Source organism: Dactylosporangium sp. NPDC000521, from assembly GCF_042898305.1.
Lineage (GTDB): Bacteria > Actinomycetota > Actinomycetes > Mycobacteriales > Micromonosporaceae > Dactylosporangium.
In genome coordinates this window covers 1-57,671 of record NZ_JBIAYW010000008.1, presented here as the reverse complement: position 1 = coordinate 57,671, position 57,671 = coordinate 1, and the positions used below count along the sequence as shown (strand labels likewise).

At 73.3% G+C, this 57,671-nt stretch carries 39 protein-coding genes and 1 pseudogene (1 of these 40 running past the window's edge); 12 read left to right on the top strand and 28 right to left on the bottom strand.

Translation table 11 applies throughout. From position 1 onward, the window contains the following. The 15 genes and pseudogenes from ACFY3L_RS25760 to ACFY3L_RS25690 all read right to left on the bottom strand — a co-directional run. A protein-coding gene (locus ACFY3L_RS25760; RefSeq protein ID WP_389328990.1) for a hypothetical protein crosses the window boundary here: on the bottom strand, positions 1–54 show its start. It extends 96 nt beyond the left edge of the window; 54 of the gene's 150 nt are visible here — the first part of the coding sequence; its start codon is at positions 52–54; its stop codon lies beyond the left edge, outside the window. Between the two features lie 37 nt (positions 55–91). Then, a complete protein-coding gene (locus ACFY3L_RS25755; protein WP_389328987.1) occupies positions 92–1,297 on the bottom strand; it encodes an MFS transporter in 1,206 nt (401 codons plus the stop codon). Between the two features lie 84 nt (positions 1,298–1,381). Next, positions 1,382–2,254, bottom strand: a complete 873-nt coding sequence (gene htpX / locus ACFY3L_RS25750) for a zinc metalloprotease HtpX (RefSeq protein WP_389328984.1) — start codon at positions 2,252–2,254, stop codon at positions 1,382–1,384. 109 nt (positions 2,255–2,363) lie between these two features. Continuing rightward, complete coding sequence (locus ACFY3L_RS25745) at positions 2,364–4,028, bottom strand: NADH-quinone oxidoreductase subunit N (protein WP_389328982.1); 1,665 nt, start codon at positions 4,026–4,028, stop codon at positions 2,364–2,366. 172 nt (positions 4,029–4,200) lie between these two features. Beyond that, complete coding sequence (locus ACFY3L_RS25740) at positions 4,201–5,754, bottom strand: NuoM family protein (RefSeq protein WP_389328979.1); 1,554 nt, start codon at positions 5,752–5,754, stop codon at positions 4,201–4,203. Between the two features lie 1,174 nt (positions 5,755–6,928). Continuing rightward, positions 6,929–8,779 carry an NADH-quinone oxidoreductase subunit L gene (locus ACFY3L_RS25735; RefSeq protein ID WP_389328976.1) on the bottom strand — a complete coding sequence of 617 codons (1,851 nt, stop codon included), beginning with the start codon at positions 8,777–8,779 and terminating at the stop codon, positions 6,929–6,931. After that, on the bottom strand, positions 8,776–9,111 hold the full coding sequence (nuoK, locus tag ACFY3L_RS25730) for an NADH-quinone oxidoreductase subunit NuoK (RefSeq protein WP_389328973.1): 336 nt from the start codon (positions 9,109–9,111) through the stop codon (positions 8,776–8,778). The genes ACFY3L_RS25735 and nuoK overlap by 4 nt, the downstream gene beginning before the upstream one ends. Then, positions 9,111–9,635 (bottom strand): NADH-quinone oxidoreductase subunit J, encoded by a 525-nt coding sequence (locus ACFY3L_RS25725; RefSeq protein WP_389328970.1) that lies wholly within the window; start codon positions 9,633–9,635, stop codon positions 9,111–9,113. The genes nuoK and ACFY3L_RS25725 overlap by 1 nt, the downstream gene beginning before the upstream one ends. A gap of 82 nt (positions 9,636–9,717) precedes the next feature. Continuing rightward, on the bottom strand, positions 9,718–11,301 hold the full coding sequence (locus tag ACFY3L_RS25720; protein ID WP_389328967.1) for a methyl-accepting chemotaxis protein: 1,584 nt from the start codon (positions 11,299–11,301) through the stop codon (positions 9,718–9,720). Positions 11,302–11,374: 73 nt separating this feature from the next. Further along, positions 11,375–11,872, bottom strand: a pseudogene (locus ACFY3L_RS25715) (NuoI/complex I 23 kDa subunit family protein); the annotation flags it as partial. A 13-nt stretch (positions 11,873–11,885) separates the two neighbouring features. Beyond that, the gene (nuoH, locus tag ACFY3L_RS25710; protein WP_363397215.1) at positions 11,886–12,845 is read right to left on the bottom strand and encodes an NADH-quinone oxidoreductase subunit NuoH; all 960 of its coding nucleotides are present in this window, start codon (positions 12,843–12,845) and stop codon (positions 11,886–11,888) included. Continuing rightward, positions 12,845–13,411 (bottom strand): NADH-quinone oxidoreductase subunit C, encoded by a 567-nt coding sequence (locus ACFY3L_RS25705; RefSeq protein ID WP_389328964.1) that lies wholly within the window; start codon positions 13,409–13,411, stop codon positions 12,845–12,847. The genes nuoH and ACFY3L_RS25705 overlap by 1 nt, the downstream gene beginning before the upstream one ends. Position 13,412: 1 nt before the next feature. After that, entirely contained in the window at positions 13,413–13,925 is a 513-nt protein-coding gene (locus ACFY3L_RS25700) for an NADH-quinone oxidoreductase subunit B (RefSeq protein ID WP_389328961.1), read from the bottom strand. A 4-nt stretch (positions 13,926–13,929) separates the two neighbouring features. Next, positions 13,930–15,327 carry a pyridoxal phosphate-dependent decarboxylase family protein gene (locus ACFY3L_RS25695; RefSeq protein WP_389328958.1) on the bottom strand — a complete coding sequence of 466 codons (1,398 nt, stop codon included), beginning with the start codon at positions 15,325–15,327 and terminating at the stop codon, positions 13,930–13,932. Beyond that, positions 15,324–16,664: an MFS transporter gene (locus tag ACFY3L_RS25690; RefSeq protein ID WP_389328955.1), complete on the bottom strand. Its 1,341-nt coding sequence runs from the start codon at positions 16,662–16,664 to the stop codon at positions 15,324–15,326. The genes ACFY3L_RS25695 and ACFY3L_RS25690 overlap by 4 nt, the downstream gene beginning before the upstream one ends. 89 nt (positions 16,665–16,753) lie before the next feature. Between ACFY3L_RS25690 and ACFY3L_RS25685 the strand changes: the two genes are divergently transcribed. After that, positions 16,754–18,121 (top strand): gamma-glutamyltransferase, encoded by a 1,368-nt coding sequence (locus ACFY3L_RS25685; RefSeq protein WP_389328952.1) that lies wholly within the window; start codon positions 16,754–16,756, stop codon positions 18,119–18,121. Between the two features lie 21 nt (positions 18,122–18,142). Here the strand turns inward: ACFY3L_RS25685 and proB are convergent, their stop codons facing one another. Then, positions 18,143–19,243, bottom strand: a complete 1,101-nt coding sequence (gene proB, locus ACFY3L_RS25680; RefSeq protein WP_389328949.1) for a glutamate 5-kinase — start codon at positions 19,241–19,243, stop codon at positions 18,143–18,145. 52 nt (positions 19,244–19,295) lie between these two features. Here proB and ACFY3L_RS25675 point away from each other — a divergent pair, with 52 nt between their 5' ends. Then, entirely contained in the window at positions 19,296–19,598 is a 303-nt protein-coding gene (locus tag ACFY3L_RS25675; protein WP_344501872.1) for an MGMT family protein, read from the top strand. Positions 19,599–19,722: 124 nt separating this feature from the next. Here the strand turns inward: ACFY3L_RS25675 and ACFY3L_RS25670 are convergent, their stop codons facing one another. The 3 genes from ACFY3L_RS25670 to ACFY3L_RS25660 form a co-directional block, all read right to left on the bottom strand. Next, entirely contained in the window at positions 19,723–21,813 is a 2,091-nt protein-coding gene (locus ACFY3L_RS25670; RefSeq protein ID WP_389328945.1) for a DEAD/DEAH box helicase, read from the bottom strand. Positions 21,814–21,847: 34 nt separating this feature from the next. After that, on the bottom strand, positions 21,848–25,414 hold the full coding sequence (locus tag ACFY3L_RS25665; RefSeq protein ID WP_389328942.1) for a PQQ-dependent sugar dehydrogenase: 3,567 nt from the start codon (positions 25,412–25,414) through the stop codon (positions 21,848–21,850). A gap of 282 nt (positions 25,415–25,696) precedes the next feature. Further along, positions 25,697–26,629, bottom strand: coding sequence for an NlpC/P60 family protein (locus tag ACFY3L_RS25660; protein ID WP_389328939.1), 933 nt, complete (start codon positions 26,627–26,629; stop codon positions 25,697–25,699). Between the two features lie 113 nt (positions 26,630–26,742). Between ACFY3L_RS25660 and ACFY3L_RS25655 the strand changes: the two genes are divergently transcribed. Then, the gene (locus ACFY3L_RS25655; RefSeq protein ID WP_389328936.1) at positions 26,743–27,591 is read left to right on the top strand and encodes a hypothetical protein; all 849 of its coding nucleotides are present in this window, start codon (positions 26,743–26,745) and stop codon (positions 27,589–27,591) included. 141 nt (positions 27,592–27,732) lie between these two features. Here ACFY3L_RS25655 and ACFY3L_RS25650 read toward each other — a convergent pair whose 3' ends face one another. Continuing rightward, complete coding sequence (locus tag ACFY3L_RS25650) at positions 27,733–29,472, bottom strand: DEAD/DEAH box helicase (RefSeq protein WP_389328933.1); 1,740 nt, start codon at positions 29,470–29,472, stop codon at positions 27,733–27,735. Positions 29,473–29,714: 242 nt separating this feature from the next. Between ACFY3L_RS25650 and ACFY3L_RS25645 the strand changes: the two genes are divergently transcribed. After that, complete coding sequence (locus ACFY3L_RS25645) at positions 29,715–30,362, top strand: ferritin-like fold-containing protein (RefSeq protein WP_389328930.1); 648 nt, start codon at positions 29,715–29,717, stop codon at positions 30,360–30,362. Between the two features lie 65 nt (positions 30,363–30,427). Here ACFY3L_RS25645 and ACFY3L_RS25640 read toward each other — a convergent pair whose 3' ends face one another. Together ACFY3L_RS25640 and ACFY3L_RS25635 are read right to left on the bottom strand one after the other, a co-directional pair. After that, the gene (locus tag ACFY3L_RS25640; RefSeq protein WP_360572259.1) at positions 30,428–30,661 is read right to left on the bottom strand and encodes a DUF3107 domain-containing protein; all 234 of its coding nucleotides are present in this window, start codon (positions 30,659–30,661) and stop codon (positions 30,428–30,430) included. Between the two features lie 75 nt (positions 30,662–30,736). After that, the gene (locus ACFY3L_RS25635) at positions 30,737–31,375 is read right to left on the bottom strand and encodes a TetR/AcrR family transcriptional regulator (protein WP_389328927.1); all 639 of its coding nucleotides are present in this window, start codon (positions 31,373–31,375) and stop codon (positions 30,737–30,739) included. A 370-nt stretch (positions 31,376–31,745) separates the two neighbouring features. On the opposite strand from ACFY3L_RS25635, the gene ACFY3L_RS25630 reads away from it, so the two are divergent. From ACFY3L_RS25630 to ACFY3L_RS25610, 5 genes are all read left to right on the top strand, one after another. Then, a complete protein-coding gene (locus ACFY3L_RS25630) occupies positions 31,746–34,058 on the top strand; it encodes a hypothetical protein (protein ID WP_389328924.1) in 2,313 nt (770 codons plus the stop codon). 120 nt (positions 34,059–34,178) lie between these two features. Continuing rightward, positions 34,179–35,219 (top strand): alpha/beta fold hydrolase, encoded by a 1,041-nt coding sequence (locus ACFY3L_RS25625; RefSeq protein WP_389328921.1) that lies wholly within the window; start codon positions 34,179–34,181, stop codon positions 35,217–35,219. A 7-nt stretch (positions 35,220–35,226) separates the two neighbouring features. Continuing rightward, the gene (locus tag ACFY3L_RS25620; protein WP_389328918.1) at positions 35,227–36,156 is read left to right on the top strand and encodes a DUF3152 domain-containing protein; all 930 of its coding nucleotides are present in this window, start codon (positions 35,227–35,229) and stop codon (positions 36,154–36,156) included. 133 nt (positions 36,157–36,289) lie between these two features. Next, the gene (moeZ, locus tag ACFY3L_RS25615) at positions 36,290–37,468 is read left to right on the top strand and encodes an adenylyltransferase/sulfurtransferase MoeZ (protein WP_389328915.1); all 1,179 of its coding nucleotides are present in this window, start codon (positions 36,290–36,292) and stop codon (positions 37,466–37,468) included. Positions 37,469–37,510: 42 nt separating this feature from the next. Next, positions 37,511–38,305 (top strand): prenyltransferase/squalene oxidase repeat-containing protein, encoded by a 795-nt coding sequence (locus ACFY3L_RS25610; RefSeq protein ID WP_389328912.1) that lies wholly within the window; start codon positions 37,511–37,513, stop codon positions 38,303–38,305. Between the two features lie 9 nt (positions 38,306–38,314). Here ACFY3L_RS25610 and ACFY3L_RS25605 read toward each other — a convergent pair whose 3' ends face one another. Further along, positions 38,315–40,546: an Hsp70 family protein gene (locus ACFY3L_RS25605; RefSeq protein ID WP_389328909.1), complete on the bottom strand. Its 2,232-nt coding sequence runs from the start codon at positions 40,544–40,546 to the stop codon at positions 38,315–38,317. A gap of 179 nt (positions 40,547–40,725) precedes the next feature. Between ACFY3L_RS25605 and ACFY3L_RS25600 the strand changes: the two genes are divergently transcribed. Then, on the top strand, positions 40,726–41,988 hold the full coding sequence (locus ACFY3L_RS25600) for a hypothetical protein (RefSeq protein WP_389328906.1): 1,263 nt from the start codon (positions 40,726–40,728) through the stop codon (positions 41,986–41,988). Between the two features lie 89 nt (positions 41,989–42,077). On the opposite strand, the gene ACFY3L_RS25595 is transcribed toward ACFY3L_RS25600, so the two are convergent. The 4 genes from ACFY3L_RS25595 to ACFY3L_RS25580 form a co-directional block, all read right to left on the bottom strand. Beyond that, positions 42,078–43,562 (bottom strand): hypothetical protein, encoded by a 1,485-nt coding sequence (locus ACFY3L_RS25595; RefSeq protein WP_389328903.1) that lies wholly within the window; start codon positions 43,560–43,562, stop codon positions 42,078–42,080. Between the two features lie 98 nt (positions 43,563–43,660). Then, complete coding sequence (locus tag ACFY3L_RS25590; RefSeq protein WP_389328899.1) at positions 43,661–44,881, bottom strand: serine/threonine-protein kinase; 1,221 nt, start codon at positions 44,879–44,881, stop codon at positions 43,661–43,663. A gap of 1 nt (position 44,882) precedes the next feature. After that, entirely contained in the window at positions 44,883–47,564 is a 2,682-nt protein-coding gene (cphA, locus tag ACFY3L_RS25585) for a cyanophycin synthetase (RefSeq protein WP_389328896.1), read from the bottom strand. Then, on the bottom strand, positions 47,554–48,366 hold the full coding sequence (locus tag ACFY3L_RS25580) for a cyanophycinase (protein ID WP_389328893.1): 813 nt from the start codon (positions 48,364–48,366) through the stop codon (positions 47,554–47,556). Before ACFY3L_RS25580 ends, cphA begins: the two co-directional genes overlap by 11 nt. A 130-nt stretch (positions 48,367–48,496) precedes the next feature. Between ACFY3L_RS25580 and ACFY3L_RS25575 the strand changes: the two genes are divergently transcribed. Then, positions 48,497–52,135, top strand: a complete 3,639-nt coding sequence (locus tag ACFY3L_RS25575; protein WP_389328890.1) for a family 78 glycoside hydrolase catalytic domain — start codon at positions 48,497–48,499, stop codon at positions 52,133–52,135. 361 nt (positions 52,136–52,496) lie between these two features. Here ACFY3L_RS25575 and ACFY3L_RS25570 read toward each other — a convergent pair whose 3' ends face one another. Beyond that, positions 52,497–56,927: an AAA domain-containing protein gene (locus tag ACFY3L_RS25570; RefSeq protein ID WP_389328887.1), complete on the bottom strand. Its 4,431-nt coding sequence runs from the start codon at positions 56,925–56,927 to the stop codon at positions 52,497–52,499. Positions 56,928–57,078: 151 nt separating this feature from the next. Here ACFY3L_RS25570 and ACFY3L_RS25565 point away from each other — a divergent pair. Next, on the top strand, positions 57,079–57,671 hold a 593-nt coding region (locus ACFY3L_RS25565; RefSeq protein ID WP_389328884.1), incomplete at its 3' end, for a cellulose binding domain-containing protein.

The following is a 57,671-nucleotide window of genomic DNA, read 5'->3' as shown; positions in this document are numbered from 1 at the left end:
GGCCTTCTCCCGATGATCGGGGTCTGCCAGCACGGCGTGGATCGGCAATGCCATGAGGCTGGACCATACATGGCCGTGCTGCCGGCATCACTCATGTGAGTGACGTCTGCGTGGCGGCCCGCGCGATCGCGCCGCGCGGGTTGGCCGCCACCAGGGCACCGAGCGCGACGGCGGTGCCCGCCAGCAGGAACGCCCAGACGACGCCGCCGGGCCGGTCGACGACGAGTCCCATCGTCGCGACGCCGGCGGCGCTGGACGCCACCGAGACGGTCACCAGCCAGGTGTACGCCTCGTTCAGCATCGAGCCGGGCATGATCTGCCCGACGAGCGAGTTCTGCACGGTGAGGGCCGGGGCGATGGTCGCGCCGCCGAGCACGAGGGCGACGCCGAGCGCCAGCGCGCTGGGCATCGCGGCCAGGATCAGGATGCTGGCGGAGACCCCGCCGAGCAGCCAGCCGAGGCGCCCCGGCGGGCGCGTGCCGAAGTAGAAGCCGCTCACGGCGCTGCCGATGCCCCACACCCCGAGCAGCACGCCCCCGACGCCCTCCGGGTCGTGCTCGACGTACGCGGTGGCGTACGCCGGCACCGCGACCCCGACACCGCCGAACGCGAACCCGAGGCCGAACGCGGTCACCAGCAGCGGCACGAAGCCGGGGACCCGCAGCGGGCCGAGGCCCTTGGCGTTGGTGTGGTCGGCGTGGCGGCGCCAGGACCGGATGGCCCGGCCCCGGGCGACGACTAGGGTGCCGAGGAGCGTGACGCCGGCGGCGGCGCCGAGGGCGACCGCGGGCTGCCACAGCACGACGCACAGCGCGACGAGCATCGGCCCGGCCACGAAGACGATCTCGAACAGCGCCGTCTCGGCCGCGAGCGCCGTCACCCGTACGTGCGGCAGGTCAGCGGTCAGCGCGTTCCATGTGCCCCGTACAGCGGCCGTCAGCGGCGGGAACGTGGCGCCGGCCAGCACCGCGGTGCCGACGACGAGCGGCATTGGCGAATGCCGGAGCGCGACCACGATCAGCGCCGCGAGGGCGAGCGGGTGGGCGATGCCGGTGACGAGCAGGACCGGCCCGGGACCGACCCGGTCGGCGAGCCGCCCGGCGATCGGGCTGGCCCCGGCGCTCGCGAGGGCGTAGACGGCGCAGGCGGCGGCGGCCTGGGCGTACCGGCCGGTCGTCTGCTGCAGGAGCAGCAACAGCGACAGCGAGACCATGCCGATGCCGAGCCGGGCGAACACGCCGACGACCAGGAGGACCGGTGCGCCGGGGAGCCGCCAGACCGCCGCGTACTGCCGCAACGCACTGCCTCATTTCCTGCCGGTAACGGGTGAAGAGCCTGCCGATCCTAACGGCAGGCTCCGGTCACCGTTCAGGGTTTTGCGTCAGCGGTACGAGACACCCGCCATCTGCTCCAACCTGGCGATCCGCTGCTCCATCGGCGGGTGGGTCGAGAACAGCGAAGCGATGCCCCCGCCGCGCAGCGGGTTGTCGATCATCAGGTGGGCCTGGCTGGCGAGCTGACCGTCGGCCGGCAGCGGCAGGGCCTGCGTGCCGCGATGGATCTTGCGCAGGGCGCTGGCCAGGGCGAGCGGGTCCGTGGTGAGCTTCGCGCCCGACTCGTCGGCCTGGTATTCGCGGCTGCGGCTGATGGCGAGCTGGATCACGGTCGCGGCCAGCGGGCCGAGGATCAGCATCAGCAGCAGCCCGCCGATGCCCGGACCGTCGTCGTCGTTCGACGAGCCCCCGATCGGCAGGAAGATCGCCAGCTGCGCCAGCATCGTGATCATGCCGCCGAGCGCGCCGGCGACGCTCGAGATGAGGATGTCGCGGTTGTACACGTGTGACAGCTCGTGTCCGATCACGCCGCGCAGTTCGCGCGGGGTGAGGATGCCGAGGATGCCCCGCGTGACGGCGACGGCCGCGTGTCGCGGGCTGCGACCGGTGGCGAAGGCGTTCGGTTGTGCCGTCGGGCTGATGTACAGCCTGGGCATGGGCTGCCCGGCGGACGTCGCGAGCTCCCGCACGATGGCGTAGAGCTCGGGCGCCTCGGCCTCGGTGACAGGCTGGGCGTGCATGGCGCGCAGGGACAGCTTGTCGGAGAAGAAGTAGCTGAACGCGTTCATGCCGAGCGACACGATCACGGCGACGATCAGGCCGGTGCTGCCACCGAGCCAGTAGCCGACGAGCAGGATCAGCGAGGTCAGCAGCCCCAGGAGGGCCGCAGTCTTGAGACCGTTGAGATGCCTGTGCTGCATACCTCGTACAACGCCACGGTCCGCCGCGTCCCTTCCCCGCGGCGGCTGTGAGCTGGCTGAACGTCTTGTCCGAGCCTCAGCCGGGCCTCAGCCGGGCCTCAGCCGGCCCTCATGGCGTGAAGAACGCCGCCAGCTCGAGAACCCCCTGCGGCGCCAGTCCGACCAGCACCGCGAGCACGGCGGCGACCCCGACCGCCACGGCGACCGGCCACCCGACCGGCGCCACGGCCGGCGTCATGGCCGGTGCGGTGTCCGGTGCCGGTGCGGTTGCCGGCGCCATGACCGGCGCGGTAGCCGCCGCCGGGGCTGTGGTGGTGGCCGGTGCGCCGGCTGTGGGCGTGGCACCGGCCGTGGCCGCTGGTTCCACGGCAGCTGGTTCCACGGCCACTGGTTCTGTGGCAGCTGGTTTCGCAGCCGCTGGTTCCGCGGCCGCGAACAGGGTCGCGACGACCCGGAGGTAGTACGCGAGGCCGATGACCGCGTTGAGCGCCACGATGATCGCCAGCCACGCCGCGTCGCCGCCGAGCAGGGCCCGCACCACGGCGACCTTGGCGAACAGTCCGGCCAGGCCCGGCGGCAGGCCCGCGAGGCCCGTCAGCGCGATCACCAGGACCGCCGTCAGCCACGGCGAGCGGCGGGCGAGGCCCCGGTAGTCGGTGAGCTCACCACCATCGCCGCTGCCCCGGACCGCGACGACGGCGGCGAACGCGGAGAACTCGAGAATGACGTAGAAGAAGGTGTACGCGACGGTCGCGGCGACGGCGAGCGCGATCGCCTCGGTGGTGCGCCCGCGGGCCGCCAGGAGCGCGCCGAGCGGGGCCAGCACGTAGCCCGCCTGGGCGACCGACGACCAGGCGAGCAGTCGCACCATGCGCCGCTGCCGGAGGGCCACGAGGTTGCCGACCGTCATGCTGAGCACGGCGAGCACCGCGAGCGTCAGCCCCGACGTGGCGAGGACCGGACCGCCGGCGAGCACACCGACGAGCAGCAGCGCGACGACCCCGCCGAGCTTCGAGGCGGTCGACAGGTACGCGGCGACCGGCAGCGGGGCGCCGTCGTACGTGGCCGGCGCCCAGGCGTGCGCGGGCACGGCGGCGACCTTGAACGCCAGCCCCGCCAGCAGCAGCACCATGCCGACCTTCAGCAGCGGGCGCAGCTCGGGCACGGCGAGGTCCGCCCTGGCGATGTCGGCGAGGTGCACGCCGCCGGTCGCCGTGTACACGAGGCCGGCCCCGAGCAGCGCCACCGCCGTCGACACGACGCTGACCACGAAGAACGTGACCGCCGCCGACGCCCCGGCGGCGGAGCCGCGTCGGATGCCGACCAGCAGGTACAGCGGCAGGGTGAGCGTCTCGAGCGCCACGATCAGCGTGATCAGGTCGCGGGCGCCGCCGAGGACCACCGCGCCGGTCAGCGAGCAGGCGAGCAGGAAGCAGTATTCGCCGACGGGCACCTCACCCGTCCGCAGCACCGGCAGCGACAGCGCCACCGCGCCGAGCGCCAGGATCGCGAACGCGGCACCGACGGCCGCCGCGGCCGGGTCCGCCACCAGCGAGCACTGGTCGGGTCCGACGCAGAACGCGGTCCGCCGTCCCGCGTCACCGAGCCCCAGCCCCACCCCGATGGCGGTGCCCGCGGTCGCCACCATCCCGAACGCCGTCGCCCCCACGACCGCACCCCGCCGGCCCGGCGCGACCAGGTCGGCGAGCAGCGCGAGGACCGCGGTGGCCGCGGCGACGTACGTCGGCAGGAGCGCGATCTGGTCGATCCTCATCGCCCGGCCTCCCTGACTGGCTCACGGTCCGCCGACCAGGACCTGAGCCCGGCCCGCGGCCCGGACGGACAGCCCCGCACCGACCCGGACGCGTGGCCGGGCCACGGGCCTGGCCGGCGGGCGGTCCCAGGAGCGGCGGCCAGGGCGGTGGCGCGGTGCGTGGAAGGCGTCGTCATCGGGTGATCACGCCTGCCAGGGCGTCGGCGGCGCCGGCGGAGAAGGACAGGACGCCCATCGGGACCACGCCGATGGCGAGGGTGAGGGCAATCAGCGGGGACCAGGCGACCAGCTCGCCCGGCCGGAGGCGGCCGGTCGCGGTCGTGGTGAGTGCGGTGACCGGTGGCGTCGCGGCGCCGTGGGTGACGCGGCGGAGCAGGCGCAGGAAGTAGGCGGCGGCGAGGGCGGCGCCGGCGGCCGCGACGACGCCGAGGGTGGTCCAGAGCGGGCCGCCACGCTCGAAGGCGGCGACGACCGCGAACGCCTCGCCCCAGAAGCCGGCGAGGCCGGGCAGTCCCAGGGACGCGATGGCGGCGAACGCGAGGACGCCGCTGAGGGCCGGCGCGCTCTCCCGCAGCCCGCCGAGCTGGGCGAGGTCGCCGGTGTGCGTGCGGTCCTTGATGCCGCCCGCCACGAAGAACAGCAGGCCGGTGACGACGCCGTGGGCGATGTTGCCGATGAGGGCGGCCTGGAAGCCGGTCGTGGTGAGGGTGGCGACGCCGAGGAGGACGAAGCCCATGTGGCCGACGGAGGAGTACGCGATGAGGCGCTTGAGCTCTGTCTGGGCGAGGCAGACGAGGCCACCGACGATGATGGCGGCGGTGGCGAGGATCCCGAGGACCGGCGCGCTGCGGGCGGCGGCCTCGGGCGCGACGCCGACGGCGACGCGGAGCAGGCCATAGGTGCCCATCTTCAGCAGGACGCCGGCGAGGATGACCGAGCCGACGGTCGGCGCCTCGGTGTGCGCGGCGGGCAGCCAGGTGTGCAGCGGCCAGAGCGGGCTCTTGACCGCGAACGCCACGGCGAGCAGCACGAACGCGAGCAGCTGCACGCCGCTGCCCATCCGGGTGCCCGTCGGGTCGGACAGCGCGACGAGGTCGCCGGTGCCGGCGGCCGACACGACGGTGAAGACACCGACGAGCAGCAGCACCGAGCCGAACAGCGTGTAGAGCACGAACTTGCGCGCGGCGCGGCGACGGTCGGGGCCACCCCAGACGGCGATGACCGCATACATCGGCAGGAGGACGACCTCGAAGAACACGAAGAACAGCACCAGGTCGAGGGCGAGGAACACACCGATGATGCCGACCTCGAGGACCAGCAGCAGCGCCACGAGGAGCCGCCCGCGGCCGGGGTCGGGCACCCGCCAGAGGCAGTACGCGCAGCAGAGCATCGTCAGCCCGGCCGTGAGCGCCACGAGCGGATACGAGATCCCGTCGATGCCGAGATGGAAGCGGAGGCTCAGGTCCGGCGCCCACGGCAGGTCGAGCTCGGCCCACGGGGCGATGGGGTTGGCCTTGATGGGCGCGAACGTCGGGAACTCGCTCGCCGACGACGGCGGCTTCCCGCCGGGCAGGAACGCGAGCACGACGCCGCAGTTCGCGGCGGCGAACGCGGCGCCACCGATGCGGGCGGCCCGGTCGAGCCTCGCCGGCATGCCCGCCGCGAAGATCGCCCCGATCGCCGGGACGATCAGCAGCGCGAGGAGCAGACCCTGATCGGCGCTCACCAGGACACCCCCACGACACGTGCGACGACAACGGCAAGGCCCGCGGCACGCGCCCACCGCGATCCGGCGTGACGACCGCGGAAAGAACGACGGCGCGCAGGAGCGGCATGGGGGCGGACGAGCGGCGAACCGGCGACGGCACCGCCGCACGTCACCGCGACGACAACGGCAAGGCCCGCGGCACGCGCCTGCCGCGGGCCGGCGTGGCGATTTCGGCAAGGACGATGGCGCGGACGAGCGGCGTGGGCGCGGACGGGCAGCGAACCGGCGACAGGAAGCGAACCGGCGACGGCACCGCCGCACGTCACCGCGCCCGGCGGCGCCGCGGCTGGCGGCGCCACGGCTGGCGGGGCCACGGCTGGCGGGGCCACGAGATCGTGGGCGAGCGGCGAACCGGCGACGGCACCGCCGCACGTCACCGCGACGACAACGGCAAGGCCGGTGACGCGCGCCTGCCGCGGGCCGGCGTGGCGATTTCGGCAAGGACGATGGCGCGGACGAGCGGCGTGGGCGCGGACGGGCAGCGAACCGGCGACAGGAAGCGAACCGGCGACGGCACCGCCGCACGTCACCGCGCCCGGCGACGCCACGGCTGGCGGCGCCACGGCTGGCGGCGCCACGAGATCGTGGGCGAGCGGCCCGATCGAGAGCTGAGCGAACGACCGGGCAGGGCGGCCCACGGGCGGTGCTGGGACCGGCTGTGCGACCGATGCGAAGCCACCGTGACGACGGCCGCCGCGACCACGTCGGGAAGCACAGCCACCGGTGAGGACCACACGGGACACCGACGCGGCGCGCGGCGCGCCGACACCGGTCAGCGTCTCGGCTGGGCGACCGACGAGCGGCTCAGCGGACCGGCAGGCCGCCGCCCGGACCAGGTGCCGATCACGCCGCGAAGCCGTGAAGCGATCAGCCCCGGCGCCGACCGAGCGACCCGCAGTGACAGCCGCAGAGGGTCGCTCAGCTGGACGGAGCGCAGGCGACGCGACCCCGACATGACGACGCGGACCGGACGACCGACCCGCAGGCACCAGCCAACCCGACCCCAACGAACAACCAGACACGACCCCAAGCGGAAAACCCACAACACCCGCCACACCGACAAGCGGCTGGGCAGCGACATGACCACGCGGGACGGGCGGACGCGGGACGGGCGGCGAAGCCGAGGAGGAAGTCACCAGGACACCCCCACGACGAGGGCGATGACGGCGGTCAGCAGGGCGGCGCCGGTCAGGACGGTGGTGGTGGCGCGGGGCAGGCCGGCGGCGTGTGCCCGGGTGAGGAGGCCGCCGGTGGTCGTGGCGGCGGTGCCCGTGGCGTCGACGGCGCCGTCGACGGCGGACTCGTCGGTGCGGCGGGCGAGGCGGGCAAGGGCGGTGACGGGGCGGGTGACCAGGGCGTCCTGGACGGTGTCGAGGTAGAAGGCGTTGGCCAGCAGGCGGGTGACGGCGGTGTCGGGCAGGGCGGCGGCCGGGTCGCGCCGCCAGGCGAGGGCGGCACCCGCGGCCAGCAGGGCGAGCGGAACCAGGGCGAAGGCGCCCATCTCGGCGATCGGCTCGTGGCCGCCGAGGCGGGTGGCGAAGGCGGCCGACAGGCCGGCGAAGCCGAGCAGGACCGTCGGCACCGCCAGGACGAGGAGCGGGCCGCGCATCGCCCACGGGGGCTCGTGGGCGGTGCGCGCGGTGGCGGTGCGGGCGTCGCCGAGGAACGTGCGGCGCCAGAGGCGGACCACATAGGCCGCGGTGAGCAGGACGGTGAGCGCGGCGGCGGCCAGGACGAGCCAGGCCGCCCACGCGGGCAGCGGGGACGGGGCGGTCTCGGCGTGGGCGGCGTGCCAGGCGGCCTCGATGATCGAGTCCTTGCTCCAGAAGCCGGCGAGGGGCGGGACGCCGGCGAGGGCGGCGAGGCCGGCGGTCATGGTCCAGAAGGTCACCGGCATGCGGGGGCGCAGCCCGCCCATGGCGGCCATGAGGTTGGTGCCGACGGCGTGGATGACGGCGCCGGCCGCGAGGAAGAGCAGCGCCTTGAAGGCGGCGTGCGTGAGGAGGTGGAACAGGGCCGCGGCGGGGGCGCCGACGGCGAGGGCGCCGGTCATGTACCCCAGCTGGCTGACCGTCGACCAGGCCAGGACCCGTTTGATGTCGTCCTGCCCGAGGGCGGCGAGGGCGCCGAGCAGCATCGTGATCGACGCCATGACGGCGAGGACGGTGACGGCCGCGGCCGAGCGCTCGAACAGCGGATGGAGCCGGGCGACGACATAGACGCCGGCGGCGACCATCGTCGCTGCGTGGATCAGGGCGGAGATCGGGGTCGGGCCGGCCATGGCGTCGGGCAGCCAGGTGTGCAGCGGAAACTGGGCGCTCTTGCCGGCGACGCCCGCGAGGAGCAGGACGCACGCGGCGGTGAGGGTGCCGGCGGGCAGGTCCGCCGCGAAGATGTCGGCGATGCGGAAGCTGTGGGCCTGCAGCCCGAGCAGCACGATGCCGAGCAGGAAGCCGACGTCGCCGACGCGGGTGACGAGGAAGGCCTTGACCGCGGCGCGGGGCGCCTCGGGGAGCCGCCGGTCGTGGCCGATCAGCAGGTAGGAGCAGATGCCCATCACCTCCCAGCCGACCAGCAGGGCGATCAGGTCGCCGGAGACGACGACCAGCAGCATCGCGCCGGTGAACAGGCTGACCTGCGCCGCATAGGGCGCATAGCGCTCGTCGTCGTGCAGGTAGGCCACCGAGTAGACCTGGACGCAGAGCGCGACGACGCCGACGGCGACCGCGACCAGCCCGGCCGGCCCGTCGAGCCAGGTGCCGAGCCGCACGAAGAACCGCCCGAACTCCGCGACGGTGACCCCTGCGTCGGCCGGCCGCGGCCCCCGCAGGGCGACGGCGACGGCGCAGGCCAGGGCGACCGCGGCGGCGCCGACGCCGAGCGCGGCCGCGACGCCGCGGCGCTGGTGCCGCAGGAGCAGCCCGAGCAGCCCGGCGGCGAGCGGGACGGCGGGCAGCGCGAGCCCGAGCAGGTCCGCCTTCACCGCGCCACCTCCGAGCCGGGTGCGGTGGCCTCGGTGAGCGGCAGGTCCTCGACGTCGACGGACCGGCGCAGCCGATACAGCTGGAGGATCAGCGCGAGCCCGACGCCGATCTCGGCGGCGGCGAGCACGATGATGAACAGGGTGAAGGCCTGGCCGCTGTGCGGCACGACCGACCGGATCGTCGCGTCGGCGGTGACGAGCACCAGATTGACCGCATTGAGCAGCAGCTCGACCGCCATCAGCAGCAGCACGGCATTGCGCCGGACGATCACGCCATAGACGCCGATGGCGAAGAGCAGGGCCGCGATCGTGAACGGCAGGACCGGATGCATCAGCGCCCCCGCGAGTCGGGACGGGAGCCGGCGCTGATGTCGGGCCGCGACACCACGATCGCGCCGACCAGCGCCGCCAGCAGCAGCACCGACACCAGTTCGAAGGGCAGGACCCAGGTGCGGAACACCGCGCCGCCGATCGCCTCGGCGGTGCCGGGCGCGGGCAGGCCGACCCGGCTCCAGTGGAACGCGTCGGCGAACAGGACCACGAGCCCGGCGCCGGCACCGGCGCCGACGAGCGCGCCGGGCCAGCGGACCCGGTCGAGATCGTCGCTGGCGCCGATCGGCGCGCGGGTCAGCATGACCGCGAAGAGCAGCAGGACCACGACGGCACCGACATAGAGCAGCACCTGCACCCAGGCGAGCAGCTCGGCCGACAGCACGAGATAGAGCCCGGCCACCGCGCCGAGCGTGACGACGAGCCACAGCCCGGCCCGGACCACGTGGCGGGTGGTCACGACCAGCAGGCCCGCGCCCAGCGCTACGGCGCCGAGCGCGGCGAGCAGCACATCCGCCGCTGTCATCTCGATGCCACCCTCATGGCGGACATCCTGCCACCAGGGTGTGACAGGTTTCGACTGGCGGGCGGCAAAGAGGAGCAAAAAGCTACGCCCGGAAGCGCGACACCACCCGGCTCAGGTCCGCGGACATGCCCGCCAGCTCCGCCGCCGCCGACTCCGTCTCCTGCACGCCGACGCTCGTGGACTGCGCCGCCTTCGCCACCCGGTCGATGCTGGCCGCGATCTCGGTGCTGCCGTTCGCGGCGTTCGCCGCGTTGCGCCCCATCTCGTTCGTCGTCGCGGTCTGCTCCTCGACCGCCGAGGCGATCGTCGTCTGGTAGCCGTTGACGCTCTCGATGACCTCGCTGATGCGGCTGATCGCGGCCACGGCGCTGGCCGCGTCGGCCTGGATCGCGGAGATCCGCTGGCTGATGTCCTCGGTCGCCTTCGCGGTCTCCTGAGCGAGATCCTTGACCTCGTTGGCGACGACGGCGAAGCCCTTGCCGGCCTCGCCGGCGCGGGCGGCCTCGATCGTCGCGTTCAGCGCGAGCAGGTTGGTCTGCGCCGCGATGCCGGTGATGACGTTGATGACGTTGCCGATCTCGGCGCTGGACTCGCCGAGCTTCGCCATGGTGCGGGTGGTCTCGTTGGCGGCCTCCATGGCCTCGTTGGCGACCCGGACCGCCTCGGTGGCGTTCTGCGCGATCTCGCGGATGCTCTCGTTCATCTCGTCGGTGCCGACGGCGACGGTCTGCACGTTGCGGGACACCTCGCCGGCCGCGCCGCTGACCGCGGTGGCCTGCTCGGCGGCGTCGTCGACGCCGGAGGCGATGGTGCGGGCCACGCCGGTGAGGCGGTTCGACGAGCCGGCCAGGGAGGTCGCGGAGGTGCCGACGAGGCGGACCATCTCCGCGATGCGGTCGAGGCTTTCGTTCAGCGCCCGGCCCATCTGGCCGACCTCGTCGCCGCTGGTCACGTCCATGCGGGCGGTCAGGTCACCGGTGGCGACCTCGTCCAGGACGGTCTTGGCACGGCGCACCGAGCGCACGATCGAGCGGGCGACGAAGCCCGCGAGGAGCATCGACAGCAGGATGCCGAGCACCAGCATGACGATCAGGCTGGTCCGGGCGGAGCTGTAGGTGTCGGCGGCCTGGTCGGTGGTGTGCTTGGCGTTCGCCTGCTCGATGTCGGCGATCTTGCTGCCGGTGTTCTGCTGCGCCTCCAGGATCGCGCCCATCTCCGGATTGAAGAGCACCCCCATGGCGGCGGGCATGTTGCCCTGCCGGACGGCCGGCAGCAGCTGCTCGTCGCGGATCTTGCGGACCGCGGCCATCTGCCTGGCCAGCTCGTCGGCGAGCTGCTTGCCCTCGGCGGTGTGCCGGCTGGCGAGGTAGCCGGCGTACGCGGCGTCGAACTCGGCGTCGACGGGTTTGATGTACCCGGTGACGATCTGATCCAGGTTCGCCGCCGGGCTGATGGCCGCCGCGTACATGAGCAGCTGCGTCTCGGTCCAGTGGTTCTGCATCCTCTGGGCGTGGTACCCGGGCGCGCCGGCCGTCGCGTACACCTCGCCGGTGTGCTGGTTGAGCACCCGCAGCCGGGTGATCCCGTAGACGCCGACCACCACCGTCACCACCGAGACGAGCAGGAAGCCGATGAACAATTTTTGCGAGATCCCCAGCCGGGACATGCCGCCACCTCCGCGCTGTGGCCGCGTCGAGGGCGCGGCTCACCACGAGGATCGGTCAGACAGCGCCGCGACCTGAGCGTTTTGCGGCGGCGGTCTGCTCTTTGGCCGGTTCGCCCCGGTGGTCGTGGGCCGGCGGGGCGGGGACGGTCGCGACCCACTCCTCCAGGCGCTCCTTCTCGTGCAGCAGGTCCCGGATGTCGTGCTCGGCGTACTCGAACTCCGGCGTCCAGTGCAGGGCGTCGAAGGGGCACACCTCGACGCAGATCCCGCAGTACATGCAGAGGGAGAAGTCGATCGCGAACCGGTCGAGGACGTTGCGCTGCCGGGCCCGCGCCGCGCCCGGGACGACGACCTCCTCCTTGTGGGAGTCGATGTAGATGCACCAGTCGGGGCACTCCCGGGCGCACAGCATGCAGACCGTGCAGTTCTCCTCGATGAGCGCGATGACGCCGCGGCTGCGGGGCGGCAGGTCGGGCTCGACGTCCGGGTACTGGTGCGTGTGGGAGCGCTGGGTCAGCGTGCCGAGCGTGACGGCGAGCCCTTTGACGAGACCCTTACCAGGAATTTCCACAGTCGGAGACCTTTCAGAGCGCGACCTTGACCGCGGCGGTGAGCACGAGCTGCAGCAGCGCGAGGGGGACGAGGATCAGCCAGCAGAGGCGCTGCAGCTGGTCCTCACGCAGCCGCGGATACGCCACCCGCAGCCAGATCACGACGAACGCGACGGCGAAGACCTTCAGCAGCGTCCACAGCCAGCCGAGCTGGTCGTCGAACGGCCCCTTCCAGCCGCCGAGGAACAGCACGGTGGTGAGGGCGGCGATGACGACGATGCCGACGTACTCGGCGAGCAGGAAGAACGCGAAGCGCAGGCCCGTGTACTCGGTCATGTAGCCGAAGACCAGCTCGGAGTCGGCGATCGGCATGTCGAAGGGCGGGCGGCGGATCTCGGCGAGCCCGGCGGTGAAGAAGATCAGCATCGCCGGGAGCTGCCACAGCAGCCACCAGGGGCGCCACGCCTCGACGATGCCGGACAGCGACAGCGTGCCGGCGGCCATCGCGACCGACGCCGCCGACAGCACGAAGGGCAGCTCGTAGCCGAGCAGCTGCGCGGCCGCCCGCAGCCCGCCGAGCAGCGAGTACTTGTTGGCCGAGGACCAGGCCGCCATGAGCACGGCGATGACGCCGATGCCGACGACCGCGAGGACGAAGAACAGCCCGACGTCGAGCGGCTGGGCGACGAGGCCGTGCGGGCCGAGGGGGATGACCAGCAGGACGGCCAGGTAGGGCAGCAGCGCGACGACCGGCGCGAGCCGGAACACCGGCCGGTCGGCGGCGCGCGGGGTGATGTCCTCCTTCTGCACGAACTTGACGCCGTCGGCGACCAGCTGGGCCCAGCCGTGGAAGGCACCGGCGTACATGGGGCCGAGGCGGCCCTGCATGTGCGCCATCACCTTGTGCTCGGCCTGGCCGACGATGAGCGGCAGGGTGAGGAACGCGCCGACGACGACCAGCACGCGCAGCGCCAGCTCCAACCAGATCGGCATCAGGTCCGGCCTCCCGGCCACTCGCTGGGGTCCGGGACGCCGGGCGGGCGCATCGGGGCGCGCTTGGTGGCGGTGTGCTCGCTCTCCCCGGGCTCCTTCGCGCCGGGCCACGGCTTGGCGACCCGGGACGCGAGGACGAACTCCTTGCGCAGCGGGTGCCCCTCGAACTCCGGCGGCAGCAGCAGCGGGGTGAGCGCGTCGTTGCCGGTGAAGTCGATGCCGAACATCTCGTGCGTCTCGCGCTCGTGCCAGGCGGCGCCCGGGTACACCTCCACGACCGACCCGACCGAAGGCGCGGTGCGTGGCAGCGAGGTCCGCAGCAGCAGCCCCCGCAAGGCCGAGGTCGAGTAGACGTGCGCCACCACGGTGAAGCCGTCGGGCAGCTCGTCGACCGCGGACAGCCAGTCGAAGAAGTCACAGGCCAGCTCGTCGCGGGCGGTCAGCAACGCCGAGCCCCAGCGCGACGGCGGCACGTCGACGGTCGGCCGGGCGAAGCGACCGCCGCCGGCGGACTCGCCGACCGTCGCGTCGTCACCGAACAGCGCCCCGAGCTCCTCGAAACCCACGTCACGGCCTCCGCACCGGCGGCGCGGTCAGCGCCTTCACGTCCTGGCGGTTGACCCCGCCGAGCCCCGACCGCTCCTCCGCGATCTTGTCCTGGAGCTTCATGATGCCGTGCAGCAGCGCCTCGGGGCGGGGCGGGCAGCCGGGGATGTACACGTCGACGGGGATGATCTGGTCGACGCCCTTGGTGACGGAGTAGGAGTCCCAGTAGGGCCCGCCGCAGTTGCTGCACGCGCCGAAGCTGATCACGTACTTCGGCTCGGGCATCTGGTCATACAGCCGCTTGACCGCGGGCGCCATCTTGTCGGTGACGGTGCCGGAGACGACCATGAGGTCGGCCTGGCGCGGCCCGTGCGCGAACGGGATGACGCCGAGGCGCATGAAGTCGTGCCGCCCCATCGACGTGGCGATGAACTCGATCGCGCAGCAGGCGAGACCGAAGTTGAACACCCACAGCGAATAGCGGCGCCCCCAGTTGAGCACGAACTTGATCGGGTCGCCCAGGACACTCGACATACGGTCAGCCTACGCTCGTCGGCCGCTGCAGCAGACTGAGGAAAGCGACCAGTAACTGCTCGCGCACAGCCGGTGGCGCCGCGTTCAACAGCGTGTTGATCATGGCCATCCGATCGGGCAGCACCGACGCACCGGAGCCGACACCGAGGGCGGCCGCGACCGCTTCGACGGACCCCAGGAGATCGAAGATCCCGTCAGGAAGCGAGACAGGCCCGAGCGCGCGGGCGGCGTCGACCGAGGCGGCGAGATCCGCCGCGAACTCCGCCACCCGGGGTGCCACCGCAGCGGTCACCGTCAGGTGTACCGACGGCGCGATGTCCCCGTGCTGGAACTGCGGCTGCGTGTGCCACCCCCGCGCCGCGAGCTCGTCCGCGAGCACGAAGAGATCCACCGAGGTGGACTGGAACGCCACCACCGTCGACTCGACCGGCAGCAGGACGAGCCCGTCGACGGCGGCGACGGCGGCCGCGAGGCCACGCACCGCGTCAAGGGTCGTGGCGGCGAGCGCCAGGTAGCCGTCGTCGCCGAGGTGCCGCAGGGTCGCCCAGGCGGCCGCGATCGGCCCGCCGGAGCGGGTCGAGGAGATGACCGGGTTGACCATCGTGTACCCCGGCCAGTCGGCGTAGCCGAAGTACTGCGGCAGCCGCAGCCGCTCGTCGCGGTGCAGCAGGACCGACACGCCCTTCGGCGCGTAGGCGTACTTGTGCAGGTCGACGGAGATGCTGGTGACGCCCGGGACGGACAGGTCGAACGGCGGGACGGGCTCGCCGAGGCGGCGCAGGAACGGCAGCGTCCACCCGCCGAAGCAGGCGTCGACGTGGCAGCGGACCCCGGCCGCGGCGGCAGCGGCCGCGATCGGCTCGACCGGGTCGATGAGCCCGTGCGCGTACGACGGCGCCGAGCACACCACGAGCACCGTGGAGGGCCTGATGGCCGCCGCGACCGCCGCCGGGTCGACCCGGAGGTCGGCGCCGACCGGTACCACATCCAACGCCACCCGCAGATAGGCGGCCGCCTTCGCGAGCGCGGCGTGCGCCGTCACCGGCATCACCAGGCGCGGCTCGGCGATGTGCGGCGCGGCGTCGCGGGCCGCCTTCACGGCGAGGATGAGCGACTCGGTGCCGCCGCTGGTGACGCTGCCGACCGTCGCCGGGCCGCCGCCGAGGACCGCCGCGGCCATGCCGACGAGGTCGTTCTCCATCCGCAGCAGCGACGGGAACGCGGTCGGGTCCAGCCCGTTGACGTGCGCGGACGACGCGTACGCGGCGGCGGCCAGCTCGTCGAGGCCGGGCACCGCCGGGTCGTAGACGTAGGCGAACAGCCGCCCGCCGTGCGTCGGCAGGTCAGCCTTGCGCAGCTCGGCGAGCTCCGCCAGCACCTGCTCGGCCGGGACACCCTTCACGAGACCTCCTCGGTGAGCCGTCGTTCGGTCAGGTCGTAGCCTCGCAGACCGATGAGCGCCGATGCCACGACGATGGCCGGCACGACGGTGAACCCGAGCAGGACGCCGAGTTTCGCGGTGTCCGACTGCAGGGCCGCCTCCCCCGACGAGCTGGAGACGTATCCGAAGATCGCCAGGAGGACGGCGAAGACACCGGGGCCGAGCGCCATGCCCAACGTCTCCCCCGCCGTCCACAGGCCGGTGAACACGCCGGCCTGGCGCCGCCCGGTCCGCCGCGCGTCGAAGGCGATGCAGTCCGGCAGCATCGCCATGCCGAAGACCTGCTGGCCCGCGTACCCGCTGCCGACGAGCCCGGTGAGGACGTAGACGAGGGCCGCGGGCAGGAACGGGGCCAGCGCCAGCAGCGCCGCCGCGCCCGCGAACACCAGCGACGCGATCGTGAAGGAGCGGAGCTTCCCGAGCCGCGCGCCGACCCGCGTCCAGACCGGCATCACGAGCAGCGCCGGGCCGACGAAGCAGGCGAAGAGCAGCGTCGCGCCGGTGTCCGGGGACTCGAGGATCTGCGTGGCGAAGTAGCTGACCCCGGCGAGCATCGTGGCGATGCCGGCGGCCTGCACGACGAAGCAGATCAGCAGCAGCCGGAACGGCCGGTTGCCCCGCACGACCCGCAGCTGCGCGGCGAACGACGGCTCGCTCGGCAGCACCTTCCCGACCGGGGCGCTCCTCGTGCCGAAGAAGGAGCCGAAGGTACCGACGAGAATCAACGCCGCGACGAACACCCCCATCGCCCGGTGACCGGGGACGCCACCCCCGAACTGCTTCGTCACCATCGGCGACAGCGCCCCGGACACCAGGATCGCGACCGCGAGGATCGCGACCCGCCAGCTCATCAGCCGGGTCCGCTCGGCGTAGTCGTCGGTCATCTCGGCCGGCATCGCCACGTAGGGCACCTGGTAGAACGCGAACGCGGTCGCCGCGAGCAGGAACATCACGGCCGCATAGGCGGCTGATCCGCCACCGAACGGCGCGGCGAAGATGCCGGCGAAGAGCACCGCGAGCGCGAGGCCGCCGAAGAGCAGAAATGGCCGCCTGGCCCCCATCGGGGTGCGAGTACGATCGGAAATCCTCCCGGCAACCGGGTTGATCAGCACGTCCCACGCCTTCGGCGCCAGGACCAGCAGCCCGGCGATCCCGGCAGCGACGCCGAGGGTGTCCGTCAGGTATGGCAGCAGGAGAAGTCCGGGCACGGTGCCGAACGCGCCGGTGACCAATGAGCCGAGCGCATAGCCCGCCCGCACACGTCCCGGCAGGACCTCGGTTCGCACGTCTGGGGCCATGGTCCACGGATGCTAGCCACCGCCTCGCAGGAAGGGAACCTCCGCTGTCCACCGCGCTGCTGCAGCCCCAGTCACGCCCCAGGTCGTCGGTGCCGGCCGGGGTCGCCGCCGGGCATCCGGCCACGACCGAGGTCGGGCTGCGGGTCCTCGCGGCCGGCGGGTCCGCGGCCGACGCCGCCGTCGCCGCGATGCTGGCCGGGTGCGCCGCGGAGAGCGTCCTGACCGGGCTGGCCGGCGGTGGGTTCGCGACCTACTTCGACGCGGCCACCGGCGAGGTCACCTGCCTCGACTTCTTCTGCTCGGTGCCCGGCCTGGGCAGCACCACCCCCGCGGCCCCGATGGAGCCGATCAGGATCTCCTTCGGCGGTGTGCCGCAGCGGTACGAGATCGGCGCGTCGAGCGTCGGCGTGCCCGGCATCCCGGCCGGGGCCGGCGAGATCCACCGGCGCTGGGGCCGCCTGCCCTGGCAGCGGGTCGTGGCGCCGGCGCACAACCTGGCCCGCAGCGGCGTGCTCCTGCCGTGGGCGCACGCCCGGACGCTCGTGTCGCTCGCGCCGGCGATGCTGCCGGGTCTCGGTGCCGCGGTGTACGCGCCGGAAGGGCGACTCCTGGAAGGCGGCGAGCTGCTGCACCACCCCGGCCTCGACAAGACGTTCGGGATCCTGGCGGAGGAGGGCCCGGCCGCCTTCTACACCGGGCGGATCGGTGCCGCCATGCTGGCGGAGGTCGCCGCCGGCGGTGGCGTGCTCAGTCCGCTGGACCTGTCGTCGTACCGGGTGCTGCAGGCACCGGTCTCATCGGCCTCGTTCGGCCCCTACCGGGTGCTGGCTCGCGCCGACCTGAACGAGACGATCAGGACGATCGCCGCGCTGCCTCCCCTGTTCTCGCCACGCGATCTCGCGTCGGCGTTGCTGGCGTACGGGTCGCAGCGCCTCGGCGACACCACCAACATCTCGGTCGTCGACGGCGCGGGCAACGCCTGCGTGATCACCATGACGCTCGGGATCGGGGCCGGGGTGTGGCTGCCCGGCCTGGGCGTCCACCTCAACTCGATGCTCGGCGAGGGCGAGCTGATCCGCCCGGGCACGCTGCCCGGCGAGCGGATGGCGTCGTGCATGTGCCCGGCCGTGGTCCTGGACGCCGCCGGCGCGCTGGTCATGGCGATCGGCTCGGCCGGCGCGACCCGCATCCGCACCGCGATGATCCAGACGCTCACCAACGTCCTCGTCCACGGCGACGACATGACGGCCGCGATCCGCCGGCCGCGCTTCCACCCGGTGTCGGTGGACGGGTCACGGCTCGTCCACCTCGAGCCCGGCTGCGACCCGTCGCCCTTCACCGGCTTCGAGGTGCAGCAGTGGGACCGGCTCGACCACTACTTCGGCGGCGTCAGCGCCGTCGGTCTCGCGGGCGCCGCCGGCGACCCCCGCCGCGGCGGCGTGGGCCGGCTGCTCTAGTTCGTCGCTGCAGTTTCGTCGCTACAGCAGGACCAGGTCGTCGCGGTGGACGACCTCGCGCTCGTACGCCGGGCCCAGCGCCGCGGCGAGCTCCCCCGTCGACCGGCCGAGCAGCGGCGGCAGCTCGGCCGCGTCGTAGTTGACCAGGCCGCGGGCCACCGGCACGCCGCCCACGTCGACCAGGTCCACCGGGTCCCCCGCCGCGAACCGGCCGTCGACCGCGGTGATCCCGGCCGGCAGCAGCGACGCGTGCCGCTGCCGCACGGCCTGCACGGCGCCGGGGTCCAGGTGCAGCCGGCCGCGCGGGCTCGTGGCGTGCGCGAGCCAGAACAGCCGCGCCTGCGGCCGCTCCCGCAGCCGGTGGAACAGCGTCCCGACCGGCTCCCCGGCGAGCACCGCCTTGGCGTTGGGCGCGGAGGTCAGCACCACCGGGATGCCGCTCGTCGTCGCGATCCTCGCCGCCTCGACCTTGGTCACCATGCCGCCGGTGCCGACGCCGGCCTTCCCGGGCCGCTTCACGTCGATGTCGCGCAGGTCGTCCGGCGAGCGCACATCGGTGATCGGCAGCGACCCCGGTTTGGAGGGGTCGCCGGTGTACAGGCCGTCCACGTCCGACAGCAGCACCAGCAGATCCGCGTGGACGAGGGACGCGACCAGCGCGGCGAGCCGGTCGTTGTCGCCGAACCGGATCTCCTCCGTGGCGACCGTGTCGTTCTCGTTGACGACCGGGACCGCCCGCAGGTCGAGCAGGCGCCGCAGCGTCCGGTACGCGTTGCGGTAGTGCGCCCGGCGGGTCACGTCGTCGACCGTCAGCAGCACCTGCCCGACGACCTTGCCGTGCCTGGCGAACGCGTCGTTGTAGGCCCGCATCAGCAGCCCCTGCCCGACGCTCGCCGCCGCCTGCTGCGTCGCGAGGTCCTTCGGCCGCTTCAGCAGCCCCAGCGGGGCCAGCCCGGCCGCGATCGCCCCGGACGACACCAGCACCACCTCCGCGGGGCTCGCCGCGAGGGCGTCGACGAGCGCGTCGACCCGCGCTCCGTCGAGCCCGCCGGCCGCCGTGGTCAGCGACGACGACCCGACTTTGACCACGATCCGTCGAGCCTCGGTGACCTGGGTGCGCACGCCGCCTATCTTGCCGGGTCGGCATGTTCGATCCACGGTAGGTTCCCATATCGTGGCCGACGACGATTTCACAGAGCTGGTCCTCACCGTGGTGGAACGCATCCCGCCCGGCCGCGTCATGTCCTACGGCGCCATCGCCGAATACCTGGGTCGCGGCGGCCCCCGCCAGGTCGGCGCCGTCATGTCCCACTACGGCGGCGGCGTCCCCTGGCACCGCGTCGTCGCCGCCAACGGCCGCCTCGTCCCGGGCCACGAGCAGGAGGCCCTCCGCCGCCACCGCGAGGAAGGCACCCCGCTCAGGTCGGACAAGATCGACATGCGCCGAGCCGCCTGGTGGCCAGACGACACCCCCTGACCCCCCTCCCTCGTGATCCCGAACGATTCCGGTAGCCAGAGCAACCACAACGATCCGGGATCACGGAACGGCCGGCCCACCGCAGGAGGCGGAAGCTCTCCCGCCGTCAGGCGGGCGGGAGGGGTCAGGCGGAGACGGCCAGGGCGAACGGCAGGACCGCCGGGGCGCCGGCGCGCAGCAGGAGGCGGGCGGCGATGGCCATCGTCCAGCCGGTGTCGACCAGGTCGTCAACGAGGAGGACCGGGCCGTCCAGGCCCTGCAGCCTGGCGGCCAGCTCCGGCGGGACCGTGAAGGCGGCGTGCAGGGCGCGGACCCGCTGGGCGCTGTTGGTGCGGGAGGCCGCGTCGGCCGAGTGGGACGGCCGGACGGTGCCGAGCTGCGGCATCCGGCCGACCTCGGCGATGCGGGCGCCCAGGGAGTCCACGAGGACCGGGGTGCTCTGGGAGCCGAGGACCACGACGCCGACGGGGCGGGCGGGCCAGCGCTCCTCGCCCTTCGCCCACTCGGTCAGGGTGGCGAGGACACCGGCGAAGATGTCGTCGGGGAGCGGGGCGTCGGGGGCGGCGAGCAGCCTGCGGAGCTTGTCGCCCCAGCCGAGGTCGCTGAGCCGGCCGATCGCCCGGCCGGGAAGGGTCTGCTCGGCGGGTGGGATCTTGCCGGTGAGGGAGACGCCGACGGCGGAGAGGCCCGTCGGCCACTGCTTGCGCGGGGCGATCTCGACGCCGGTGCGGCCGAGGTGGGCGCGGGCCGAGGCGAGGGCGTCGTCGGAGACCTCCACCGGATACCAGGTGCCCGCGCACGTGTCGCAGCGGCCGCAGGGGACGGCGCCCGGGTCGTCGAGGGTCCTGCGCAGGAACTCCAGGCGGCAGCTGGTCAGGGCGGCATACTCGCGCATCGCGTCCTGCTCGGCGGCGCGGGCGGCGTCGATGCGGTCATAGCGCTCGCTGTCGTGGTGCCAGGGGGCGCCGGTGGACTCCCAGCCGCCGCGGACGCGGCGGACCGCGCCGTCGACGTCGAGGACCTTGAGCATCAGCTCGAGCCGCCCGTGGCGCAGCTCGACCTGCGGCTCGATCGCGGTGGTGGACATCGGCCGGCGGGCCGAGTCGAGGACCGCCAGGACGCCGCGGACCTGCGCCTCGGGCGGGAAGGCGAGGGACGCGAAATACCGCCAGATGGCCTGGTCCTCGGTGCCGGGCAGGAGCAGGACGTCGGCCTTGTCGACGGCGCGGCCGGCCCGGCCGACCTGCTGGTAGTAGGCGATCGGGGACGACGGGGCGCCGAGGTGCACGACGAAGCCGAGGTCGGGCTTGTCGAAGCCCATGCCGAGCGCGGACGTGGCGACGAGGGCCTTGATCCGGTTGTTGAGCAGGTCGTCCTCGGCGGCGAGGCGGTCCGCGTGCTCCGTCTGGCCGGTGTACGCGGCGACCTCATAGCCACGGCCGCGCAGATAGGCGGCGGTCTCGTGGGCAGCGGCGACGGTCAGCGTGTAGATGATCCCGGAGCCGGTGAACGCGCCGAGGTGCTCGCCGAGCCAGGCGAGCCGGTGCGGGGCGGACGGCAGCGTCAGCGAGCCGAGGCGCAGCGACTCGCGGTCGAGCGAGCCGCGCAGGACGAGCGCGTCGCCGAGCTGCTCGGCGACGTCGGCGGTGACGCGGGCATTGGCGGTTGCGGTGGTGGCCAGGACCGGCGTGCCGGGGGCGAGGTCGGCCAGCAGGGTGCGCAGCCGCCGGTAGTCGGGGCGGAAGTCGTGGCCCCAGTCGGAGACGCAGTGCGCCTCGTCGACGACGAGCAGGCCGGTGCTCGCGGCGAGCTTGGGCAGCACGTTGTCGCGGAAGTCGGGGTTGTTGAGCCGCTCGGGCGAGACGAGCAGGACGTCGACGGCGCCGGCGGCGATCTCGCCGGTGATCTCGTCCCACTCCTCCAGGTTGGCCGAGTTGATCGCGCGGGCGGCGATCCCGGCGCGGGCGGCGGCGTCGACCTGGTTGCGCATGAGCGCGATCAGCGGCGAGACGATCACCGTCGGGCCGGCCCCACGGGCGCGCAGCAGGGCGGTGGCGATGAAGTACACCGCCGACTTGCCCCAGCCGGTGCGCTGCACGCAGAGGACGCGGCGGCGCTCCGCCACCAGGGCGGAGATGGCGGCCCACTGGTCCTCCCGCAGTTCGGCGGAAGGACCAGCGAGCTTCTTCAAGAGCAGGGACGCCTCAGATCGCACCCCTCGAACCTAGCAACCAGGTATGACACAAACCTCAGGGCGTGAAGCGGACCGCCGTCCCCGACACCAGCAGCGGCTGGTTGAACAGGTACTGCGCGGCCGTGGTGCCGGCGGCGTTCTCGACGCCGACGGTGGCGCCGCTGCCCTTCTCGATGTCGTTGTCCAGGCTGGAGTAGTGCAACGTGATCACCCCGTCGGGGGCGAACACGACCGAGAACGTCACCCGGTTGTGGACGCCGTTGCCGTAGATGTACGGGTTGCGCCACTCGATCACGACCGAACCGTTGACGAGCGCGGTGCGCACCGACGCGGAGCCGTCGACGACGAGGTCGTCCCAGAAGGCGTAGACGGTCGCGTTCGGGGCGGCGGTCGACGGCAGCGCGGAGTGCTCCACGTAGGCGCCGCCCGGGTTGACGAACGAGACCTTGCCGTTGGTGTCGATCCACGCCGTGGTGTACGTCTGCCCGTACAACGTGACCGGCGCCGGCAGCGTGACCTGCTGGATGTTGTCGTCACCGGTCAGCGTGAGGACCGTCGCGTCGGCCGGGACGAACGGGGTGACCACCGTGGTGATCCCGTAGTTCCCGGTGGGCGGCGGCGGTGCCGGCAGCGTCAGGTCGAGCGTCTCGGTGGCGGCGTCGACGGTGAGCGCCGCCGACGTCGACTGCCCGTTGGCGGTGGCGCTCACGGTGTACGAGCCGTACGCCACGTTCGAGAAGCTGTACTTGCCCGAGGCGTCGGTGGTCGTCGTCGTGCCGGCCGTGAGGGTCACGGTCGCCCCGGCGACGGGGCCGCCGCCCGCGACGCTCACGGTGCCGCCGACCGTCCCGGTGAGTGGCGGCGGCGGAGGCGGCGGGGTCGTGCCGCCGGGCGCGGTGAAGATGACCGCGCGGCCGGACTGGAGCTTCGGGGTGTTGACGGAGTACGCGAGGCCCACGGTGCCGTCGGCGTTCTCGATGCCGGCCGTCGCCGCGTTGCCCTTCTCGATGTCGTTGTCGAGGCTCGCGTAGTTGGTGACCACGTCACCGTTCTCCGAGAGGATCGCCTCGAACGTGACGCGTCGGCTGGTGTTGCCGTAGATGTACGGGTTGCGCCACTCGACGACGAACTGGCGGTTGGGCGCGGTGCCGAGGGTCGTGGTCCGCACCGACGCGTTGGCGTCGACCACGAGGTCGTCCCAGAAGGCGTAGACCGCCGCGTTGGGCAGGGCCGCGCTCGGCACCGCGGTGTTGTCCCACTTCGGCCCGTTCGGGTTGACCAGGCTGACGATGCCGTTGGTGTCGACCCACGCGGTCGAATACGAAACGCCGTACAACTTGACCGGGAACGGCAGGGAGATCTGCTGCAGCGCCTCGTCGCCGGTCAGGGACAGCACCGTCGTGTCGGCGTTGACGAACGCCCGGGTGGCGGTGGTGCAGACGTAGCCGAAGCTGTCGGAGCACGTGCCGCCGCCGGTCGCCGCGTAGTTCGCGGTGTAGGTCGTCGCCGTGGTCGGTGCCGTGATCACCTGCGTGGCGGCGCCGCCCTGGCTCCAGGAGCCGAAGGTGTACTGGGTGCTGTTGAGCGTCTGCGGCGACGGCGCCGACACGGTCTGCGTCGACTTCTGGATGACCGTCGCGGTGAACGGCGTGACGCCGGTGACCGAGCCGACGGTGATGTTGAGGCCGCTCGGCACGGAGTTGAACGTCATGTTCGCGGTCTTCGGGTCCAGCCGGCGGCTGACCGTGGTGCTGAGCCCGCTGCTGTCGGTCGCCGTGAGCCGCAGCTCCACGTAGGACGGGTACTCGTGGTCGGGCCCGATGAACGAGCCGGACGCGCCGTCGGTCTCGCTGATGTAGTGCTGGTGGCAGTTGTCGGTCGAGGCGCAGTGCTGCAAGATCAGCTGCCAGTGCAGGTTGGCCGCGGGGATGGTGCCGTCCTGGACGTCGGTGGCGTGGCCGGTGAAGCTGACCGTGTCGTTGGTCGCCCAGGTGAAGCCGGCCGCGGGCGTGTCGATCACCGGCACCGGGGCGTCGGAGCCGACGAGGATCTGCAGGTACTTGGTGTCCGACAGCCCGCCCGCGTCGGTGACCCGTAGCTTCGCCGTGTAGTTGCCGGCCGTGGTGTAGGTGAAGCTCGCCGTCGGGCCGGTCGCGTCGAAGGTGCCGTCGTTGGTGAAGTCCCACTGGTACGTGAGGACGTCGCCGCTGTTGGGGTCGCTGGTGCCGGCGGAGTTGAACTGCACGGCCAGGGGCGGCGCGCCGGAGGTCTTGTCGGCGCTGATGACCGCGGCCGGCGGCTGGTTGCCGGCGCTGTAGTTGATCCGGCGGACGGTGCCGCCGTCGACGTCGACGTAGTACAGGTCGCCGCCGGGGCCGATCTCCAGGTCGACGGGGCCGGCCGCGCCGGGCGCGAACGTCTCGATCTTGCTCGGGTCGGGGGTGCCGTTGGTCGGCAGCATCGCGTAGATGCAGCGGCGGGCGTAGTCGCCCCAGAAGAACGCGCCCTGGTACTTGGCCGGGTAGGCGCCGCCGGACGTCGGGTAGAACGCGACGCCGGTCGGGCTGGACCCGCCGGTCGGGCAGCCGTCGTTGTCGTTGACCTGCTGGTGGTGCCCGTAGGTGTAGACCGGACCGGTCGACGTGTTCTGGTTGTACAGCGTGGTGCACAGGTTCAGGTTCGCGTCGCGGTAGCCGGGCTGCTGCGCGTTGCCCTCGAAGCACGGCCAGCCGAAGTTGGTGACGGGCGTGGCGAGGGGGTTGGGCAGCCGGTTGATCTCCTCCCAGGTCCGCCAGCCGACGTCACCGATCCAGATCTCGCTGCTGCCGGGCTTGAACGTCCACCGGAAGGGGTTGCGCAGGCCGTACGCCACGATCCGCCGCGCATTGGGGTCGGTGGTCGCGTTGTAGAGCGGGTTGTCGGTCTTCGCGGCGCCGGTGACCGGGTCGATGCGGATGATGGTGCCGCTCAGGCCGGTCGGGTCACCCAGGGTCCGCACGTCCTGGGAGCGCAGCGCGCCGCCCTCCGAGGTGGGCGGGCTGAGCGCCGCGCCGACGCCGCCGGGCGGGTCGCCGCACGGGTTGACCGGGCTGCCCTGCTGGCCCCAGTCGGTGAAGACGGGGCTGGCGCCCTCGCCGCCGCTGACGTACAGCGCGCCGTCGGGGCCGAAGCGCACGTCGCCCACCGAGTGGGTCTCGAACTGCTGGCACCAGTCGTTGATGAGCACCTGCTCGGTGCCGGTCCACGTGTTGCCGCTCGCGGTGAGCTTCGACAGCCGCCCGCTGACGATGCAGCCGGTGCCGGGCGTCGGGCAGGTGTCGCCGAGGTCCAGGCCGCCACCGATGGGCTGGGTCGCGGTGTACGTGACGTACACCGACGGGTTGGACGGGAAGTTCGGCGGGAGCGCCAGGCCCAGCAGGCCCTTGTCCTCGTTGTCGTGCACCCGGGCGCTCAGGTCGGCGAACAGGGTCGGCGTCGGGTCCGACAGGCTGTCGTAGACCTGGATCGTGCCGCCCTTCTCCGCGACGAACACCCGTCCGTCAGGAGCGAACACCAGCTTCGTCGGGTGCGTGAGCCCGGACAGCACGACCTGCTCGGAGAACCCGTTCGGCAGGGTCGTCACGGCACCCGCCGCCTCGGGTGCGGTGAATGCCGCCGAGGCCGGGACGCAGAGCGCGAGCACTAGGCCCAGAGATAAACGGGAGCGGCGGCGACGCCTCATGAGGGCACTCCTGGATGCGGACGCGCAGGGGGAGACAGCCAGTAGATGTCCACTGTCAGGATGATGCTGTCGCCAAGCCGACTGGCACGCCTCGTCCGTTAGGACACAAACAGGGCCGTCGTGGCTGGTCCGCAAGGAGTTGATCAGCACATCGCGATCACGTCACCACGATGCGCTGATCTTCTATTGGTAGTCCGGCCGTCCGTAGCCGACGATCGGGGCGTAGTCGAGCAGCCGCATCGAGATCCGCTCACCCTCGCGCGGCGCCTCGATCACCCTGCCGTCGCCGATGTACATGCCGACGTGACTGACGTCCTTGTAATAGAAGACGAGATCGCCGGGGCGCAGGTCCTCACGCTTGATCGGCGTGACGGTCTTCTTCTGCCTCGCCGCGTTGTGCGGCAGGACCACGCCGGCGGCCTTCCACGCGGCCATCGTCAGGCCCGAGCAGTCGAACGTGTCGGGGCCGTCGGCGCCCCACCGGTACACCTTGCCCAGCTGCGCGTAGGCGTACCTGACCGCGCGCCCGGCCGGGTCGTCGGTGAAGGCCGGCACGTAGCCGTCGTGCAGCGCCCCGGACGGCGTCCGTGCGGTGCGCGCCGCCCGGGCACCGCCGAGCCGCCGGACCTGTGCCTCGATCGTCGCCTTGCGCTGGCCCAGCTCCTGCTCCTGGGTGCGCTGGCGGACCTGGAGGTCGCTGAGCTCGGTGCGCTCCTTCGTGAGCGCGTCCCTGTCGGCCTTCAGGCGGCGCAGCGCGTCGGTGCGGCGGCGCTCCAGATGGTCCAGGGTCGCCAGCTGGTCCATGAACGACTCCGGCGACGGTGCGCTGACGAGCACGGCCGTGCTGGTGACGGCGCCGCTGCGGTACAGCCTGGCGGCGACCTCGTCCGCGTCGCGCTGGGCGGCCTCGACGCCCGCCTGGAGCGGGCCGGTGCGGGCATTCACGCGTTCGAGCTGGGCCCGAGTGACGCGCAGGTCGTCGCGAACGGCGTTGAACCGTTCGATGACGCCTTCCAGCTCCTGCCAGGCGGTGGCGAGCTGCCGCTGCCGGTCGGTGACCGGGTCGGCGAGCCCGACGCCGGGCACGATCAGGGCAGCGACCACACCCGCGGCCACGGTCCATATCTTGCCGATTGACCCCACGTGCCAATAACCCCGGGATTTGGACAAACGTGACTAAAGGTCCCCCGGTGGAGTGGTCATCACGGCCGGCCGCTACGGTCTTGGGCATGAAGGGGCCGGTCGTCGCGGTTGGACTCGTGTTGGCGCTGCTGCTTGGCTTCGTGATCGCCAGGTCCACCGCGTCACCACCGCCCGCCGCCTCCGTCCCCACGGCCATCCCGTCGCACTCCCACGGCGGCGCGACCTCGGGTGACCTCGGCGGCCTGTCGCTCAGCGCCGCCGGCTTCACGCTGTCGCCCACGACCACGACGTTCGCCCCGGGCGCCATCCAGCCGTTCGCGTTCCGGATCCTCGGTCCCGACGGCAAGCCGGTCACCCGCTTCGCGCTCAACCACGAGAAGCTCATGCACCTGGTGGTGGCGCGGCACGACCTGTCCGGGTTCGCGCACCTGCACCCGGAGATGGCCCCGGACGGCACCTGGTCGGTCCCGCTGACCCTGCCGTCGCCGGGCATCTGGCGGATCTACACGGACTTCGTCACCTTCGACGCGACCGGCGCCCAGGCCCCGGTCACGCTCGCCGTGGACGCCACCGTCGCCGGTGACTACCAGCCGGTCGCCCTCCCCGCCCCCACCCGCACCGCCACCGTGGGCGACATGACGGTGACGATGGAGGGCACACCGGCGGTCAACGCCACCCGGCCGCTGTCGCTGCGCGTGCTGGCCTCGGGCAGCCCGGTCACCGACCTGCAGCGCTATCTCGGCACGTACGGCCACCTCGTCGTCCTCCGCGACGGCGACCTCGGCTACCTGCACGTGCACCCCGAGACCGAACTGGTCGGCGGGGCGGTGAAGTTCTGGCTGTCGGCCCCGAGCACCGGCCGCTACCGCCTCTATTTCGAGTTCCAGCGCGCCGGCCAGGTCCACCGCGCCGAGTTCACCGTCGACCTCCACTGACAGCGGCAGCCCGACCGGGACCGGGCGGGCCCGGCGCGCCGGCGTCGGTGCCAGAACAGCGAACAGCGCGGCCGGCTGGGAGCCTGCCGCGCTGTCCGGGTTGTCGGGATGGGCCGGCCGGGCTACCGGCGGCCTGGAGGGTCAGGCCTCGGCGCTGTCGGCACCCTCGGCGCCGGTGCCGTCGCCGCCCTTGCCGCGGCCGCCGCGACGGCGGCGGCGGGTGCGGGTGCGGGCCCGGGCGGTGCGGGGCTCGCCGTCCTCGGTGGCCTCGGCGGTGGCGACGGGGCCGGTGTCCGTGGCGTCCGAACCCTCGACCGCCTGGCCGACCACCTGGCGGCGGCGGGTGCGGGTGCGGGCCGGCCGGGCCTCCGGCTGCTCGCCGGCGTCCGCGGAGGCACCGGTGGCCTCGGCGGTGTCGGTGAGGGCCAGCTCGGCGGGGTCGACCTCGCCGCGGCGGCGCCGACGACGGGGACGGCGCGGCTCGCCGGCCGGGTCGGCGGCGGGTGCGGAGCCGGACGGGTTGCCGCCGCGGCCCCGGCTGCGGGTGCGCGCCCCGCGGCCGCGGGGCTTGCCCTCGATGTCCTCGAGCTGCTCGGCGGCGAGGCCGGCGCGCTTGCGGTCCGCGGTCGGCAGGGAGCCGGTGATGCCCTCGGGGATGCCGATGTCGGTCAGCAGGTGGGCCGAGGTGTGGTAGGTCTCCGGCGGCTCCGGCAGGTCCATGCCCAGCGTCTTGTCGATGATCCGCCAGCGGGGCATGTCCTCCCAGTCGACGAACGTCACGGCGACGCCCGTCGCGCCCGCGCGGCCGGTGCGGCCGATGCGGTGGGTGTAGGTGTCCTGGTCCTCGGGGCAGTCGTAGTTGATGACGTGGGTGACGCCGGAGACGTCGAGGCCGCGGGCGGCGACGTCGGTGGCGACCAGCACGTCGATCTTGCCGGCGCGGAACGCGCGCAGGGCGCGCTCGCGGGCGCCCTGGCCGAGGTCGCCGTGGACGGCCGCGGCGGCGAAGCCGCGGAAGTCGAGGTCCTCGGCGACGCGGTCGGCGGCGCGCTTGGTGCGCGTGAAGATCATGGTCAGGCCGCGGTCTTCCGCCTGCAGGATCCGCGCCACGATCTCGATCTTGTTCATCGGGTGGGTGCGGTAGATGAACTGCTTGGTCAGCGGCGACGGCCCGGTGCTGGCGTCGTGGTGCGCGTGGATCGTCATCGGGTGGCGCAGGAACCGCCGGGCGAGGGTGACGATCGGGTCGGGCATCGTGGCGGAGAACAGCATCGTCTGCCGGTCCTCCGGCAGCAGGGTCAGGATCCGCTCGACGTCGTCGAGGAAGCCCAGGTCCAGCATGCGGTCGGCCTCGTCGAGCACGAGCGCCCGCACGGCGTGCAGCCGCAGGTGCTTGCTCTTGGCCAGGTCGAGCAGGCGGCCGGGGGTGCCGACGACGATCTCGACGCCCTTCTGCAGCGCGTCGACCTGCGGCTCGTAGGCGACGCCGCCGTAGAGCGGGAGCACGCGGACGCCGCGGGTCTTGCCGGCGGCGGCGATGTCGCGGGCCACCTGCAGGCCCAGCTCGCGGGTCGGGACCACGACGAGCGCCTGCGGCAGGCCGTCGGCGCCCTCGGCGGGGGCGGTGACCCGGTCCAGCAACGGGACGCCGAAGCCGAGCGTCTTGCCGGTGCCGGTCGGCGCCTGGCCGATGAGGTCGGTGCCGCGCAGCGCGATCGGCACGGCGTATTCCTGGATGGCGAACGCGTGGATGATGCCGACGGCTTCGAGGGCGGCCACAGTCTCCGGCCGGGCCCCCAGATCGGCGAACGTGGGTGCGTCTGGGCGCACGGGTGCGCGCGGGGCCACTGCTTCGGCGGCCTCAGTGTTGTCGATCGTCATGTTGTGCTCAGGGTGTCTCTCTCGCGGGAGCGCCCCTGGTGAAGCTGGGTGCGCTCAAATGGGTAGGGCGCGGGCCACACGCGACCGAAATGATCAAGGTCGCGGGCTACAAGCGCCGGGCGCCAGGACTAGGGTCCGTCCACGGCTATTGGAGTCATTGTACCGGCTTGCGAGCGGTTCCGCTTGATGGTGTCCGCCAGGCGTGAGGGGCGGCCGGTGATCCGGCGATGTAGTGTGCCGTCGTGTCCGATCTCACTCCGCCCGCCACGGCAGTGGTCGACCTGCTGGGCATGCTCGCCTTCGGCGAGCTGGTCGCGTTCGACCGGATGGCGGCCGACGCGCGGCTCGCGCCCGATCTCCGCCGCCGCGCGGTGCTCAGCGAGATGGCCGCCCGCGAGATCACCAACTACTGCCGGCTGGCCGACCGCCTGGCCGAGCTCGGCGCCGACGCCGAGGACGCCATGCGGCCCTATGTGCAGGCGGTGTCGGAGTACCACCTGCAGACCGAGCCGGCCGACTGGCTGGAGGGGCTGGCCAAGGCGTACGTCGGCGACGGCATCGCGGACGACTTCACCCGCGAGGTCGCGGCCGTGCTCACCGGCCCTGACCGGGACCTGATCCTGGACGTCCTGCACGACTCCCGGCACGCCGACTTCGCCGCCGACGAGCTGCGGGCCGCGATCGCCGCCGACCCGAAGGTGGCCAACCGGCTGTCGATGTGGGCCCGCCGCCTGGTCGGCGAGGGCATCTCGCAGGCGCTGCGGGTCGCGGCCGAGCGGCCGTCGCTCGCCGAGCTGCTGGCCATCGGCGGCACCGACTTCCAGGCCCTGCTCAAGCGCCTGACCTCGGCGCACACCGCACGCATGGGCGTTGTCGGCCTCAACAACTGACGGCACCACGACCGACGGCACCCAGGCCCTGACCCCCGGTGCGGGCAGGGCCTGAGCGCTATCTGTCAACGGGCGGAAGAGAATCCAACCGGCCGCGGCGACGACTCGGCGATCTCCACGTAGGCGATCTTGCCGACCGGGACGATCACCCGGCGGCCTTTGTCGTCGACGAGAGAAAGCACACCCTTGTCGCCACCGTCGATCGCGTCGGTGACCGCAGCTTCAACCTCGGCGGGTGACTGGTTGCTCTCCAGCACCAGCTCCCGAGGCGCATACTGCACGCCGATCTTGACCTCCACGTCTTCCTCCTTGATCGGGCTGCGGCGCGTCCGTGCCTCGGCGCGCACACCCAGTGTGGTTGAAGACTAACGCGATCAGGCGTGTTCGCCGTGCAGGGGGAAGCTCGCGATGCCGCGCCACGACAGCGCGGTCAGCAGCGCCTCCGCTTCGGGCTTCGCCACCTGGCGGCCGCCGGCGACCCAGAACCGGGCCGCGACCTCCGCGGCGCCGACGAGGCCGGACGCGAGCAGCTCCGCCCGCTCCTGGCTCAGGTCGGTGTCGGCCATGATCGTGTCCGTGATCGCGGCGATGCAGCCACTCTCGACCCGGTCGACCCGCTCGCGGACCGCCGGGTCGTTGCGCAGGTCCGACTCGAAGACGAGGCGGAAGGCCTCGCTCTCGTGGTCGATGAAGTCGAAATACGCCTGGATGGCGCCGCGGACCCGCTCCTTGTTGTCGGTGGTCGCCTCCATCGCGGCACGCATCCGCGAGACCATCGCGTCGCAGTGCGTGTCGAGCAGCGCCAGATAGAGCTCGAGCTTGCCAGGGAAGTGCTGGTAGAGCACGGGCTTGGAGACGCCCGCCCGCTCGGCGATGTCATCCATCGCGGCCGCGTGGTAACCCTGTGCCACGAAAACCTGCTGCGCCGCGGCGAGCAGTTGCTTGCGGCGGGCCGACCGGGGCAGCCGCACCGGCCGTCCGGCCGACTGGGTGCCGCTCATCGCCGAGGTCATGTTCACCATCCGGATTTGGGTCGGGATTGCAACTTACCCCCTTTCCGCCCACACGGTAGCCTCACCTAGGGGCGACGGAGGAGCGCGCGTGGACGAAACGGGGCAAGCCGGAAGCCCGCACGGGTCAGGCGCATATCGCGGAGGAGGGCACACGGATCCGCACAGGTCACCGGACAGCACCCATGGTGACGGGTCGACGCCGAGCGATGACGCGCTCGAGGCGATCGTCTCCGCGTGGCGTGAGCCGGCAACAGGAGCCATCGCCGGCCGCGCGTCGGTCAGCGGTTCGATCAATGGTTCGACCAATGGCGCCGGCGGCCCGCGCGGCCGTGCCGAGGTCCGCGGCTCCTACTCCGACATGCTCGCCCCGATGAGCCCGCCCGTCTCCGCCCCGCCGCCGGCGCACCCCACCACGTCGCTGCACTACGGGCACTACGGACCCGACGGCCAGGGCTGGCCGAGCTCCGTCAGCCAGCCGGAGACCAGCGGGTCGCTGCCCGCGGCCGGGTCGCAGCCGCAGCCGCACGAGACCAGCCACACCAGCCACACCGGCCCGCTGCCCGGCTCCGGCACCGTCTACGGCGCCGCCCCGGTCGCCGACGCGCGCGAGGAGGCCGTCCGGCCGACGTCCGGGGGCTACGGCCCGCCGCCCACGCCGACGTCCGGCGGGTATGGCCAGACGCCGTCGGCCCTGGACCGGCTCAGCGGCCATCCCGCGCCGGTCGACCCGCGCGCCCGGGTGCACGGCGACAACGGCCAGCCGCCGTACGGCGCCTACCAGGACCAGGCCGCCGCCTACCAGGACCAGGCCTGGGGCTACGAGACCAGGGACATCCGGCCGCACAACGGCGCGTTCCAGCAGGAGACGCACGCCGCCAACGGCGCGGCCCACCTCGACCCGCCGGCCGGCAACCACCAGGAGCCGTTCCAGCCCCACGAGCAGCAGCACCGGCCCCAGGAGCCTTACCAGGGCCAGGAGCAGTACCAGGGCCACGAGCAGTACCAGGGTCAGGATCCGCGGGATCAGCAGTACCCGTACCAGAGCCAGCAGTACCCCGCGCAGTACCCGTCCCGCGAGTACCCGCAGCAGCAGTACCCGTCGCAGGAGTACCCGCAGCAGCAGCCGCCACCGCCGAACGGCTTCCAGGCGTACGAGCAGGCCGGCGCCGAGTTCGACTGGGCCGCGCCGTCGCAGGAGCCGGTGGTCCCGGCGCCGGCCCTGCACCCCGTGCCGCAGCCGGCGGTGCACCCCGTGCCGCAACCGGCCCTGCACCCGGTGCCACAGCCGGCCGTGCACCCCGTGCCGCAGCCCGCCCTGCACCCGATGCCGCCGCTGCCCACGCAGCGGGTGCCGGAGGACGACCCGCTCGTCGGCCCCCTGCCGCCCGAGCTGCTCGGCAACGCCACTCCCCTGTCCGCGGCCGAGCCGACGATGCCGGCGTTCGCGTCGGAGCCGCCCTACGCCGCCCAGGAGCCAGCCGGACTCGCCGACGCCGACTGGGGCAACGGCCCCGAGCTGCCGCAGCGCGTCCCGTCGCACCCTGACGTGCCGCAGGTGCCCGAGGTCGAGGTCGAGCCCCTCGCGACGGGTGCCAACCCGGCCGGCGGTGCGGAGCTGGCGAGGATCGCCACGTTCCTGCGCGAGGAGCGCGAGGACGAGGACGACGAGCCCAGCCTGGACGACCGCCCCGACGGGTTCGACATCCCGGCGGTCCTGCGCGCCGTGCAGGGTGTCTCCGGTGTACGCGAGGCGACGGTGCGCAAGAACGCCGACGGTCTGCACACGCTCCGGCTGGAACTGCTCGACGACGCCGACCCGGGCCGGGTCAGCCGGGCCGTCGCGCGCCTGCTCAACGAGCGGATGGGCCTGGCCGCCGAGCCCAACCCGCCGGAGCCCGCCGCGCCCGCGGGACGCCCGGCGATCCGTGGTAACGCGCCGCACAGCGCCCTGCCCGGCTACGGTCGCGAGGCCCGCCGGCGGCGCCCGGTCAGCGGCGTGCGCCGCCCGGCCGAGGCCCCCCGCCCCGAGATCGAGGAGCTCCGGCCGCAGGCCCGCCCGGAGGCGCCGCACGCCGAGGTCGAAGAGCTCCGGCCGCAGGCCCGCTCGGAGACGCCGCACGCCGAGGTCGAAGAGCTGCGCCGGCCGCCCCAGCCGCCGGGCCTGGTCGCGACCGGGCAGCAGCAGCCCGTACAGGCGCCGAAAACGCCGGGAGAGCACGCTCCGGTCCCGGTGAACCGGGACGCGCCGCCGGCGCTGGTGCCGCAGTCCAGCACGATCGTGTCGCCGCGGGTGATCATCGACCAGGTCGAGGTCAGCACGCAGGGCGTCGACGCGGTGGTCGAGGTGCGCCTGATCGCGGACGGTCATCCGGCGGTCGGGGTCGCCAGCGGCCCGGCGGTCGACGGGTACATCCTGCGGCTGTCCGCGGCCGCCGCCGCCTCGGCCGTCGACCAGCTGCTGGTCGACGTCGACGCGACGTCCCGCGCCAGGTGCTACATCGAGCACGCCGCGGTGGTGCAGCTCGGCGGCTGCGAGGTGGCCGTCGTCGTGCTGCTGCTGCTGTACGACGGCTGGGTCGAGCAGCTGACGGGCTCGGCGGTGAACTCGGGCGATCCACGGCAGGCTGTGGTCCGTGCCACACTCGCGGCCGTGAACCGGCGCCTGGAGGCCCTGCTGCCGTAGCCCTCCGGGCACCTGCTGCCGTAGCCCTCCGGGCATCTGCTGCTGTAGCCCTCCGGGCATCCCCGGGTAGGCAATTTGGAAGCACTGCTGCCATAGACCCCCTGGGGCACACTGGTAAGCATGAAGAGAGCTGCCCTTGTCCCGGAGTTCACCGTCCCGTCACCCGAGCGGCTGCCGGACACGTGGCCCGGGCGCGAGGTGGAGCTCGACGGCTTGAAGGCGTACGTGCGGGACACGCCGGCGACCGCGCCCGGTGCCGAGCCGGCGGTCTACGTGCACGGCCTCGGCGGTTCGTCGACCAACTGGACCGACCTGGCGGGCGTGCTCGCCGGGCGGCTCGACGGCCAGGCGATCGACCTGCCCGGGTTCGGGTTCAGCGACCCGGCCCGCAGCTACTCGCTGGCGGCGATGGCCGCGCACATCATCAGGTGGGTCGAGCACAGCGACCGCGGCCCGGTCCACCTGTTCGGCAACTCGATGGGCGGCGCGGCCGTGTTCGTGGCCGCCGCGCTGCGCCCCGACCTGGTGCGCAGCCTGACGCTGATCTCACCGGCGATGCCGTTCCTCGACCCGCGCCGGTCGCTGCAGGGGCCGATCGTGCCGCTGCTCCTGCTGCCCAACGCGGCGAAGCTGGCGGCCCGGCGGATGTCGTCGATGGAGCCGGAGGCCCTCGCCGCGATGGTGATCGAGTCCTGCTACGCCGACCCGTCCCGCTACCCGGAGCAGCGGCGCCTGGAGGCGATCGAGGAAGCACGGCGGCGGCACTCGGTGCCGTGGTATGCCGAGGCGTACGTGGGGAGCCTCCGCGGCCTGGTGGGCAGCTTCCTGCGCGCGTACCTGCCGGGCGAGGGCTCGATGTGGAAGATGGCCGCGAAGATCAAGGCGCCGACGCTGGTGATCGCCGGGCGGCAGGACCGGCTCGTCGACATCCGCACCGCGCCGCAGGTCGCCCGCCTCATCCCCGACAGCCGGCTGATGATGCTGGAGGGCGTCGGCCACGTGGCGCAGATGGAGGTGCCGCGGACGGTGGCCCGCGCGGTGCTCGGCCTGCTCGACGAGCTGCAGGACGGTAAGGCCGGCCGGACCGCCGCCCGGCAGGTTGCAACTCAGGTGCGGGACGGGGTGCGGCAGCGCGCGCCGCAGGTGCGCATGGCAAGCTGACCAATCGATGGCGAGCCGGCTGAGCAGCGACCGCCGGGACCTGCCACACCCTCCCGGCAGCTCCCAGGACCTGCCACGCCCCTCCGGCAGCTCCCGGCGGCTGCCGGTGCCGCTGCCGAGTGACCCGCGGCAGGCCCGTGAGGTCGTCCGGGCCGAGCAGCGCCGGCGGCGTGAGCAGATCCGCCGGCGGCGCTACGTCGTCGCGGGCGTGATGGCCGCCGCGTTCCTGATCGCCGCGGCCGGCCTGGGCCGCCTGCTGTTCTTCGGCGACGACGGCAAGGAGCCGGCGGTGACGGTCGCCGCGACCCGCGGGCCGGCGCCGATGCTCGCCCCGCCGAGCCGCCCCGCGAGCCAGCCACCGGAGGCCGGCCCGTCCAGCGCCGCCGGCACGTTCGCGTACGCGACCAGCGCGGGACCCGTCGCCGGCAGTGCCGGGACGGTGCGGAAGTACCGGGTCGCGGTGGAGAACGGCAGCGGCCAGGACGCGGACGCGTTCGCCGCCTCGGTCGAGCGGGTGTTCGCCGACCCGCGCGGCTGGCCCGCCGCCGGTCAGGTGCGGCTGCAGCGGGTCGCCGGGCAGGGCACCGCCGACTTCACGATCTTCCTGGCCACGCCGGTCACGTCGGAGCAGATCTGCGCGACCGCCGGGCTGCACACCGCCGGGTACAGCTCCTGCCGGCTCACCGGGAAGGTCGTCATCAACCTGGCCCGCTGGCTGACCGGGGTGCCGGACTACGGCGCGCCGGTCGAGGACTACCAGAGCTATGTGATCAACCACGAGGTCGGCCACGAGCTCGGCAACGGCCACGAGGCCTGCCCTGGCCCGGGCCGTCCGGCGCCGGTGATGCAGCAGCAGACCTACGGGCTGAAGGGCTGCGTCGCCAACGCGTGGCCGTTCGTGGACGGCCAGCGGTACAGCGGCGCCAAGGTGCCATAGCGCCAGCGGCGCCAGGATGCAGTAGCGCCAGCGGCGCCAAGATGCCGTAGCGCCAGCGGCGCCAGGATGCAGTAGCGCCCAAAGTGCCGTAGGTCACGTGGGTTTGCGGTGCGGGCGCGGCAGAATGAGAACCATGTCGTTGCCTCCACTGGTCGAGCCCGCGCCCGACCTCTCCGTCGACGAGGTCCGCCGCTACTCCCGGCATCTGATCATCCCTGACGTGGGTGTCGCCGGGCAGAAGCGCCTGAAGAACGCGCGCGTGCTCTGCGTGGGCGCGGGCGGTCTCGGCTCGCCGGCGCTGATGTATCTCGCCGCGGCCGGGGTCGGCACGCTCGGCATCGTCGAGTTCGACACCGTCGACGAGTCCAACCTGCAGCGCCAGATCATCCACGGCCAGTCGGACATCGGCCGGCCGAAGGCCGAGTCGGCGCGCGACTCGGTCCTCGAGATCAACCCGTATGTCAACGTCGTGGTGCACAACGAGGCCCTCGACAACGACAACGTGATGGACATCTTCCGGCAGTACGACCTGATCGTCGACGGCACGGACAACTTCGCCACCCGGTACATGGTCAACGACGCGGCGGTGCTGCTCGGCAAGCCGTACATCTGGGGCTCGATCTACCGGTTCGACGGCCAGGCGTCCGTCTTCTGGGCCGAGCACGGCCCGTGCTACCGCTGCCTCTACCCGGAGCCCCCGCCGCCGGGCATGGTCCCCTCCTGCGCCGAGGGCGGCGTCCTGGGCGTGCTGTGCGCGTCGATCGGCGCGATCCAGGTCACCGAGGCGATCAAGCTCCTGACGGGCGTCGGTGACTCGCTGCTCGGCAGTCTCATGGTGTACGACGCGCTCGAGATGACCTACCGCAAGATCCGGCTCCGCAAGGACCCGGGCTGCGCGATCTGCGGTGAGAACCCGACGGTCACCGAGCTCATCGACTACGACGACTTCTGCGGCGCCGTGTCCGACGAGGCGCAGGCCGCCACGCAGGGCTCGACGATCACCGCCACCGAGCTCAAGGACTGGCAGGACTCGGGCAAGCCGATCGAGCTGATCGACGTGCGCGAGCCGGCCGAGTGGGAGATCGTGCGGGTGCCCGGGGCGCGGCTCGTGCCGAAGGGCGAGATCCTCAACGGCTCCGCCCTCGCCGACCTGCCGCAGGACCGCCAGATCGTCCTGTACTGCAAGAGCGGCGTCCGCTCGGCGGAGGCCCTCGCCGCGGTCAAGGCCGCGGGCTTCAAGGACGCGGTCCACGTGCAGGGCGGGGTGGTCTCCTGGGTGAAGACCGTCGATCCATCACTGCCGGTGTATTAGGTCGCGACGCGCGGGCAGCGGGCGGGCGGTAGCGTACGGCGCATGGTCGACCTTGATGCCGCGATCGGCTACGTCGTCGCACACGGCGACGCCGTCGATCGCGCCCGCCTCGCCTGGCTGCGCACCGGCCAGTCCCCACCGGCCGACGTGCTGGAGCAGGCCGAGATCGGCCAGTCGCCCGACGGCGGCTGGCCGGCGCTGTGGGGCGCCGACGTCGCGTCCGTGGACGCCACCTGTTTCCGGCTCGGCGAGCTCGACGACCTCGGCGCCATCGACCGCCCCGCGGCCCGCCGGGCCCTGGCGTGGCTCGGCCGCAGCCAGCGGCCCGACGGCATGTGGGAAGAGGACGCGTCCCTGGCGGGCATCGCCCCGCCGTGGGCGCAGCCCGGCGACGACGAGGCGAAGCTGTACCTGACCACCAACGCCGCCTACTGGCTGGTGGTCGGCGGACCGAACAACGGCGACGACCAGCACGCGACCCGGGTCGCCCGCGCCGCCGAGGCGTTCCGGGCGTCGCTGCGGCCCGACGGCAGCTGGCCGTCGTTCCTGGTCGCCGGCTGGCTCGGCTGCGCCGTGCTCTTCCACCTCGGCTGGTTCTACGAGTCGGCGCAGATCCAGGTGGCGCTCGCCGACCGGGTGCCGGACATGACCCCCGCCGACACGGCGTCGCTCTACGCGGCGCTGCGGCGGGTCCGCATGTCGCCGGAGGACTGGCTGCTCAGCGCGGCCCGCAAGCGCCTCAGCGAGACGCAGCGCAGCGACGGCGGCTGGGAGAGCGACGACGGCGCGCAGTTCGACGTGCACACCACCCTGACGGCGATCCGCGCGCTGCGCTGAGCCGGCGGCTCAGCTGGTGCCGGCGATCGTGAACTCCCACTCGGACTTGCCGTAGGTCCTGGGCGTGACCTGGTACTGGGGGTTGGACCCGTAGGAGTCGGAGCCCTGCCGGATCTGGATCAGGACCTTGCCACCCTCGTCGAAGCCGATGTATCCGGCGTGGACGGCGGCGGTGCAGACGGACGAGGCGGTGGTGTAGGGGCCGTCGCCCCAGACCTTGCCGGCCTTCCCGCCCTTGGGGCAGTTGTACCGGATGATCTTGCCCTCGTCGCCGTTGAACTCCTCGGCGTTGGTGTTCCAGTCGCTGTCGTCCTTCTGGGCGCTGAACTCGACGGGGTTGTCGGTGGTGGCGCCGTCGTCGCCGCCGTCGGCGGGGGGATCGGTCTGGCTCGCCGACTGGTCGCCCTTGCCGCCGTTGTCGTCGCCGCCGAGCTTGGTGATGCCGTAGATGCCGAGGCCGACCACCAGCAGGACGACCACGGCGGCCGCGACCAGCATCCCGGTCCGCCGCTGCCCGCCGGGCGCCTGCCGCGGCGCTTGCGGTGGGATCTGCGGCGGGGCCGGCGTCCGGGGCGCGGCCGGCGGAGGGGTCTGCGGGGGCGGCTGCGGTGGCGTTCCGTAGGTGGCGGGCACGGAGGCCCGGCCCGGCGGCGGCGACGGCGGACCGGCCGGCGAAGGCTGTGCGGCCGCGTGCCCGGACGGCGAAGGCCGTGCCGCTCCGGGCTGGGCGGCGTGACCGGCTGGGGCGGCGTGACCGGCTGGGGCGGCGTGACCGGCTGGGGCGGCGTGACCGGCTGGGGCGGCGTGACCGGCCGGCGGGGTGTAACCGGCGTCCTGCCCGAACTGCGACGACGGCTGGCCGGAGGTCGGCTCGGCGGCGAGCCCGGGCGACACCGGCACCGCCGACATCGGCGCTCCTGACATCGGCGCTCCTGACACCGGCGATCCCGACACCGGCACGGCGGCCGAGCCGGAGGCCGGCCCGGGCACAGGACCGGACACGGGGACCGAGGCGGGTGGCACCGAGGTCGGGAACACGGCAGGCGCCGCCGCTGGGGGCTGGAACGCGGCCGGCGGGGACGAGGTCGGGAACGTGACGGGTGGCGACGAGGTCGGGAAGGCGGGACCGGAGACCGGGGCGGAGACCGGCCGGCCGGGCGGGCCGGGCCGGGCGGGGGCGCCGAGGCTGCCCTGCGCCACCACCATCTCGGGCTGCTCGACGGCGGTCGGGGCCAGGCCGAGGGCCTGATGCAGCAGCGTCGCGACGAGCGGGATCCGGCTGCCGCCGCCGACGAGGAAGACGCCGGCGATGGCGGCCGGGGTGAGCCCGGCGGCGGCGATGGCGGCCCGGGTCGCGGTGACCGTGGCGGCGAGGATCGGGCGGGCCAGCTGCTCGAACTGGTCGCGGCCGAGGGGGATGTCCTCGTCGTACATCGGGATGTGGATCATCGTCGACGACGTGCGCGACAGCATCTCCTTGGCGGCGCGGACGTCGTCCCAGAGCAGCCTGTTGGCGCGGCGTTCGGCGCTGGTCGTGGGGTGCACGAGCCGGCTCCAGGCGGCGGGGTCGCGGGAGGACTGGCTGGCGCCCAGGTAGCCGACGATCGCGGCGTCGATGTCGAGGCCGCCACTGGTGCTGAGCCCCTCCGCGGCGAGGACCTCGAACGTGCCGGGGCCGTGCCGGACGACGGACGCGTCGAACGTGCCGGCGCCCAGGTCGTACACGACGAACGCGGAGCCGGGGCGCACGTCGGTGCCTTCGAGGGTACGGAACACCTCGGCCGCGGCGACCGGCTCGGGCACGAGCGTCACCGTGCCGAGGCCGGCGCGTTCGGCGGCGGCGAGCAGCACGCCGCGGCGGGTGTGCGCCCAGGCCGCGGGGCAGGTGATGGTGACCTGGCCGATCGGGCCGCCGGCGACCCGCTGCGCCTCGCCGCCGACGCGGGCGAGCACGGCCGCGAACAGGTCGGCGGTCGGCACCTCGTGGTCGCCGAGCAGGACGGCGGGCTCGTCGATGCGCCGCTTCGGGTTGGGCTCGAAGCGCTCGGGGTTGGCCCGGGCGGCGTGCACCGCGTCGCGCCCGACGAGCAGTCCCGACTGCGGGTCGGCGTACACCGCCGAGGGCAGGCTCGGCGAGCCGTCGAAGAGCAGCGGCCGCACGTGCCCGTCGGGCCAGGCCAGGACCGCCGCGGTGTTCGAGGTGCCGAAGTCGATGCCCAGCCGGTAGCCTCGCGAGTCCACAGCGTCAATATACGGACCTCACACCATCGCGCGATCCTCTCAACGGTCCTGTCGGCGGACCGGGCGACCAACACCTCGCACACCGGTCGATTTTTCTCCGGCCGAGGTGCAACCGATCGCCGATGCCTGCGTCTGATTGACGCGCGCCGTACCTCGCGGCGCATCACGAGGGGAAATCCATGCATCTGCATCATTCGCGCCGCCTGGCCGGCACCGTGGTGGCGCTCCTGGTGGCGGCCGCGGCCGGCGCCGTCCTGGCCGCCGAGCCGGCGGCCGCGGCGGGCGTCCTGGCACCGACCGTCACAGCGCTCACGACCGCGCCGGTGGTCGGCGCCACCGCCAGGTTCCGGTTCGGCAAGGCCCCCGGCAGTGTGCCGGCGGCCCAGTTCGTGTTCTCGCTCAACGGCGACCCGGGTGGCCGGGTCGCCGCGGCCAACGGGCGGGCCACCGCTTCGGTGATCGTCAGCCGGCCCACCAACGTCCTGTCGGTCTACGCCGTGGCCGCCGACGGCTCGGTCAGCGACTCGACCGTCACCACGTTCAACGCGGCGTCCCCACCGCCGGCCGCCGACCAGGACCTCGACAGCGACGGCAAGCCCGATCTGCTCGCCGTCGGCGGCACCCCGGGGCTCGCGCCCGGCCTGTGGCAGGCCACCGGGCGAGGGCTGCGCGGCCAGGTGCGCACCCCGGCGGTGGACATCGGCATCAACGGCAACGGTGTCGGCACCCCGTTCACCGGCGCTCAGGTCTTCACGGGCAAGTTCCGGGGCGGGCCGTTCGAGGACGTCTTCGTGTACTACCCGGGCGGGCTCAACCCGGGCAGCGGCATGATCATCGATGGCCTCGGCCGCGGCGAGCCGCTGCGCGCCGACCGGGGCTACGAGGCGACGCTGTCCGCGGGCCTGTTCTCGGACATCAACAACGACAACCCGCTGCAGCTCGTCAACGCCTACGACAGCAGTGGCAACCACCTGGCATATCCGGACCTGCTGGGCATCGTGGGCAGCCCGGCCAACGGCTACACCCTGCAGTACTACGCCTCGCAGACCGGCACCGCCAACTTCGCGTTCCCCGTGCAGCTCGCGACGGCCACCCCGACCGGCGGCACGGACTGGGACCACTGGCGGCTCGCCTCGAAGCTGCTGCCCAGCGGCACCGCCGTCGCGCTGTGGCACCAGTCGACCGGGGCCCTCTTCCTGTGGCAGGGCGTCACCTACAACCAGGAGACCGGGGCGCTGGCCTTCACGCAGTACCGCCTGGCCGACGCCTGGCTGCCGGGCACCCAACTGTCCGAGCTGCGGCTCACCGACGTGAACGCCGACGGCGTGCCCGACTTGTGGGCGGTCACCCCCGACGGGACCGTGACGGCCTACGTGATCACGAACCTGTCGGCGACCGGTCCGGCGAAGCTGACCGCGAAGACGCCGCAGCACCTCACCTGAGCCGCCCGCCGCGGAGCCAGGGCAGCGCGCCCCGGCTCCGCGACCGGGCCGGTCCCGTGACGTTTGGTGGCCGCTCGCGCGACGGGGATTCAGTCGACCAGGCGCAGGGCGACCGTGGGGGCGTCGAGCAGGACCGAGGCGGGCTCGGAGCCGACGATCGTCTGCAGGCGGTGATCGCCCACGATGAGCTCGACGCCGGTGTAGAGCTCGACGGAGTCCCAGCCGGTCAGCTGGTACGACTTCCGGTAGATCCGCTCGGTCTCCTCCTTGATGTCGGGGGCCGAGCGCTTCCAGATCAGGGTGCCGTTCTCACTCGTGTCGGTGACGACGGGACGGCCGTCGCGGACCTCGAGCCTCAGGTGCTCCTTGGCGATCCAGGCGGCCGCGGCCTCGTGCAGCCACTGACCGACGGCGATGTCGTCGGGGTCGGCGGGCTCGCGGCCGACGATCACGGGACGGTCGGCGCCGACCACGAACCGGCGCCGGGCCAGGTCCTCGACGACCACGGACACGGCGAACGCGGGCGGCCGCGGGCCGATGTCCTTGACCGCCTGGCCGTGGCGGGGGCAGGCGGGCACGCCGGCGCGCATGCGCGGGACCGGCTGGCCGATCCGGCGGAAGCGGCCGAACGCGGGGCACTCGGGCTCGCCGCACCGCCACTCGCGGGCCATCAGCGCGGCGCCGACGCCGCTGGGCTCGGCGCGGGTGAACCGCCGCCGCATCACCCGGGTGCGCCCGGCCCGCTGCGAGCCTCGGGCCGTGAACGACTGCACGCCGTCCGGCTGCCCGCCGCGCTCCTGGGTGGAGGTCGAGGCGGCCGGCTTGGACGGGCGGGGAGACGGCTTCGCGGCGGGTGCGTCTTCCGCCTTGTCCGACGAATCCGGAATTTCGGCACTGTCCGCGGCGACCGGGGTGGCCGCGGCCACCGGGGTGGCCGGAGTGGCCAGGGCAGCGGCGGCCGGAGGGGAGGCGTCGGCTGTGTCCGCGGCGGCCCGGGCATCCGGAGTCTCCGCCCCGGCGGGCTCGAGCGGGATGATCGGCAGGGTCGCGGTGCCCTTCACGACCAGGCGTTCCTTGCCGTCCTTCGGCGGGGTGGGCTCGCCGCCGGGGGTCAGCACCGCACCGCCGGCGCGCGGGGTCAGGCGCAGCACCCGCTCCGGGCTGTCGACGAGCCACGGGAACCGGGCGGCGAACTGCGGCTGGTCACGGACCACGATCAGGGGCAGGCCGGTGAAGTCGGCGATCTCGACGGGCCGGTCGGCGACGACGGGCGTGACCTCGATGAGGCCGTCGTCGGCCCAGCGGCCGAGCACCATGCGCTCCTTCGAGGTGAGCGCCGCCTCGGACAGGGCCTCGCGGCCGACCACGGGGTAGAGCATGGCGCCGGCGTCGATGAGGTACCGGCTGAGCGCGTCGACGACCATCCCGAGGCGCAGCAGGTTGATGGGGCGGCCGCCGTCGAGGGCCACGAACCGGGCGACGTCGGCGAGGTCGACGACGGCCTGCGCGAGCGTGACGTCGGTCGTCAGCCGCTGCTCGATGGTGTCCATGACCCGGCTGACCTCGAAGCGCACGGCCTCTCCCATCCCTCGACCCGGACACCATAGGGCATCACCGAGATCAGACTTGTGTACCAGTCGGGAAGGTTGCACGCCATAAGCAACGAAAAGGTTCAGCCACTACTTTTCTTGGCGTTGCCGTTGCCCTTGCCGTTGCCGTTGTTCTTGCCTTTCGCTTTGCCCTTGTTGGCCCCGCCCTGACTCCCGACGGCACCCGCACCGGAGCCCCCGCCGCCCCCAGCCGCAGCTCCCGCGGTGGCGCCGCCGGCAGGGACCACCGCGGGGTCGGTGGCCGGGGCGGCGGTGTCCGTGGTGGGAGCAGCGGGATCGGACGGCTGCGGGCTGGCGTCGGCGACGGAAGAGGACCCGCCGGTCCAGGCGGGGGACGGGTCGCGGTCCTGGGCGGCGGCGCCCACGGCGCCGGAGCCGAAGAGCAGGGCGGCCGCGACGGCGACGGAGACCCGCCGCCTGCCCGACCCGCCGAGCGTGACGTCGCGCAGCCGCAGGGCGGGCGCGGCGTGCCGGGTGGTGAAGAGGTGGCGGGGGCCGAGCCGCCGGGTCGCCGGCGGGTTGGACAGCAGGGAGGCCAGGTCGGTCGCGGCGGGCCGGTTGCCGGGCGCCTTCGCCAGGCAGCGCCGCAGCGCGTCCGCCACCCCGGCGGGCAGGGCCACGCTCGTGGGCAGCGGCGCCGGTGGCAGCTTGCGGTGCGCGTGCAGCAGCTCCTCTGTGGTGGTGGCGGGCCACGGCAGCGTGCCGGTGAGCATGCGGTAGAGGACGAGGCCCAGGGCGTACACGTCGGTGGCCGGCGACGGCGGGACGCCGCGGATGCGCTCCGGTGCGAGGTAGGCGGGCGTGCCGATCAGCTGGTCGGGCTCGTTGCCGGCGATCGCGGAGACGCCGAAGTCGACCAGCTTCGGCCCGCGGGCGGTGAGCATGACATTGGCGGGCTTGACGTCGTGGTGGACCAGGCCGCGCTCGTGGACGGCGGCGAGGGCGGAGGCGAGCTGCCCCGCGATCCGCAGCGACTCGGTGACCTCGAGCGGCCCGCCGGTGCGGACCAGCCGGCTCTCGAGGGACTCGCCCTCGACGAGCTCCATGACGACGAACGGCGCGCCGTCGGCGTCGTGGCCGAAGTCGTACACGGCGGCGATGTGCGGATGGCTGAGGAGCGCCGCGGCGCGCGCCTCGTCCTGGATGCGGCGGCGGGACCGCGGGTCGGCGGCGGCCACGAGTTGCTTGATTGCGACGGTCCGGCCCAGCACCTCGTCGTGTGCCCGCCAGACGACGGACATGCCGCCCACGCCGAGTTGCTCGATCAGTCGGTAGCGCTCCACGTCATACAGATGCCCCGATGAGCGGAACTGACACGTGTTGATCGTGGGCGGTCTCGGCGCCGAGGGTTCGCAGCAGCGACAGCACCGGCTCGATCTTCTCGTACAGCAGCAACACCACGTCACCAGGGCGGGCCATCGCCAGTGCGGCGGGGACGGCCTCGTCGACGGTCCGCACGACGATGCGGGTGGCGTCCGGCGAGGTGGCGGCCAGCTCGTCGTGCAGGATGGCCGGGACCTCGCCGGGCGCCCGGCCGCGACGGTCGCTGTCCTCGTAGATGACGACCCGGTCGAAGCGGGCGACCTCGCGCGCGGACTCGCGGAGCAGGTCGTCGCGGCGGTCGCCGGGGAGCGTGACGGCGGCGACGGCGTGATCGGCGCCCCACAGACGGTCGACGAGGTCGCCGATCGCGCGGATGGCGGCGGGGTTGTGCGCGTAGTCGACGAGGACGTCGACGCCGCCGAGCCGCAGCAGCATGCCGCGGCCGGGGTTGTCGGTGAAGCTGCGGAGGCGCTCGGCGACGCGGGCGGTGGCGACGCCGAGGACGCGGGCGGCGGCGGTCGCGGCGAGGGCGTTGGCGACGAGGTGCCGGGCGGCGCCGCCGAAGCCGCCGCCGAGCTCACCGACGGCGAGGATCGGGATCCAGCGGCGGTCGGCGAGCTCGACGAGCCAGCCGTCGGCGAGCAGGTACGCGCGGCCGCCGGTGTCCCAGTGCCGCCGGATCAGCGGGTTGCGCGGGTCGAGGCCGCACCAGACGATCTCGCGCTTCTCGAACCGGGTGCCGGGGTAGGCGGCGAGGCCACGGCTGCGCGGGTCGTCGGCGTTGAGGACGACGGCGCCACCCTCGCGGACGCGCTCGCCGATGAGGCATTTGAGGTCGACCAGGTCCTCGATGCTGTCGATGCCGTCCTGGCCGAGGTGGTCGCTGGCCAGGTTGGTGATGATGCCGACGTCGCTCCAGTCGTACCCGAGGCCCTGGCGCAGCATGCCGCCGCGGGCGGTCTCCAGCACGGCGGCGTCGACGGTGGGGTCGCTGAGCACGACGCGGGCGGAGCGCGGCCCGGTGGCGTCGGCGCGCTGCACGAGCCGGCCGCCGATGGCGATCCCGTCGGTGGTGGTGACGCCGACGCGCAGGCCGGCGCCGTCCAGCAGGTGCGCGGTGAGCCGGGCGACGGTGGTCTTGCCGTTCGTGCCGGTGATGCTGACGATCGGGATCCGCGACGGGGTGCCGGCCGGGTACAGCGCCTCCACGATCGCGGCGCCGACGTCGCGGGCGGTGCCGTCGCTGGGGTCGAGGTGCATCCGCAGCCCGGGCGCGGCGTTGACCTCGATGACGCCGCCCGTCATCTCGGCCGGGCTGCCGCTCGGGGGCAGCGGCGCGGCGATCGACGGCAGGCGCAGGTCGAGGCCGGCGATGTCGAGGCCGACGATCGCGGCGACCCGCCGGCACAGGTCGGCGACGGACGGGTGGACGTCGTCGGTGACGTCGACGCTGGTGCCGCCGGTGGAGAGGTTCGCGTTCTCGCGCAGCCGCACGACCTGCCCGGCGGCGGGGACCGTGCCGACGTCGAGGCCCTGGCGGCGCAGCAGGGTGAGGGCGACGTCGTCGACGACGATCCGGGTCAGCGCCCGGGCGTGCCCGTCGCCGCGGCGCGGGTCCTCGTTGGCGCGGGCGATCAGGCCGGCGACGTCGGTGGCGCCGTCACCGACGACGTGCGCGGCGACCCGCTCGGCGGCGGCGACGACCTTGCCACCGACGGTGAGCACGCGGTAGTCGCGGCCGCTCAGCTCGCGTTCGACGACCGCGTCGTCGCCGCCGGCGGTGGCGGCCTCGTAGGCGGCGCGCAGCGCGTCGGGGGTGTCGACGCCGAGGAACACGTGCATCCCCTGGCGCCCCTGCCGGGGCTTGACGACGACCGGCGGGCCGAGCTCGGCGAAGAGGTCCAGGGCCTCGGCCAGGGTGGTGGCGGCCCCGCCGCTGGGGACGGGGACGCCGGCCTCGTCGAGCAGCCGCCGGGTGAGCTCCTTGTCGGAGGCGATGTCGACGCCGATCGCGGAGGTCTGGTCGGTGAGCGCGGCCCACACGAGCCTGCGGTGCCGGCCGTAGCCGAGGCGCAGGAGGCTGAGCTCGCCGACCCGCTCGACCGGGATGCCGCGGACGCGGGCGGCGTCGGCGATGGCGGCGGTGCTCGGTCCGGCCTTTTCGCGTTCGTACGTGCGGCGCAGGGTCGCCAGCTCGTCCTCGACGCGCACCGGCTCGCCGTGCAGCGCTGCCAGTACACCGGTGATCGCCAGCGCGAGAAGGTCCTCGGCGATGCCGGAGTCGGGCGGCTCGTCGACCGGGCACTCGGTGACGACGTCGTATTCGCCGGGCACGCCGGTGCCCTCGGTGCGGCCGAAGTTGACCGGGCGGCCGATGCGCTGGGAGAGCTCGATGGCGACGTGCTCGGCGGTGTGCCCGAAGTAGGTGCCGCCGTGCAGGCGCTTGACGAAGCCGCCGGGCTCGCCGAAGGCGCAGTGGTGCTCGGCGAGGCCGGGGAAGGCCGCCAGCAGCCGGTCGGTGAAGCCGGGGAAGTCGCTGCTCTCGCGCTCGGTCAGCCCGTCGAGCAGGACCCGGGTGACCTGGACGGGGCGCGCGAGATAGCGGTTCGGGCCGCGCAGGCGGCGGCTGCTCTCAATTCGCATGGTCAGGATCCGATCTCTTGATGGCCGCCCGCTCGGTGAGATTGAAGCGCCAGCCCGCCGGGAGTACGTGCAGCTGCGCGCCGCACAGGGCGATCGGTCCGCCGACGTCCGACATCGTCGCGCTGATCGTGCGGGCCTGCCCGGCGTCGATGACGGTGACGGTGCCGGCGCCGAGCACCTCGAACACGTCGCCGTCGACGAGGATCGCGGTGTTCTCGTCGATGCCGAGACCGAGCTCGTGCGGGAACATCGCGACGGCGCTGAGCAGCCGGTTGAGCCGCCCGCGCTGGGCGAAGTGCATGTCGATGAGCACGCCGGGCAGGAACTCCATGCCGGGGCCGGTGCGGACGCTGTCGGTGGAGACCGACGCGTTGCTGCCACCGAGGATCATGGTGCTGGACATCATGGCGGCGCCGGCGCTGGTGCCGGCGAGGGTCAGGCCTTCGCCGAGCCGCGCGTGCAGCGCCGTGTCGACCTTGGAGCCGCCGACGACGGTGGTGATCCGCAGCTGGTCGCCGCCGGTGAAGAAGACGCCGGTGGCGTGCTCGATCGCGGACACGGCCAGGTCGCTGTTGCTGTCGTCGCGCTCGTCGAGGCGCAGCGGGGTGACGCGGCCGGCGCCGAGCCGGTGGAACACGTCCGCGTACTCCTTCTCGCGCTGCTCCGGGCACTCGCTCGCGGTGGCGATCACCACGAGGTGCGCCTCGGCACCGCCCGCGAGCAGCACGAACCGTTCGAGGATGGCGTCGTCGCCGGCGTCATGACTCTCCGCACCGCCGATGACGAGCAGCTTTCCCGGCATCCCACCTCCACACTTCCCTCATCTTGAGGTTCGTCGCGCGGCCGGGCGTTGCTTATTGACCAGGGTCTACGTACAGTCAGGACATCACCACCCAATGAAACGTTTCAATTCATCGGACAGGAGCACCGCCATGCGCCTGAAGAGACGCCGCGCGGGCGCCACCGCGCTCGTCCTGCTCGCCGCACTCCTCGCCGCGCCGTCGGCACCGGCCGAGGCCGCGACCCCCGTCAGCCTCTCCGGGGCGCACTGGGTCTGGTACCCGGAGGGGAACCCGGCCAGCAGCGCCCCCGCCGCCTACCGGTACTTCCGCAAGACGTTCACCGTCGCCGCCGGCGCGGTCAGCGAGGCCCAGCTCGTCGTCACCGGCGACGACACCGTCGACGTGTGGCTCAACGGCAAGCCCGTCGCCGCCTCGCCGCGGGTCGTGGACTCGTGGAAGAGCGCGGTCTATGTCGACCTGCAGTCCGCCCTGGTCAGCGGCGCCAACACCCTCGCGATCGCGGCGCGCAACACGACCGACGGGCCGGCCGGCCTGATCGGCAAGGTGCACGTCGTCACCGCCGGCGGGACCACCGACCTCGGCACAGACGGCAGCTGGAAGGCGTTCCAGACGGTGCCGACCGGCTGGGAGCAGCCCGGCTTCGCCGACGGCGGCTGGCCCGCCGCGACCGACCTCGGCGCCTACGGCGTCGGGCCGTGGAACTCGAGCGTCGTCGCGCCCGACCCTGACGCGCCCTCCCCGCTGAGCGTCGCGAGCGGCACGGTCGAGCACCGCGCCAACCCTCTCGGCGTCGACGCCGCGCAGCCCCGCTTCGGCTGGAAGCTCACCTCGACGGCCGTTCAGCAGCGCCAAGCCGCGTACGAACTGTCGGTCGACGGCGTGTGGAGCAGCGGCCGGGTCGCCTCCGGCCAGCAGGTCGACGTCGTCTACGGCGGCCCGGCCCTGCAGTCGATGCGGCGCTACACGTGGAAGGTCCGCGTCTGGGACACCCAGGGCAGGGTCAGCGCGTGGAGCCCCACCTGGTCGTTCGAGACCGGCCTGCGCGCGCCCGCGACCGAGTGGACCGGCGACTTCATCGGGCAGGCCGCCGTCACCGCCGACCTGTCCGGCGCGACCTGGATCTGGTACCCGGAGGGTGACCCCGCGGCCGGGGTGCCGGCGGCGACCCGCTACTTCCGGCGCACGTTCACCCTCGCCTCCGTCCCCGCCGCCGCCACCCTCGTGGTCACCGGCGACGACACCGCCGACGTGTGGGTCAACGGCGTCCAGGTCAGCACCTCGCCGCGCGTGTACCAGTCGTGGCAGCAGGCGACCGCCGTCGACATCAGGAGCAGGCTCGTCACCGGTACCAACACCATCGCCATCGCGTCGGAGAACACCACCCAGTCGCCGGCGGGCATGATCGCCAAGCTCACCGGCGTGTCACTGGTCACCGACGCGTCGTGGAAGGCCTCGACGACGGCACCCGCGGGCTGGAACTCCGGCGGGTTCAACGACAGCTCCTGGCCCGCGGCACGCGCCGTGGCCACCTACGGCACCGGCCCCTGGGCCTCGAACGTCTCGATCGCGAAGGCCGCTCCGCTGCTGCGCAAGGGCTTCACGGTGAGCAAGCCCGTCGCGTCCGCGCGGCTGCTGACCACCGCGCTCGGCCTGCACGAGACCCGGCTCAACGGCGCCCGCGTCGGCACCGACGTGCTCGCCCCCGGCTGGACCGACTACACCAAGCGCGTCCAGTACAAGGTGTACGACGTCACCGGCCAGATCCGGCAGGGCGCGAACGCGCTCGGCGCCTGGCTGGGCAACGGCTGGTACTCCGGCAGCCTCGGCTTCGCCGGCAGCCAGAAGTACGGCACGCAGCCCTGGTACTCGGCGCAGCTCGTGCTCACGTTCACCGACGGCACCTCGTCCGTGGTGCGGACCGACAACACGTGGAAGGTGCTCAGCGGCCCGATCCGGTCCGACGACCTGTACCACGGCGAGACGTACGACGCCCGGCTCGCCGTGGCGGGCTGGGACGGCTTCTCCTTCGACGACTCGTCGTGGGCTTCCGCTGCCGCACGGACCGGCACCAAGCCCAACCTCGTCTCGCAGGTCGACAACGGCGTCCGGGTGCAGCAGGACTTCCGGCCCGTTTCGGTCACGCAGCCCTCGCCCGGCGTGTGGATCTTCGACATGGGACAGAACTTCACCGGCTGGAACCGGATCTCGGTCACCGGCCCCGCCGGCACCACCGTCCAGATCCGGCACGCGGAGGTGCTGACCGGCGGCCAGCTCTACACGACCAACCTGCGTGCCGCCCAGGCGACGGACCGCTTCACCCTCGCCGGTACCGGTGGCGCCGAGGTCTACGAGCCGCGCTTCACCGTGCACGGCTACCGCTACGTCGAGCTGACCGGGCTCCCGGCCGGCTTCACCCCGACCGCGGACACCGTCACCGGCCGCGCCGCGTGGACCGCCGGCGCCCAGCTCGGCACCCTCAGCACCTCCAACGCCCTGGTCAACCAGCTCCAGCACAACATCCTCTGGGGCGAGCGCTCCAACATGCTGTCCATCCCCACCGACTGCCCGCAGCGCGACGAACGGCTCGGCTGGACCGGCGACATCGCGATCTTCGCCGCCACCTCGACCTTCAACGTCGACGTCCAGGGCTTCCTCGACAAGTTCTCCGACGACCTGGTCGACGCCCAGCGCTCCGACGGCGCCTTCACCGACGTCGCCCCCGCCGTCTGCTGCGGCGCCGGCACCGCCGGCTGGGGCGACGCGGGCGTCATCGTCCCCTACACCCTCTGGCAGCGCCACGGCGACATCCGCGTCGTCGACGAGCACTTCGACGCGATGGCCCGCTGGGTCGACTACCTGCGCGCCACCTCGGGCAGCGACCTGATCCGCAACCAGCCCACCTACGGCGACTGGCTCAACGTCAACGACAACACCGCCCAGGACGTCATATCCACGGCGTTCTTCGCCTGGTCCGCCCGCCTGGTGTCGCGCATGGCCTTCGCGACGGGCCGCACGGCGCAGGGCAACTCCTACGGCTTGCTGGCCGACCAGGTCGGGGCCGCCTTCACGGCCCGCTTCGTCGCCGCCGACGGGACCGTCTCCGGCAACACCCAGACCGGCTACACCCTCGCGCTGGCCTTCGGCCTGGTCCCGCCGTCCCGGGTCGCGTCCCTGGCCGACAAGCTCGTGGCGAAGGTGGCCGCCAGCGGTGGGCACCTGTCCGTCGGCTTCCTCGGCGTCGAGAACCTCCTGCCGGTCCTGGCCAACACAGGCCACGCGGACACGGCGTACCAGATCCTGCTCCAGCCCGGCTACCCAGGCTGGGGCTACATGAACAGCCGCGGCGCCACCACCATCTGGGAGCGCTGGGACGGCATCCGCACCGACGGCTCCTTCCAGGACCCCGGCATGAACTCCTTCAACCACTACGGCCTGGGCTCCGTCGGCGACTTCCTGTACCGCCAGGTCGGCGGCCTGGGCCCGGCCTCCCCCGGCTACGCGTCGCTGCTTATCGCCCCCCAGCCCGGCGGCGGCCTCACCTCCGCCAAGTCGTCCTACGAAACCCCGTTCGGCCTGGCCGTCAGCGACTGGTCCATCTCGGCCGGCGCCCTCACCCTGCGGGTGACGATCCCGGCCGGCACCTCGGCGACGGTCCGCGTCCCCACCTCCGCACCGGGCGCGATCCTGGCCCCCGGCCAGGCCGTCCCCTCGGGCACGGGCACGTTCCTGCTGCCCGCCGGCTCCTACACCTTCACCGCCCCCGCGTAGTTCCCCTTCCCCACCCCCACGGATCCGGCTGCACCCTCGTGCAGCCGGATCCGCTCGTTGCGGGGCGGGGGTGCATTCGCGCACCAGAAACCCCCGACCTGCAGGCAGACAGCGGATCTGCGGGCGACCCAGAGCGTTGCGTCCTTGGCCCGGAAGAGGTTGCAGGGCGACGACCGCGCGACCGCTCTATGCCATGCCGCAGCACGGGGCATTGATCAATGCCTGTCCAAGGATGGCGAGACCCCGGCAGCAGGTGCGGACCCGCGTCGAGCGACTGCCCGTGACAGCGTCAAGCCCTGCGTCCCCGGCACCGTAGGAAGCCCAAGCCTGCGGGCCGGCAGAGGCGATCCCCGAGGGAGGGTCAGTCGGTCTCGGGTCGCTGCGGTAAGACGTGGGTCTCGTCGGCATCGGCGATACGCAGCACCATCGTCCGGTCCGCGTCCGGCGGAGCGGTGGCAGCGGTCGAGGCGGGGGTGGCGGAGGTGGCGCGGGACTCGCGCAGTGCCTCGGTGAGGGCGGCGTTGATGCGGGTGCCGCCGCGTTTGAAGCCCAGCTCGCGGCGGGCCTCCTCCAGGACCTCCTCCTCGGTGCGCAGGAGGGTGTCGGACTCGATCCAGGCGATCAACGCGACCAGCACCGCCCGCGGGTAGTCGGTGATCGGGCGGCCGGGGGTGACGTCGGGGCGGGGCAGGGTGCGGGGTGAGGTGGTGCCGGCCGGGGAAGGCGCGAGCGGGAGGTCGAGGACGACCGTCGGCTCGTTGAAGCGGCGGGCGTCGGTGGCGGCGAGGGCCTCGTCGTACGCGGCGCGGGTCCTGGCGGTCTCGGCGGCGGGGTCGGCGACCCAGTCGGCGGACCAAATGCGGTGGTACCGCCAGCCGAGGCGCTCCAGCTGCTCCTGCCGGAGGCGGTCGCGGTCGCGGGCGGTGCTCGCCGAGTGGTAGGTGGCGCCGTCGGTCTCGATGGCGAGGATGAGCTCTTCGGGGTTGGCGGGGTGGGCGCAGGCGAAGTCGATGAAGGCGCCCGCGACGCCGAAGCGGGCGGTGGCCGGGATGCCGGCTGCGGTGAGGCGGGCGAGCACATCGACCTCGAAGGCGTCGAGAGGGGCGCTCTCGAGCGCCGCCGACGCGCCCAGCGACGTGCCGCCCGACGAGGTGTATTCGAGGTAGGCGCGCAGCAGGCGCACGCCCTCGGAGGTGCTGCGGGCCGGGTCCATGTCGGCGGCGGTGAAGGAGCTGACCAGGGTCATCCGGCGGCGGGCGCGGGTGACCGCCACGTTGAGCCGCCGCTCGCCGCCGGGGAGCAGGAGCGGGCCGAAGCGGTACGGCAGCTGCCCGGAGGCGTTCTTGCCGTAGCCGATGGAGAGGATGATCGCGTCACGCTCGTCGCCCTGGACGCGTTCGAGGTTCTTGACGAAGAAGGGCTCGGCGGCGGACTCGGCGAAGAACGCGTGCAGATCGGGGCGGGCGGACAGGGCCTTGCGCAGCGCGAGGTCGATGCGGTCGGCGTGGGTGATGCCCATCGTGATGACGCCGAGGGACTGCGACGGGCGCAGCTGGGCGTGCTGCAGCGCCAGCTCGACGACCCGGTCGACCTCGGCCGTCACGCTGTCGGTGCCCGTGTCGGTGCCGGTATGGATGGCGGTGGGGTCGAAGGCGACGTGCACGTGCTGCACTGAGCCGGCGCCGGCCGTGCCCGGGAACGTGACGAGCGAGCGCTCGTAGATGTGGGCGTTGGAGAAGCCGATGAGCCGGTCGTCCTGGCTGCGGTAGTGCCAGCGCAGCAGGTATGCGGGCAGCAGCGCCGTCAGCACGTCCAGGATCGACTCGTAGCCGGAGGTGAGCGACAGGTCGATCGAGCCGTCGGGGCGGATGCCGAGCGGGTCGGCGCCGCCGTCCTCCGCGGCGGTGAAGAACGACGTGGGCGGCAGCTGGTGCTCGTCGCCGGCGACGACGACCTGCCGGGCGCGCAGCAGCGCGGGGACCGCGTCGGCGGGGGTGACCTGGCTGGCCTCGTCGAACACGACGACGTCGAACAGGTCCGCCGAGGCGGGCAGCAGCTGCGACACGATCAGCGGGCTCATCGCCCAGCACGGGCGCAGCGCGGTCAGCATGTGCGGGGCCGTCGCGAAGAGCTGGCGGATGGGCAGGTGCCGGCGCTTCAGGTTGGCCTGGTGCTCGACGAGGCGGCTCTCGTCGGGGTGCTGGTCGCGGGTGCGCGTGATGTGCTCGGCCACGGCCCGCAGGACGCGGCTCGCGGTCGCATCGATGTGCTGGTGGTCCGCGGCGCGGAACTCTGCGGCGGTGCGGGTGTGCTGCGCCCCGTCGAACGCGCCGATGCGGTCGTCGGTGAACCCGAGGTGCTGCAGGATCGACGCGTGCCAGCAGGCGTCGAAGACGGCCGCGGCGAGGTCGGCGTCGGCGTGACGGCCGCCGAGGTCGGCGACGAGCTGGTCGAGGCCGAGCGCGGTGAACCCGGCGCCCAGCTCGTTGAGGCGCGGGACGCGGCGCAGCGTGCGCTCGTCGCCGGCCAGGCCGGGCAGCACGGCGCCCAGCCGGTCCAGGTCGGCGCCGGCCAGGCCGAGGTGCGGCACGAACGCGTGCAGCTGCGCGACCTGCTCGTCCAGCTGCTGAAACGCTGCCCTGGCCCGCGCATACTCGGCCGGCAGCCGCGGCTGGCCGCCGTTGGAGGCGAACCAGGAGCGCTGGGCGAGCGCCGTGGACAGTCCGGTGAAGAGCTGCTGCCGGCTCGGGCTGCCGGGGCCGCGCCACAGCTGGGCGGCCTGCTTGCGCATGCGGCGGCGGGTGAGCCAGCCGGCGTCGGCGCCGGGCTGGCCGGCGTGCTCGCGACGCCAGGCGGCGTCGGCGGCCGACGCGATGTGGGTGGCGAGGTCGACGCGGAACACGTCCTCGTGGAACTGCGTCAGGGTCGCGGCGACCCCGTCGAGGAGCCCGAACAGCTGCCGCCAGCCGGCCAGGTCGGCGGGCGCGCGCAGGCCGGTCTGCTCCTGGACGTGGCGCAGCGCCGGACGGGCCGCCGGCAGGGTGTGCTCGGCGAGCCGCTCGACCAGGCCGAACGCGGTCTCGGCGGCGGCGGGGGTCCGCACGGCGGCCCCGACCCAGCCGGACTGCCGCCCGGTGAGGGTGAAGCCCCCGAGCGCGGCGAAGTCGCGCAGCTGCTCCCGGACGCGCCGGGCGGTGCCGGCGTCCAGCGCGGTGAGCGTCTGCCCGCGCAGCCGCACCGCCGTCATCGGCCGCCCCGCGGCGGTCAGCGCGAGGATGGCGGTCTGCGACTGGTACGCACTGACCCCCCACGGCTCGCGGATCTGGTGCAGCGCCTCGTCGTGCCCGTTGAGCTGGGCACGCTTCGTGATCAGGGTCTCGTGCAGGACGCTGAGGTCGGGCTGGGCGATCCGGGCGGCCGAGTCGAACGCGGCCTTGAGGTCGGCGGCGACCCTGCGCCGCGACGTGGTGCCGTCGTGGACGTCCATGACGAGGCTGCCGAGCCCGCGCCGGGTGAGCCGGTCGGTGACGGCGGTGATCGCGGCCCGCTTCTCCGCCACGAACAGCACCCGCTTGCCGCGCGCGACCAGCGACGCGATCAGGTTGGCGATGGTCTGGCTCTTGCCCGTGCCGGGCGGCCCCTTGATCACGCTGTGCTGGCCGGACAGGACGGCGTTGATCGCGTAGTTCTGTGACGAGTCGGCGTCCAGGACCAGGAACTCGTCGTCGGGGGCGATCAGGTCGGGGTCGTCGAGCTGGACCGCGCCGGTCGCGTGCAGCCGCCGCTGCGCCTCGCCGTCACCGGCGATCGCGGCGATGATCTCGTGGCCTTCGAGCGCCTCGGCGGCGACCCGCAGGTCGTTGACCATCGGCAGCTTCGCGTAGGAGAACGTGCCGAGCACGCACCGCGGCCCGATCGTGAACCCGCGGACCCGCCCGGACGCCTCCTTCACCAGCCGCTCATACAGCGGCTGCGGGTCGAAGCCGGCGGTATAGCTGATCAGCTCCTCCAGCTCGTCGGCGTCGACCTGGACGCCGAACTCCTCCTCCAGCAGCTGCAGCAGGGTCGGGTTGACCTCGGTGTCGCCGTGGACGCTGAGCTCGAAGTCGTCCTCGGCGGCGCCGCGGGCGCGCAGCTGGGCGGAGCGCAGCAGGACCGGCGCCGCGGGCACGCCGCTGCCGGCCGCCGGGGTCCAGGTCGCCGAGCCGATCGCCACGAAGCACGTCTCGATGCCGCGCTCCTCGGCCAGCTCACGGGCCTTGTTCCTGATCGTGCGGGCCCGCTTCACCGCCGCCGCGTGCGTCAGCACCGGCCCGTCGTCGGGGGCGGCAGCCGCGGGCGCGACGGCCGTGGGCGCGACGGCCGTGGGCTCGACGGCTTCGACCGCCGCTTCAGGTCTCGGAGGCGTCGCCGGTACGGAGGCCCGCCCGATCGCCGGACGCCCGTCGTCGACCAGACGGGACGCGGTGGGGTCGGGCGCGGCGACGGCCGGCTCCCCGACGTCGAGCACCGTGTCGAGCACTGTGTCGGCGGGGTCCGCGACCGGATCGACCGCCGGTTCGGGCGCCGGGGACCGCTTGCCGCCGGACCGGGTGAACAGCTGGGTGAGCGACATGGTGCGCCCGCCGAGCAGCGCGGAGACGGCGACGGGGTCGGCGGCGGACAGGTCGAGCGTGCCGGAGCGCAGGTCCTTGTAGTACAGCAGTGTGTTACGTCCGCCCAGGTCGATGAGCTGCGAGCGCCACCGCCGGGCGGCCTCCTGCACGAGCGTCGCCCGCGACCGACCATCCACGACGCGAGCGTAACGGCCGGGTACGACACTCTGCACGAGATCAAGAACGGGTAATCGATCGACACCTTTACTGTTAACAAACCTTCGCGTAGTGTCCGCGCTAGGGCGCCCTACATCCCCCATCTCGACCCGAGTCCGAGGCAGGTCTGCAATGAGACTGCGTATCGGGGTGATCGCGGCTGCCCTGGCAACTGCCGCGGCCACCGTCATCACCGTCGCCGCGACGCCGGCGTCCGCCGCGGCCGCCACCGCGGCTTTCGTCCAAACCTCCAACTGGGGTTCCGGCTACGAGGCCAAGTACACGATCACCAACGGCACGAGCAGCACGATCAACGGCTGGACGGTCGCGTTCGACCTGCCCAGCGGCACGTCGGTCAGCTCGTCCTGGGACGCCAACCGGACCGGCACCTCCGGTCGCGTGAGCTTCGCCAGCACCTGGAACGGCACGATCGCCCCCGGCGGCACGGCCAGCTTCGGGTTCATCGCCGCCGGCAGCGGCACCCCGACCAACTGCACGCTCAACGGTGCCGCGTGCGGGGGCGGCACGACCCCGACCACGCCGGCCGGGACCCCGGGCGTGCCGGGTAACTTCCGGGTCACCGCGACCACCGACACCAGCTTCACCCTCGCCTGGAACGCCTCGACCGGCACCGTCACCGGCTACCGCGTCTACGAGGGCAGCACCGTCCGCGCGACCGTCACCGGCACCTCCACCACCGTGTCCGGGCTGACCGCCGGCTCCAC

Bases quoted from the DNA above. Each gene is read 5' to 3' on its own strand.
- htpX (WP_389328984.1), bottom strand. From the start codon at position 2,254: ATGCAGCACAGGCATCTCAACGGTCTCAAGACTGCGGCCCTCCTGGGG.
- ACFY3L_RS25745 (WP_389328982.1), bottom strand. From the start codon at position 4,028: ATGAGGATCGACCAGATCGCGCTCCTGCCGACGTACGTCGCCGCGGCC.
- nuoK (WP_389328973.1), bottom strand. From the start codon at position 9,111: ATGCATCCGGTCCTGCCGTTCACGATCGCGGCCCTGCTCTTCGCCATC.
- ACFY3L_RS25725 (WP_389328970.1), bottom strand. From the start codon at position 9,635: ATGACAGCGGCGGATGTGCTGCTCGCCGCGCTCGGCGCCGTAGCGCTG.
- ACFY3L_RS25720 (WP_389328967.1), bottom strand. From the start codon at position 11,301: ATGTCCCGGCTGGGGATCTCGCAAAAATTGTTCATCGGCTTCCTGCTC.
- nuoH (WP_363397215.1), bottom strand. From the start codon at position 12,845: ATGCCGATCTGGTTGGAGCTGGCGCTGCGCGTGCTGGTCGTCGTCGGC.
- ACFY3L_RS25700 (WP_389328961.1), bottom strand. From the start codon at position 13,925: ATGTCGAGTGTCCTGGGCGACCCGATCAAGTTCGTGCTCAACTGGGGG.
- ACFY3L_RS25690 (WP_389328955.1), bottom strand. From the start codon at position 16,664: ATGGCCCCAGACGTGCGAACCGAGGTCCTGCCGGGACGTGTGCGGGCG.
- ACFY3L_RS25655 (WP_389328936.1), top strand. From the start codon at position 26,743: ATGAAGGGGCCGGTCGTCGCGGTTGGACTCGTGTTGGCGCTGCTGCTT.
- ACFY3L_RS25650 (WP_389328933.1), bottom strand. From the start codon at position 29,472: ATGACGATCGACAACACTGAGGCCGCCGAAGCAGTGGCCCCGCGCGCA.
- ACFY3L_RS25635 (WP_389328927.1), bottom strand. From the start codon at position 31,375: ATGACCTCGGCGATGAGCGGCACCCAGTCGGCCGGACGGCCGGTGCGG.
- ACFY3L_RS25630 (WP_389328924.1), top strand. From the start codon at position 31,746: ATGAGCCCGCCCGTCTCCGCCCCGCCGCCGGCGCACCCCACCACGTCG.
- ACFY3L_RS25625 (WP_389328921.1), top strand. From the start codon at position 34,179: ATGAAGAGAGCTGCCCTTGTCCCGGAGTTCACCGTCCCGTCACCCGAG.
- ACFY3L_RS25620 (WP_389328918.1), top strand. From the start codon at position 35,227: ATGGCGAGCCGGCTGAGCAGCGACCGCCGGGACCTGCCACACCCTCCC.
- moeZ (WP_389328915.1), top strand. From the start codon at position 36,290: ATGTCGTTGCCTCCACTGGTCGAGCCCGCGCCCGACCTCTCCGTCGAC.
- ACFY3L_RS25610 (WP_389328912.1), top strand. From the start codon at position 37,511: ATGGTCGACCTTGATGCCGCGATCGGCTACGTCGTCGCACACGGCGAC.
- ACFY3L_RS25600 (WP_389328906.1), top strand. From the start codon at position 40,726: ATGCATCTGCATCATTCGCGCCGCCTGGCCGGCACCGTGGTGGCGCTC.
- cphA (WP_389328896.1), bottom strand. From the start codon at position 47,564: ATGCGAATTGAGAGCAGCCGCCGCCTGCGCGGCCCGAACCGCTATCTC.
- ACFY3L_RS25580 (WP_389328893.1), bottom strand. From the start codon at position 48,366: ATGCCGGGAAAGCTGCTCGTCATCGGCGGTGCGGAGAGTCATGACGCC.
- ACFY3L_RS25575 (WP_389328890.1), top strand. From the start codon at position 48,497: ATGCGCCTGAAGAGACGCCGCGCGGGCGCCACCGCGCTCGTCCTGCTC.